This is a genomic window from Streptomyces griseomycini (assembly GCF_014203535.1).
GTDB lineage: Bacteria > Actinomycetota > Actinomycetes > Streptomycetales > Streptomycetaceae > Streptomyces > Streptomyces griseomycini.
In genome coordinates this window covers 284,058-341,728 of record NZ_JACHJI010000009.1, presented here as the reverse complement: position 1 = coordinate 341,728, position 57,671 = coordinate 284,058, and the positions used below count along the sequence as shown (strand labels likewise).

General features: G+C 73.4%; 44 protein-coding genes, 1 other RNA gene and 1 pseudogene (2 of these 46 cut by a window edge). 32 read left to right on the top strand and 14 right to left on the bottom strand.

Annotated features, from left to right (window positions below):
• The 5 genes from FHS37_RS26010 to FHS37_RS25990 all read right to left on the bottom strand — a co-directional run.
• On the bottom strand, positions 1–969 hold the beginning of the coding sequence (locus tag FHS37_RS26010; RefSeq protein ID WP_184825441.1) for a bifunctional glycosyltransferase/CDP-glycerol:glycerophosphate glycerophosphotransferase. 1,242 nt of this gene lie to the left of the window's left edge; the window shows 969 of its 2,211 coding nt (coding positions 1–969); its start codon is at positions 967–969; the stop codon falls past the left edge of the window.
• 160 nt (positions 970–1,129) lie between these two features.
• Positions 1,130–3,400, bottom strand: a complete 2,271-nt coding sequence (locus tag FHS37_RS26005; RefSeq protein WP_184825439.1) for a bifunctional glycosyltransferase/CDP-glycerol:glycerophosphate glycerophosphotransferase — start codon at positions 3,398–3,400, stop codon at positions 1,130–1,132.
• A gap of 152 nt (positions 3,401–3,552) precedes the next feature.
• Positions 3,553–4,467 carry a carbohydrate ABC transporter permease gene (locus FHS37_RS26000; RefSeq protein WP_184825437.1) on the bottom strand — a complete coding sequence of 305 codons (915 nt, stop codon included), beginning with the start codon at positions 4,465–4,467 and terminating at the stop codon, positions 3,553–3,555.
• Positions 4,464–5,813 carry a carbohydrate ABC transporter permease gene (locus FHS37_RS25995; protein WP_184825435.1) on the bottom strand — a complete coding sequence of 450 codons (1,350 nt, stop codon included), beginning with the start codon at positions 5,811–5,813 and terminating at the stop codon, positions 4,464–4,466. The genes FHS37_RS26000 and FHS37_RS25995 overlap by 4 nt, the downstream gene beginning before the upstream one ends.
• A 7-nt stretch (positions 5,814–5,820) precedes the next feature.
• The gene (locus tag FHS37_RS25990; protein ID WP_184825433.1) at positions 5,821–7,233 is read right to left on the bottom strand and encodes an ABC transporter substrate-binding protein; all 1,413 of its coding nucleotides are present in this window, start codon (positions 7,231–7,233) and stop codon (positions 5,821–5,823) included.
• A gap of 460 nt (positions 7,234–7,693) precedes the next feature.
• Between FHS37_RS25990 and FHS37_RS40850 the strand changes: the two genes are divergently transcribed.
• Positions 7,694–8,032, top strand: a complete 339-nt coding sequence (locus FHS37_RS40850) for a hypothetical protein (protein ID WP_308439458.1) — start codon at positions 7,694–7,696, stop codon at positions 8,030–8,032.
• A 127-nt stretch (positions 8,033–8,159) separates the two neighbouring features.
• Here FHS37_RS40850 and FHS37_RS25980 read toward each other — a convergent pair whose 3' ends face one another.
• Complete coding sequence (locus tag FHS37_RS25980) at positions 8,160–11,852, bottom strand: FHA domain-containing protein (RefSeq protein ID WP_184825492.1); 3,693 nt, start codon at positions 11,850–11,852, stop codon at positions 8,160–8,162.
• A 479-nt stretch (positions 11,853–12,331) separates the two neighbouring features.
• On the opposite strand from FHS37_RS25980, the gene FHS37_RS25975 reads away from it, so the two are divergent.
• From FHS37_RS25975 to FHS37_RS25960, 4 genes are all read left to right on the top strand, one after another.
• Entirely contained in the window at positions 12,332–14,056 is a 1,725-nt protein-coding gene (locus FHS37_RS25975; protein WP_184825431.1) for a serine/threonine-protein kinase, read from the top strand.
• Between the two features lie 122 nt (positions 14,057–14,178).
• A complete protein-coding gene (locus FHS37_RS25970) occupies positions 14,179–15,426 on the top strand; it encodes a serine/threonine-protein kinase (protein ID WP_184825429.1) in 1,248 nt (415 codons plus the stop codon).
• 68 nt (positions 15,427–15,494) lie between these two features.
• Positions 15,495–16,601, top strand: a complete 1,107-nt coding sequence (gene prfB, locus FHS37_RS25965; RefSeq protein ID WP_184825427.1) for a peptide chain release factor 2 — start codon at positions 15,495–15,497, stop codon at positions 16,599–16,601.
• Positions 16,602–16,908: 307 nt separating this feature from the next.
• Complete coding sequence (locus FHS37_RS25960) at positions 16,909–17,550, top strand: hypothetical protein (protein WP_184825425.1); 642 nt, start codon at positions 16,909–16,911, stop codon at positions 17,548–17,550.
• Positions 17,551–17,657: 107 nt separating this feature from the next.
• Here the strand turns inward: FHS37_RS25960 and FHS37_RS25955 are convergent, their stop codons facing one another.
• Entirely contained in the window at positions 17,658–17,849 is a 192-nt protein-coding gene (locus FHS37_RS25955; protein WP_029385712.1) for a hypothetical protein, read from the bottom strand.
• 271 nt (positions 17,850–18,120) lie between these two features.
• Here FHS37_RS25955 and ftsE point away from each other — a divergent pair, with 271 nt between their 5' ends.
• From ftsE to ssrA, 5 genes are all read left to right on the top strand, one after another.
• Complete coding sequence (ftsE, locus tag FHS37_RS25950; RefSeq protein ID WP_004987389.1) at positions 18,121–18,810, top strand: cell division ATP-binding protein FtsE; 690 nt, start codon at positions 18,121–18,123, stop codon at positions 18,808–18,810.
• A gap of 52 nt (positions 18,811–18,862) precedes the next feature.
• A complete protein-coding gene (gene ftsX / locus FHS37_RS25945; RefSeq protein WP_184825423.1) occupies positions 18,863–19,780 on the top strand; it encodes a permease-like cell division protein FtsX in 918 nt (305 codons plus the stop codon).
• Between the two features lie 68 nt (positions 19,781–19,848).
• Positions 19,849–21,018, top strand: a complete 1,170-nt coding sequence (locus FHS37_RS25940) for a S41 family peptidase (RefSeq protein WP_184825421.1) — start codon at positions 19,849–19,851, stop codon at positions 21,016–21,018.
• A 71-nt stretch (positions 21,019–21,089) separates the two neighbouring features.
• Positions 21,090–21,569, top strand: a complete 480-nt coding sequence (smpB, locus tag FHS37_RS25935) for an SsrA-binding protein SmpB (RefSeq protein WP_184825419.1) — start codon at positions 21,090–21,092, stop codon at positions 21,567–21,569.
• A gap of 143 nt (positions 21,570–21,712) precedes the next feature.
• Positions 21,713–22,117, top strand: a transfer-messenger RNA (tmRNA) gene (gene ssrA / locus FHS37_RS25930).
• Positions 22,118–22,164: 47 nt separating this feature from the next.
• Here the strand turns inward: ssrA and FHS37_RS25925 are convergent.
• Both FHS37_RS25925 and FHS37_RS25920 read right to left on the bottom strand, forming a co-directional pair.
• Complete coding sequence (locus FHS37_RS25925) at positions 22,165–23,175, bottom strand: LacI family DNA-binding transcriptional regulator (RefSeq protein WP_184825412.1); 1,011 nt, start codon at positions 23,173–23,175, stop codon at positions 22,165–22,167.
• 168 nt (positions 23,176–23,343) lie between these two features.
• The gene (locus FHS37_RS25920) at positions 23,344–24,669 is read right to left on the bottom strand and encodes an MFS transporter (RefSeq protein WP_184825410.1); all 1,326 of its coding nucleotides are present in this window, start codon (positions 24,667–24,669) and stop codon (positions 23,344–23,346) included.
• A gap of 84 nt (positions 24,670–24,753) precedes the next feature.
• On the opposite strand from FHS37_RS25920, the gene FHS37_RS25915 reads away from it, so the two are divergent.
• Positions 24,754–25,722, top strand: coding sequence for a LysR family transcriptional regulator (locus tag FHS37_RS25915; RefSeq protein WP_184825408.1), 969 nt, complete (start codon positions 24,754–24,756; stop codon positions 25,720–25,722).
• A 100-nt stretch (positions 25,723–25,822) separates the two neighbouring features.
• On the opposite strand, the gene FHS37_RS25910 is transcribed toward FHS37_RS25915, so the two are convergent.
• From FHS37_RS25910 to FHS37_RS25895, 4 genes and pseudogenes are all read right to left on the bottom strand, one after another.
• On the bottom strand, positions 25,823–26,359 hold the full coding sequence (locus FHS37_RS25910) for a hypothetical protein (protein WP_184825406.1): 537 nt from the start codon (positions 26,357–26,359) through the stop codon (positions 25,823–25,825).
• A 28-nt stretch (positions 26,360–26,387) separates the two neighbouring features.
• Complete coding sequence (locus FHS37_RS25905) at positions 26,388–29,255, bottom strand: DNRLRE domain-containing protein (protein ID WP_184825404.1); 2,868 nt, start codon at positions 29,253–29,255, stop codon at positions 26,388–26,390.
• A 734-nt stretch (positions 29,256–29,989) separates the two neighbouring features.
• Complete coding sequence (locus tag FHS37_RS25900; protein ID WP_184825402.1) at positions 29,990–30,187, bottom strand: DUF397 domain-containing protein; 198 nt, start codon at positions 30,185–30,187, stop codon at positions 29,990–29,992.
• An 11-nt stretch (positions 30,188–30,198) separates the two neighbouring features.
• Positions 30,199–30,922 (bottom strand): annotated as a pseudogene (locus FHS37_RS25895) (DUF5753 domain-containing protein).
• A gap of 12 nt (positions 30,923–30,934) precedes the next feature.
• Here FHS37_RS25895 and FHS37_RS25890 point away from each other — a divergent pair.
• From FHS37_RS25890 to FHS37_RS25845, 10 genes are all read left to right on the top strand, one after another.
• Positions 30,935–31,492, top strand: a complete 558-nt coding sequence (locus FHS37_RS25890; RefSeq protein WP_184825400.1) for a hypothetical protein — start codon at positions 30,935–30,937, stop codon at positions 31,490–31,492.
• A gap of 37 nt (positions 31,493–31,529) precedes the next feature.
• Positions 31,530–31,946 (top strand): hypothetical protein, encoded by a 417-nt coding sequence (locus tag FHS37_RS25885; protein WP_229889826.1) that lies wholly within the window; start codon positions 31,530–31,532, stop codon positions 31,944–31,946.
• A 217-nt stretch (positions 31,947–32,163) separates the two neighbouring features.
• Positions 32,164–33,522 (top strand): nitrate/nitrite transporter, encoded by a 1,359-nt coding sequence (locus tag FHS37_RS25880; RefSeq protein WP_184825398.1) that lies wholly within the window; start codon positions 32,164–32,166, stop codon positions 33,520–33,522.
• Positions 33,523–33,639: 117 nt separating this feature from the next.
• Positions 33,640–34,803: a uroporphyrinogen-III synthase gene (locus FHS37_RS25875; protein ID WP_184825490.1), complete on the top strand. Its 1,164-nt coding sequence runs from the start codon at positions 33,640–33,642 to the stop codon at positions 34,801–34,803.
• 152 nt (positions 34,804–34,955) lie between these two features.
• Complete coding sequence (locus FHS37_RS25870; protein WP_184825396.1) at positions 34,956–35,549, top strand: CGNR zinc finger domain-containing protein; 594 nt, start codon at positions 34,956–34,958, stop codon at positions 35,547–35,549.
• Positions 35,550–35,839: 290 nt separating this feature from the next.
• Positions 35,840–36,424: a sigma-70 family RNA polymerase sigma factor gene (locus FHS37_RS25865; protein ID WP_184825394.1), complete on the top strand. Its 585-nt coding sequence runs from the start codon at positions 35,840–35,842 to the stop codon at positions 36,422–36,424.
• A gap of 74 nt (positions 36,425–36,498) precedes the next feature.
• Entirely contained in the window at positions 36,499–37,263 is a 765-nt protein-coding gene (locus tag FHS37_RS25860) for an anti-sigma factor family protein (RefSeq protein ID WP_308436689.1), read from the top strand.
• A gap of 60 nt (positions 37,264–37,323) precedes the next feature.
• Positions 37,324–39,621: a HelD family protein gene (locus FHS37_RS25855; protein ID WP_184825390.1), complete on the top strand. Its 2,298-nt coding sequence runs from the start codon at positions 37,324–37,326 to the stop codon at positions 39,619–39,621.
• A 407-nt stretch (positions 39,622–40,028) separates the two neighbouring features.
• Positions 40,029–41,438, top strand: coding sequence for an NAD-dependent malic enzyme (locus tag FHS37_RS25850; RefSeq protein WP_184825388.1), 1,410 nt, complete (start codon positions 40,029–40,031; stop codon positions 41,436–41,438).
• A gap of 434 nt (positions 41,439–41,872) precedes the next feature.
• Entirely contained in the window at positions 41,873–42,154 is a 282-nt protein-coding gene (locus tag FHS37_RS25845) for an HU family DNA-binding protein (RefSeq protein ID WP_003990598.1), read from the top strand.
• Positions 42,155–42,392: 238 nt separating this feature from the next.
• Here FHS37_RS25845 and murA read toward each other — a convergent pair whose 3' ends face one another.
• On the bottom strand, positions 42,393–43,733 hold the full coding sequence (gene murA, locus FHS37_RS25840) for a UDP-N-acetylglucosamine 1-carboxyvinyltransferase (protein ID WP_184825386.1): 1,341 nt from the start codon (positions 43,731–43,733) through the stop codon (positions 42,393–42,395).
• Positions 43,734–44,044: 311 nt separating this feature from the next.
• Between murA and FHS37_RS25835 the strand changes: the two genes are divergently transcribed.
• The 11 genes from FHS37_RS25835 to FHS37_RS25785 form a co-directional block, all read left to right on the top strand.
• Entirely contained in the window at positions 44,045–44,617 is a 573-nt protein-coding gene (locus FHS37_RS25835) for a YqgE/AlgH family protein (RefSeq protein WP_184825384.1), read from the top strand.
• A 30-nt stretch (positions 44,618–44,647) separates the two neighbouring features.
• Entirely contained in the window at positions 44,648–44,929 is a 282-nt protein-coding gene (locus FHS37_RS25830) for a DUF3039 domain-containing protein (protein WP_184825382.1), read from the top strand.
• Between the two features lie 240 nt (positions 44,930–45,169).
• The gene (locus FHS37_RS25825; RefSeq protein WP_184825380.1) at positions 45,170–46,462 is read left to right on the top strand and encodes an extracellular solute-binding protein; all 1,293 of its coding nucleotides are present in this window, start codon (positions 45,170–45,172) and stop codon (positions 46,460–46,462) included.
• Positions 46,463–46,466: 4 nt separating this feature from the next.
• Positions 46,467–47,423: a carbohydrate ABC transporter permease gene (locus tag FHS37_RS25820; protein ID WP_184825378.1), complete on the top strand. Its 957-nt coding sequence runs from the start codon at positions 46,467–46,469 to the stop codon at positions 47,421–47,423.
• Between the two features lie 29 nt (positions 47,424–47,452).
• Positions 47,453–48,298, top strand: a complete 846-nt coding sequence (locus FHS37_RS25815) for a carbohydrate ABC transporter permease (protein WP_184825376.1) — start codon at positions 47,453–47,455, stop codon at positions 48,296–48,298.
• Between the two features lies 1 nt (position 48,299).
• Complete coding sequence (locus FHS37_RS25810; protein WP_184825374.1) at positions 48,300–49,943, top strand: beta-N-acetylhexosaminidase; 1,644 nt, start codon at positions 48,300–48,302, stop codon at positions 49,941–49,943.
• Between the two features lie 289 nt (positions 49,944–50,232).
• Positions 50,233–51,126 (top strand): FAD binding domain-containing protein, encoded by an 894-nt coding sequence (locus FHS37_RS25805; RefSeq protein ID WP_184825372.1) that lies wholly within the window; start codon positions 50,233–50,235, stop codon positions 51,124–51,126.
• On the top strand, positions 51,123–53,339 hold the full coding sequence (locus FHS37_RS25800; protein ID WP_184825370.1) for a 2Fe-2S iron-sulfur cluster-binding protein: 2,217 nt from the start codon (positions 51,123–51,125) through the stop codon (positions 53,337–53,339). The genes FHS37_RS25805 and FHS37_RS25800 overlap by 4 nt, the downstream gene beginning before the upstream one ends.
• Positions 53,336–55,651 (top strand): xanthine dehydrogenase family protein molybdopterin-binding subunit, encoded by a 2,316-nt coding sequence (locus FHS37_RS25795; RefSeq protein WP_184825368.1) that lies wholly within the window; start codon positions 53,336–53,338, stop codon positions 55,649–55,651. Before FHS37_RS25800 ends, FHS37_RS25795 begins: the two co-directional genes overlap by 4 nt.
• A gap of 227 nt (positions 55,652–55,878) precedes the next feature.
• The gene (locus FHS37_RS25790; protein WP_184825366.1) at positions 55,879–56,949 is read left to right on the top strand and encodes an SUKH-4 family immunity protein; all 1,071 of its coding nucleotides are present in this window, start codon (positions 55,879–55,881) and stop codon (positions 56,947–56,949) included.
• A gap of 359 nt (positions 56,950–57,308) precedes the next feature.
• Positions 57,309–57,671, top strand: partial view of an MFS transporter gene (locus FHS37_RS25785; protein ID WP_184825364.1) — the 5' end (the start) only. Its footprint extends 1,110 nt past the window's final position; 363 of the gene's 1,473 nt are visible here — the first part of the coding sequence; its start codon is at positions 57,309–57,311; the stop codon falls past the right edge of the window.

The following is a 57,671-nucleotide window of genomic DNA, read 5'->3' as shown; positions in this document are numbered from 1 at the left end:
GCGACGGGCGCCGCGCAGGGCGGTGAACGCCGCGTAGGAGCCGGCCGCCAGCAGCCGGTGCTGCACGCCGAGGCTGCCGCCCGGGAACCGGTGCCCGGCGGGACGGTGACGGCGGTACAGCAGGCTCGCCCGGCGGAAGAACGCGCGGCGCCCCTCCGGGAGCCGCCGGGGACGGGCCGCCGTCCTCAGCACGGCGGCGAAGAGCTGCTCGAAGAGCGGCCCCGTCCGCTCGGCGGGCAGCCGGAGTTCGGCGGCGCGGGCGAGCACCAGCTCGGTCTGGTCCAGCAGTTCGGCGTGGTGCGCGCCGGGCAGGTGCAGCCGGCTGCCCTGCCGGCGCAGCAGGTGCCGCACGACGACCGCGCGCAGCACCGCCACCCGCTCGGCGCTCAGCATCGCCAGGCCGCCCCAGCCGACGTCCGTGAAGTGGCCGTCGGGGAAGGCCAGCCGGTGCTCGGTGACGAAGGCGCGGCGCCAGGCCGCGCTCCACGCCGGGAACTGCACGCCGGTGAGGTGCGGGGCGCGGCCGGGGGCGAACGCGCCGTCCGGCGTCTTCGCCAGCAGGGGGGCGGCCGGGTTGCCCGGCTCGCCCTCCCACCAGGGCGTGCGCTCGTGCTCGAAGTGCAGCACGTCCACCGGGCCGGTCTGCGCCAGGCGCGCGTCCAGGGCCGCCAGCGCGCCCGGTACGAGGGTGTCGTCGCCGTCGAGGAACAGCAGGTACGCCCCGGTCGCCCTGCGCATCCCGGCGTTGCGCGCCCCGGCCAGCCCGGCCGCCGGGGGCGCGTGCACCGGGGCCACCCGGGAGTCCCGCTCGGCGTACCGGGCGGCGACGTCGGACGCGGGGCACCCGGGGGCGTCGCAGACGGGGACCAGTTCGAAGTCCCCGAAGGACTGGGCGAGCACCGAGTCCAGCGCCTGGGCCAGCCGGCCTGCGACCCCGTGGGACGGGACGATGATGCTGAAGCGGGGCATGCTGCTCTTTCCGTGTCTTGGACGTGGGTTCTCGTGGCGCCCGCCGCCTCAGCGGGCGGGGCGCCGTCCGGGCCGCCCCGTCGGCCGCCGGGCGGGCGGTCGGGTCGGAGTGGGCCGCGACGAGCCGGGGGACATGGGCACTCCCGAGGGGGAACGGCGGTCAGACGCGGTCGGTGACGGCCGACGGGCCGCCGGACTGCTGCGGCACGGTCGCGAGCGGCGGCGGTCCCTCGAACGCGGCGGCGGCCGACGGCGCCGGACGGCGCTCGTGCAGGGGCACGACCGGGGGGAGGCAGGTCTCCCCGAACACGACCCGGCGGACGACCCGCTCGGCGACGCGGCCGTCGTCGTACGGGCAGAAACGGGCGCGGAACGCCGCGCGCCGCCGGGCGGAGTGGGCGCCGCGCCAGTGGCCGGTGGCGAAGACGTCGATCAGCTCGTCCTCGCCGTCCACCACCGCGCCCGGCGGGAACGCCCGCAGGTCGACGTAGGCGCCGCGCGCCGCCTCGTACGCCTCCCGGGCGTCGGCGCACAGGACGATCGGCCGGTCCAGGCCCGCGTAGTCGAACACCAGCGGGGAGCAGTCGGTGACCAGGACGTCCGAGGCCAGGCACAGGGACGCCACGCTCGGGTGCCCGGTGACGTCCACGACCCGGCCCGAGGCGTTCGCGAGCGGTGCGCCGAGCGGGTGCCGGGTGCGGGCCAGGACGACGAACCGCGGGCCCAGGCGGCGCACGACGCGCTCCAGGTCGAGCAGGGGGCGCCGGGTGCGCTGGGCGCGGTGGTGGTCGCGGTGGACCGGCGCGTACAGGATCGCCACCGCGCCCTCGGGGATGCCGAGCGCCTCCCGCGCGCCGGCCACGTCGGCCGCGGTCGCCGTGTGGAGCGGGTCGGTGCGCGGCTGGCCGTACTCCAGGGTGGTGTAGCGGCCGGGGTACGCCCGCTCCCAGGTCAGGGTGGAGTGGAGGTTGGCGGAGACCACGTAGTCCCACCGGTCGACGTCCTCCAGGAGCCGTGCGAAGTCGGTGTCCCGGGCCGCCGCGGGACGCCCCAGGAGGTCCAGGCCCGTGTGCCCGAGAGGGGTGCCGGGCTGCGTCCGGACGAGGACCTGGCCCTTGCGCTTGACCAGGCGGGGGTCGAAGCCGGTGTCGCTCACCAGGTACGTCGAGCGGGCGAGCGCGGTCCAGTAGGCGGCCGTGCGGGGGCCCGGCGGGACGGCGTGGGGGTGCCCGGGGTGCTCGGGACGCGTCACCCAGGCGGTGCGGATGTGCGGGGCCACGGCGCGGAACGCGGCCTCCAGGGCGCCCGGGCCGCCGCCGTGGCCGCCGTCCGCGCGGGCGGTGAAGACGGCGCGGTCGGCGCGCAGCGGGAGCAGCCGCTGGACGCGGTAGTGCAGGAGCAGGGCGGCGGAGCGCAGGGCGCGCAGGAGCCCCCCGGCCGCCCCGGCCGCCCGGCGGTGCAGGGCCGACGCCAGCCGGAGGACCCGGTAGGTGCGGTGCAGGCCGAACCGGACCAGCGTGTGGTGGACCCGGGCGCGCGCGGGGACGGACGCGCCGGGAGCACGGTGGCGCCGGTAGTGGGCACGGGCCCGGCGCAGGAAGGCGGCGCGCGTCCCGCGCGGCAGCCGGTCCCGCCGCGCGTACACCGTCACGAGGTGGTCGACCATGCGGCGGAACAGCACCGGCCGCCAGTGCGCCAGCCCGGGGTGCTCGTCGAGGTACGCGAACACCCGGTCGTACTGGTCGAAGACGTCGAAGTGCCGCTCGCTGGTGGTGCGCAGGATGCCGCCGTCCCGCCGCTGCCGGTAGTGCACGCACACCCGGTCCAGGGTCGCGACCGACTCCGCCGCCATCAGGACCGGGTACGTCCACGGGGTGTCCTCGTAGTAGCCGGGCGGGAAGGAGAAGCCCGCGTGCTCCACGAACTCCCGCCGGTACGCCTTGTTCCAGGCCACCATCAGCAGGTTCAGCAGCCCCGGCCGGTCCGCCAGCCGGAACGGCGCCGGGCCCCGCTCGGTGAGCTCGGCGGCGGCACGGTTGCGCACGGCCTCGCCCGACCAGTACGTGCGCGCGTAGTCGTAGACCAGGACGTCCGGGTCGCCGGTCTCCTTCAGCCGGTCGGCGATCGCGAGCAGCGCGTCGGGGGTGAGGGTGTCGTCGCCGTCCAGGAACACCAGGTAGTCGCCCGTCGCCCGCTCCATCCCGGTGTTGCGGGCCCGGCCGAGGCCCGTGTTCTCCGGCAGGTGCACGGCCCGCACGCGCGGGTCGCGGGCGGCGAACTCGTCGATCACCGCGCCGCACGCGTCCGGCGAGCCGTCGTCGACGGCGATCAGCTCGAGATCGTCGTACGACTGGGACAGCACCGATTCCAGGCACTCGTGCAGGTACGCCTGAACCTGGTACGCGGGGACAATGACACTGAACCTGGGCAAGGGGGCATCCATCGGTCGGTGCGGGCGCATCGGCCCGGCAACGTCCGCTGGGCCGACTTGGTTACGCCGCCTGCGGCATCCGGGGGAACCCGGTCACACGAAGGGGCGGACCCGTGCCGGTCCGCCCCTTCCCGGCGCCTCGCCGGTGCGGGCTACTTCACCGCGCCCGCCATCACGCCGGAGACGAACTGCCGCTGGAACGCGAAGAAGACGACCAGCGGGATCACCATCGAGATGAACGCGCCCGGCGCCAGCACGTCGATGTTGTTGCCGAACTGCCGTACCTGCGTCTGCAGGGCGACCGTGATCGGCTGGCTCTCGGCGTCCGAGAAGATCAGCGCGACCAGCAGGTCGTTCCACACCCACAGGAACTGGAAGATGCCGAGCGCGGCGATCGCCGGCCCGGCGAGCGGCATCACGACCCGCACGAAGAGCCGCAGTTCACCGGCGCCGTCCAGCCGGGCCGCCTCCAGCAGTTCCCTGGGGATCTCCGCGAAGAAGTTCCGCAGCAGGAACACCGCGAACGGCAGGCCGAAGCCGACGTGGAAGAGGACCACACCGGTCAGGGAGCCGAAGATGCCGATGCCGCCGAAGAGTTCGGCGATCGGGATCAGCGCCACCTGCACCGGCACCACCAGCAGCCCCACCACGGCGAGGAACCACCAGTCCCGGCCGGGGAACTCCATCCAGGCGAAGGCGTAACCGGCCAGCGAGCCGATCACCACCACCAGGACGGTCGACGGGACGGTGATGTACGCCGTGTTCAGCAGGGAGCCCGTGATGTCGTCGTTCTCCAGGAGCGTCTCGTAGGCGCCGAAGGTGAGCTGCGAGGGCTCGGTGAACACCTTCCACCAGCCGTCGGCGGCCATGTCCTGAGGAGCGCGCAGACTGGCCAGGAACAGGCCGATCGTCGGCACCAGCCAGAACAGGCCCACGACGACCAGGAACACGCGCACCAGGCCGCCGTTGACCCACTCGACGATCCTGGAGCCCAGCGACCGCCCGTCCTCGGCGGCGGGGGCGGGCGGCGGGGCCGCCCCGGTGACGCTGCCGGCGTCCGTGCTCATCGCCTGACCTCCCGCCTCAGCCGACGGACGTTGAACCACATCACCGGGATGACCAGGAGCAGCAGGAACACCGCGATGGCGCTGGCGATGCCCGGCTGGTCGGCCGCGAAGCCCTTGCGGTACAGCTCCAGCGCGAGGACGTTCGCGTCGTCCTGGGAGGAGCCCGGGGCGATGATGAAGACCAGGTCGAACACCTTCAGCACGTTGATCATCAGGGTGACCGTGACGACCGCGAGGACCGGTGCCAGCAGGGGCACCGTGATCCGCCGGAACACCTGCCACTCGTTCGCGCCGTCCACCCGGGCGGCCTCCAGCAGTTCCCGGGGCATGCCCGCGAGCCCGGCCGCGATCAGCACCATCGCGAAGCCCGCCCACATCCAGACGTACGAGCCGATGACGGCGGGCGTGACCAGCGACGGGCCCAGCCAGTCCAGGCCGTTGTACGGCTCCTTGAAGTTGCTCCCGGGCAGCCGCAGTTGGGCGCCGTCGGCCTTCGCCGAGAAGGAGAACGTGCCGTCGGCTCCCGCCGTGGCCGTCTCCACCACCTCGCCGTCCTTGACGGCCTCGATCCTCATCCCGGCGTAGCCCAGCTCGGACGCGTCGACGCCGTTCAGCGTGCCGACGCCCTTGCCGCGGGTGAAGTCCTGCCAGGTGGTGCCGGTGATGCGGTCCGCCTCCGGCTCGGGCGGCGCCGCCGGCTTCGCGTCGTCCGGCATCACGTCCGGGGCGACACCGACCAGCGGCAGCGTGACCGTGTCACCGGCGCTCACCGTCCCCTTGGTGACGAAGGCGCCCCCGCCGGCCGGCTCCAGCGGCGACTCGCGGCCCGGGTGCGCCTTCGGGAACGCCGAGGACTGGGCGAAGGTGTCGTGCACCCCCACCCACACCGCGTTCGCCACGCCCTTGTCCGGGTCCTGGTCGTACACCAGCCGGAAGATGATGCCCGCCGCCAGCATCGAGATCGCCATCGGCATGAAGACGACCAGCTTGAACGCCGTGCCCCAGCGCACCCGTTCGGTGAGCACCGCGAAGACCAGACCGAGCGCGGTCGCGACCGTCGGCGCGAACACCACCCAGACGACGTTGTTCTTCAGCGCGGTGCGGATGCCGTCGTCGGTGAACAGGGCGCGGTAGTTGTCGAGTCCGGCGAAGCCGTCGCCGGACTGGTCGTAGAAACTGCGGATGACGGAGTACCCGATCGGGTAGACCACGAGCGCACCGAGCAGGACGAGCGCGGGCAGCAGGAACAGCGCCGCCACGGTGGTGCGGGTGCCGGTGACGCTCTTGCGCGACCTGGGAGCGGCAGGGGCCGTCTTCGACGCCCCCGCCGCCGTGTCCGACGCCATGGCCGGATCAGTTCCCGTACGCCGCGGCCGCGTCGGCCTCCAGCCGCTCCTGGGTCCCCGCGACGTCCCGCGGGTTCTTCAGGAAGTCCTGCAGCGCCTTCCACTCGCCCTTGCCGGGCGTGCCGCCGAAGGCCTGCGGGGCCTGGTCGGACATGTCGAAGCGGAAGTCGTCGCCGGCGTCGACGAGCGCCTTGGCCATCTTCTGCTGCACCGCGTTCGGGTACGCCGAGTCCGGCACGTTCTTGTTCGGCGACAGGTAACCGCCCAGCTTCGCGTGGACGATCGCCGCGTCCGGGGAGGCGAGGAAGGTCACCAGCGCCTGCGCCGCCTCGGAGTCCTTCAGGATCACGGCCGCGTCACCGCCGGACACCACGGGCGCCGTGTCGCCGACCGCCGGGAACGGGAACACCTTCGCGTCCGTGCCGACCTCCGCCTCGGTCTCGCCGATGTTGACCTGCACGAAGTCGCCCTCGTAGACCATGGCCGCCTTGGGCTGGTCACCGCCGGTGAAGGTCTGCGTCACGGACTCCGGGAATCCCGTCTGCAGTGCGCCGTTCGCGCCGCCCGCGACGTAGTCCTTCTTGCCCCAGATCTCCGCCAGCGTGGTCAGCGCCTCCTTGACCGAGGGGTCGGTCCACTTGATCTCGTGTCCGGCCAGCTGGTCGTACTTCTCCGGACCGGCCTGGGAGAGGTAGACGTTCTCGAACCAGTCGGTCAGCGTCCAGCCCTCGGCGCCGCCGACCGAGAACGGGGTGACGCCCGAGTCGTACACCGTCTGCGCGGTGGTGAGCAGCTCGTCCCAGGTCTTCGGCTCGCTCGCGCCGGCGTTCTCGAAGACCTGGGTGTTGTACCAGATCAGCGACTTGTTGGCGGCCTTGTAGTAGACGCCGTACTGCTCGCCGTCGACCTTGCCGATGTCCTGCCAGCCCTGCGAGTAGTTCTCGGCGAGCTCCGCCCGGGCCTCGGCGCCCAGCGGCTTGGCCCACTTCTTGTCCACGGCCTGCTTGATGGCGCCGGGCTGCGGCAGCAGCGCCACGTCCGGCGGGGCACCGCCCGCGATCTTCGAGCCGAGGAAGTTGATGATGGGGTCCTGGGCGGGGACGAAGGTGACCTTGGCGCCGGTGCGCTTCTCGAACTCCGCGAGGACCTTCTTGAAGTTGGCCTGCTCGGCGCCGGTCCACACGGCGGCCACCTGGAGGCGCGCGCCGTCCAGCTTGGGGAGGGTGACGGTGGTGCGGGTCTCCTCGGTGCCACCGCCCTTGTCGTCGTCGCCGCTGTCGTCGTCGCCACCCCCGCAGGCGGTGAGCGAGACCGCGAGGACACCCGCGGCGAGCACCGCGGCGGTCCTGCGGGTGAGGGGAGTCGTCACGTGGTCGTCGGGCGACCTGCGTATCCGGATGATCCTGCTCGTCCTGCGCATCACTGCCCCGTTCTTCGTACCTCGTCGAACGTCGAGCGCTGTCCCGTGCGCTCTGGTCTACGCCCGGAGGGCGAGGGCGGCAAGAGCGCGTCCCGTGTCAAGTAGGGGATTGTGATCACTTCGTGACGACGCGTCACATTGCGGGTGCGGGTGTCGCCGGGACTCCCGCGGAGGGCCCGGCGTGCGTCCGGCACACCGGCCGCAGACCTCGATCCTGCGGTTCTTCCGGTCGCACGGGGCGGCTGCGAGCCGGCCCGCCGCCATGGACCGTGCGGAGGCACTGTTCGTCGGGGGCGCGCCGGCGTCGGAAAGCCGACGCCGGCCTGGGAGGTTTCGGCGCGGTCGCGTGCCGCTGCGGTTCCCCGCGCGGTCATCGAGGGCGACGTCCCGGGACAGGCGCATCCGGCGCCGGAGGGGGCCCCGGCCGCTCGGCGATCACCGGGCGCAACCTCACGACGGTGTGGGCGAACTGCGCCGGCTCGGCCGCCGGCGCCCCGTCCGCACGCACACCGTGAGTGCGCTGCCCGAGGAGACGGCCGTGCTCGAGCGCGCCATGGGGGCGGATCCGCGGACCGTCCGGGTCCTGCTCACCGCCGCCGACGTCACCGTCGCCGAGCGACCGGCGGGCCGTGGGCGCGGGTCGGAGCTGGAGCGGGAGGTGCGGAAGGGCCTCCGCACGGCCCGGCTCCCGGAGGAGCGGACGCCGGCTGACGCCGTGCGCGTGGCCGCCGACGGCGGAACGGTCGTGGACATCGCCCGGGAGGTGGTCGCCGCCACCGGCCGGGCCGCCGGCGGGTGACCCCCGCCCCGGACGGAGGCCGGGGGACGCCTCCGGGGAACCGGCCACCCCGCCCCGCCAGGAGGTGGCGGCCCTTGGCGGGCCGCCACCGCCGGGTGGTCGAGCGCACCCCGGACCGGGGAGCAGGTCACAGGAGCGACGGCACCTCGGCCGCCGAGACCTGGCGGGCGGCCCGCTCCAGCGCGCTGGCGAGGAGGGCGAGGTCGGTCGGGCCGTTGCCCAGCTCCCGCACCTGGCGGCGGGCCGGGGGGTCGCCCATGCGGTGCCACTCCAGCGGCACGACCGTGGGGCGCAGGGTCGCCGTCCGCGGGATGCGGCCGGTCACCCGCCCGCCCTGGAGCGCGGTCGTCCGGCCGTCCGGACGGGTCAGCCGGCCGCGCCCCGGTGCCGGTGCGTCCGGGCCGGGGGGCGCGGGCGCGTCGAGCGCGACCCGCACCGTCGCCCGCCGCACCGGCTCGGTCTGCTCCGTACGGGCGCACGGGCCGGTGGCCGCGACCAGGTGCACGCCCAGCCGCTCCCCGTCCCGCGCCACGGCCTCCAGCGCCCGCATCACCGATCCGGCGGCGGGCCGCCCCGGCGCACCGAGCGCGGGGGAGACCAGCGCGTCCAGGTCGTCCACGACGACCACCAGCCGGGGCAGCGGCGGCGCGGCCTCCGCCTGGCGGCGGGCCGCTCCCGGCCGCAGCCGCAGCGTCGAACTGGGCGGGGGCTCCAGGTCCCCGTCGTGCTCGTCGCCGGTGCCGGTGCCGGTGCCGGTGCCCGCCGCGCCGCGCCGTGCGGCCGTGCGCTGGGCGACCATCCGGTCCGACAGCTCGCGCCCGGTGTGCCACTCCGCGAAGTCGGACCGGCCGAGCAGCTCGGCGCGCCGCTTCAGCTCGGCGCTCAGCGACTGGGCGAACTCCCGCATGCGCACCGGGTCGTTGGCGGTGAGGTGGGTGGTGACGTGCGGGACGTCCGTGCACACGCGCAGGCCCTCGCCGGGCCCGTCGTCCGTCGCGGGGCCGCCCCGGCCGTCGACCAGCACGACGCCCAGCCGGTCGGGCCGCTCGGCGGCGGCCAGCGAGGCGACGACCGCGCGCAGCAGTTCGGTACGGCCGCTGCCGGGCGGCCCCTCGACCAGCAGATGCGGCCCGTCGGCGACGAGATCGGCGGTGACCGGGCCGCGCGGTCCGGCGCCCAGGACGGCGGTGACGCGTCCGCCGAGCGCCTGGGTGTCGTCGGCCGCGTCCGCCCAGCGGGCCATCAGCGAGGCCGGGGTGGCCCGGGCCAGGCCCAGTTCGTCCAGCAGCCGCGCCGACGGGGGCAGCGGCGCCGACACGCGCGCGTGCCGCCGCCCGGCGGTGCCGTCCGTGCGCAGCGGAGCCAGCGCCCGCGCGAACCGCTCGGCCCAGGCGGGGGAGACCGCGTCGACCGTGGCGACGGTGCCGTGGCCGACGGGACCGGAGGGCGCCCCGGAGCCGGTCCGGGCCACCCGCACCAGCCGCAGGGCGGTCGCCACGTCGCCGCTGAGCAGGGCGACGGCACCGCACTCCCGGAAACCCGGTGCCACCGCGCAGGCCGCCTCGTACGTCTCCGTCACCGGGGACGCCGGGGAGGCGGCGGCCGTCTCGGCGAGGCACACCAGGTGGATCCCGGCCCGCGGCCCCTCCACGGCCAGCCGTGCCACCGCCGCGCGCAGCTCGGCGCCCCCGGGGTCGCCGTCCACGACGACCACGGTGTACGGCCCCGCGAAGCCGTCCGTCCCGTCGGTGCCGCCGTCGCCGCCCCGGGCCCAGGAGGGACGCCGGGCGGCCGCGGCGGCCCGCCCCGCCGGGGGGAGGGCCGGGGCCGCCCCGGTCGCGTGGTCGTGGTCCTCCAGCCGGCGCAGCAGTTCCTCGGCGCGGGCGGTGGCCTGTTCGTGGTCGTGCGCGAGGAGCAGGCGGCAGTCCTGGCCGTGCCCCGGGCGTACGTGCGGCAGCCAGCCCAGCCACGACCACTCGGCGGTGCGTTCCTCGAGGGGGCGGGAGCGGTCCGCGGCGATCAGGACGATCTCCAGGAGATCGGGGGAGTGCAGCGCGGCGAGCTGGGCCAGCACCGCGCGGGCCAGCCCGGCCAGCCGCTCCCGCGGACCGGCCAGTCCCAGCGCGCCGACCTCGCGCAGTCCCGACGTCACCGGTACGGCGGGCAGCAGGCCGGAGCCGTCCGGCGCCGCCCGGTCGGCCGTGCCGAGCCGCACCGCGAGGACCTCGGGGTGGTCCGGTCCGCGCTCCCACAACCGGGGGCCGGGGCCCAGCGCGGTCAGCAGCAGCGTGGCGGGGTCCGGCCAGGTCTCGGGGAGGGCGGGGGCGGCCGCGCCGGGCCCGGGTGCGGCGCCGGCCGCCCCCTCGCCGTACGCGTCCCGCGCGTCCGCCGCCTGCTCCTGCCGCCCGCCGGCCAGCCGCCGCGCCCAGGCGGTGAGCCCGCCCCGCCTGCGTCCCCCCGGGGCCGGGGGGAGGTCGGTGCCGCGCACGGGGGTGCCCTTGCGGGTGGCGGGGCGCGCAGCGGTGACGGGGACGGCGCCGGACATGCGGCCGGTGGCGGGTCCGGTGGTCGGGCCGCCGGCGACCTGACCGGGTGTGGCGCCGGGTGCCTCGTCCCGGGGGTCGACGTGCGCGCCGCCGGGCATGCGGCCGGTGGCGGGTCCGGTGGTCGGGCCGGTGAGGAGGCCGGACGCGCCGTCGGGCGTCCCGCCCCGGACGGCGGCGGGGGCGTCACCGGTCAGGTGGCCGGACGTCGGACCGGTCGCCCCGCCGGGCCGTCGGCCGGGAGCGCCGCCGCCGGGCGTTCCGCCCCCGGTCGCGCCGGGTTCCGTCACGGAAGGGCGCTCACCGGCGGCGCCGGGCTCCCCCGGGCGCGGGTTCGGGACGGAGCGGCCCGGGTGCGCGCGCCCGTCCGGGGACGGCGGCTGCGACACGCGGCGCCCCTTGGGCAGGCGCGGCGCGTCCCCGCGAACGGCCGTGTGCACCGCGTGCCCTCCGGGGTCCGGGTCCGCCCCACGGCCCTCGATCCCCGGCGCCCCGCCCTGTCCCGGCACCTGCGGGGCTCCGCCCGCGCCGTGGGCGTGGTGGGTGGGCGCCGACGGCGCCGCCCCGCGCACGGGGGCGTCCGCGCCGTCGGCCCGCCCGTGCCGGGGCGCCGGCACGCGCACGTGCCCCTCGCCGTCCGGCGTCGTCTCCGCCCGCGCCGCCGGTCCCGCGGACGGGGTGAGCCGCAGGGCGGACTCCCCGATCCGCAGCAGCGCGCCCGGTGCGAAACGGACCGGGCGGGAGCCCACCCGCCTGCCGTCCAGCGTCGTGCCGTTGGTGGAGCCGAGGTCGGCCACCGAGACCCGGCCGTCCGGGCCGACCGTCACCGCGCAGTGCAGCCGGGAGACGTCCGGGTCGTCGAGCGGCACGTCGGCGTCGGCGGAGCGGCCTATGCGGATCTCGCCGCCGTGCAGCAGGTGCACCCCGCCCGCGTCGGGACCGGCGACGACGTGGAGGCGGGTCGGGGCGTCGTCCAGCTCGGGGTGCGGCTCCGGCTCGCCCGGGGCGCCCACGGCCAGCACCGCGCCGTCGATCAGCGGCGGCTCGCCGAGCGTGCAGCGCTGGGCGTCCAGCCGCCGGTCACCGGCGTACAGCACCGGGGCGCCCGAGGAGCCGGACGCGCCGTCACCGCCGGAGGCCGCCGAGGCCAGCGCGGAGGCGACCGCGGCCAGGGCCGTGCCGGCGGGCGCCGTGACCAGTACGTCGCGGCTCGCGGCCCGGTCCCGCGCGGGGGAGGACGGGCCCAGCGGGTCAACGACGGTCAGCCGGATCTGCATCGCCGTCAGCGGTCCCTTCTGCGCGGGCGCCCGCGACACGGGGGGACGAAGCCGCCCCGCGGTCCCCCTCCGCGGACTTCCCCCACCGCCACACGCGCACGTACGGCCAGTACTGGGAGGCATCCTCGCACCTGCCACCGACAACGCGCCCGCCGCCCGGCATCAAATGATCTTGATTGGTCGGCTCTGCCCGCAAAAATGCCTGACCGGTGCGGAGCCGGTGATCGTTCCGGGATCACTTGAGATCGGTCACGTCCGGCATCCGGCAACCAACGGACCGGGTCGAGCGTCTTTCCTTCGGACACGGACGGGTACCGGTACCCAGGACCCACGGAAGGACGACGCCGGGGCGGCGGACCGATCGGCCCCGTCTCGGCAAGCCGGTATCCCGCGAGGCGGCACTAGAGTGGGTCGGAACATTCCGCAGCACGGCGAACCACGGTGTACGCCGGCCAAGCAAGCAGCAGGGAGCGCATGACGTGCGGCCGGTAGGCAGCAAGTACCTGCTCGAGGAGCCGCTCGGGCGCGGCGCCACGGGCACCGTCTGGCGAGCCCGCCAGCGGGAGACGGCGGGCGCCGAGGCGGCCGTGCCCGGACAGCCCGGCGAGACCGTCGCGATCAAGGTCCTCAAGGAGGAGCTCGCGAACGACGCCGACGTCGTGATGCGGTTCCTGCGCGAGCGCTCCGTCCTGCTGCGGCTGACCCATCCCAACATCGTCCGGGTCCGCGACCTGGTGGTCGAGGGCGATCTGCTGGCCCTGGTCATGGACCTCATCGACGGTCCCGACCTGCACCGCCACCTCCGCGAGAACGGTCCCTTCACCCCGGTGGCCGCCGCGCTGCTGACCGCCCAGATCTCCGACGCGCTCGCCGCCAGCCACGCCGACGGCGTGGTGCACCGCGACCTGAAGCCGGCCAACGTCCTGCTCAAGCAGGAGCACGGCGAGATGCACCCGATGCTGACCGACTTCGGCATCGCCCGCCTCGCCGACTCCCCGGGCCTGACCCGCACCCACGAGTTCGTCGGCACGCCCGCGTACGTGGCGCCGGAGTCCGCCGAGGGCCGCCCGCAGACCTCCGCCGTCGACATCTACGGCGCCGGCATCCTGCTCTACGAACTGGTCACCGGCCGCCCGCCGTTCTCCGGGAGCTCCGCCCTGGAGGTGCTGCACCAGCACCTGAGCGCCGAACCGCGCCGCCCCTCCACCGTCCCCGACCCGCTGTGGACGGTCATCGAGCGCTGCCTGCGCAAGAACCCCGACGAACGGCCCAGCGCCGAGAACCTCGCGCGCGGCCTGCGCGTCGTCGCCGAGGGCATCGGCGTGCACGCGAACTCCGCGCAGATCGCCGCGGCCGAGAACGTCGGCGCGCTCCTCGCGCCCGACCCGGCGCCCGCGCCGGTGCCCGGCGCGCCCGGCGCGCCCGGCGCCGCCGACCCGACCCAGGTGCTGCCGCAGAACCCGAACGGCGCCCCCGACCCCAATGCCGCGACCAGCGTCCTGCCGCACACCGGCGGTCCGGCCGGCGCCGCCGACCCGACGGCCGTGCTCCCCCAGAGCGGTGCGGCCGACCCGACCGCCGTCATGCCGCCGGTGCCGCCCGGGCAGGGCGGTCAGGGAGGCCCGGGGCAGCCCGGACAGCCCGGTCCGGAGGACCCGCACCCCTGGCAGAACCAGATGCGCGCGGCCCGGGACCGCAACGAGCAGACCCAGGTCCAGTACCTCGACCCCGGTCAGGACCCGCTGCGCCGCCGCCCCCAGCGGCAGGTCGCCCGGCCGCAGCAGCCGCCCCAGCGGAGCCGGCAGCCCCAGCCGGGGCCCCAGCAGCCCGGCCCCGGGTACGGCTACCCGCAGCAGCCCCAGCCCCAGCGGTACGCCCCGCCCCCGCCCCCGCCGCAGCACCAGCGGCCTCAGCAGCCCCAGCCGCAGCGGTACGCCCCGGCGCCGGAGCCGCAGCGCCCCGCGCGGGAACCCCGGCAGCGGCAGCGCAGCGCCAACCCGATGCGGATCCCCGGGCTGGGCTGTCTGAAGGGGTGCCTGTTCACCCTCGTCATCCTGTTCGTCGCCGGATGGCTGGTCTGGGAGCTGAGCCCGCTGCAGGAGTGGATCGGCACCGGCAAGGGCTACTGGGAACAGCTGACCGACTGGTTCGGCACGGTGACGGGCTGGATCGAGGACCTGGGCGGCTCCTCGGGGTCCGGCTGAGCCGACCGGTCCGGCGTGTTTGCTGATTTGTCGACATCTGAGGGCTGATTTCGGGATCCGTTGTGAAGGCCGGCTCCCCGGACGCGTAGTTTTAGCGGCAACACGCGTCGGTAGGAGCAGTCTTGGCACGGAAGATCGGCAGCCGGTACACCGCCCACCAGATCCTCGGGCGGGGCAGCGCCGGCACGGTGTGGCTGGGCGAGGGCCCCGAGGGGCCCGTCGCCATCAAGCTGCTGCGTGAGGACCTCGCCTCGGACCAGGAGCTGGTCGGCCGCTTCGTACAGGAACGGACGGCGCTGCTCGGCCTGGAGCACCCGCACGTCGTCTCCGTGCGCGACCTGGTGGTCGACGGCAACGACCTCGCCCTGGTCATGGACCTGGTCCGCGGTACGGACCTGCGCACCCGCCTCGACCGCGAGCGCAGGCTCGCGCCCGAGGCGGCGGTGGCGATCGCCGCCGACGTCGCGGACGGGCTGGCGGCGGCGCACGCGGCGGGGGTCGTGCACCGGGACGTCAAGCCGGAGAACGTGCTGCTGGACATGCAGGGCCCGCTGGGCCCGGGCGGCTCGCACCGCGCGCTGCTGACGGACTTCGGTGTGGCCAAGCTCATCGACACCCCGCGCCGGACCCGTGCCACGAAGATCATCGGGACGCCGGACTACCTGGCCCCGGAGATCGTGGAGGGCCTGCCGCCGCGCGCGTCGGTCGACATCTACGCGCTGGCCACGGTCCTGTACGAGCTGCTCGCGGGCTTCACGCCGTTCGGCGGCGGGCACCCCGGCGCCGTGCTGCGCCGCCACGTCACCGAGACCGTCGTCCCCCTCCCCGGCATCCCCGACGAGCTGTGGCAGCTGCTGGTGCAGTGCCTGGCGAAGGCCCCGGCGTCGCGGCTGCGCGCCTCCGAGCTGGCCGCGCGGCTGCGGGAGCTGCTGCCGATGCTGGCGGGGATGCCGCCGCTGGACGTGGACGAGCCGGACACCGGGCTGACGGAGGAGGCGGCGGAGGACGACCGGGCGTCCGGCCCGGTCCCGGCCGCCGGGGCGCCGGTGCGGCGGCGCGGCGCGGTCCCGCTGGTGCCGGGCGCGCGGCCGACCGACTCCAACCGCGACACCCACACGTCGATGCGGGTGCCGGCCCCCGACGAGCTCGCCGGCGGCGCCCGCGGCACGGCCCGGGCCCCCCGCGCGGCCGGCGCCCCCCGCCCCGGCTCGGCCCGCAACCGCGCGATCACCCGCCGGCGCCGCCTGACCCTGGCCGTGGCGGCGGTGGTCCTGGCGACGGCGGCGGGCGTCGGCGCCTGGCTGGCCGGCTCGGACGACGGCACGGACCCTTCCCAGGACACGGAGAAATCCGCCCCGGCGACGCCCTGACCTGGTACGCCCTCTTCGCGGCCCGCGCCCGGCGTGGGTCGCCCGGCGGAGCCGTTACGCTGGAGGGCGTGGCAGTCGTCGATGTATCCGAAGAGCTCAAGTCCCTCTCCTCGACCATGGAGTCGATCGAGGCCGTCCTGGACCTCGACAAGATGAGGGCAGACATCGCCGTGCTCGAGGAGCAGGCGGCCGCGCCGTCCCTGTGGGACAACCCGGACGAGGCGCAGAAGATCACCAGCAAGCTCTCCCACCTCCAGGCCGAGGTCAGGAAGGCGGAGACGCTGCGCGGCCGGATCGACGATCTCGCCGTGCTCTTCGAGATGGCCGAGGAGGAGGACGACCCGGACACCCGTGCCGAGGCCGAGTCCGAGCTCGCCGCGGTCAGGAAGGCGCTGGACGAGATGGAGGTGCGCACCCTCCTCTCCGGCGAGTACGACGCCCGTGAGGCGCTCGTCAACATCCGCGCCGAGGCCGGCGGCGTCGACGCCGCCGACTTCGCCGAGAAGCTGCAGCGCATGTACCTGCGCTGGGCCGAGCAGCGCGGCTACAAGACCGAGCTGATCGAGACGTCGTACGCGGAGGAGGCCGGCATCAAGTCGACCACCTTCTCCGTCCAGGCGCCCTACGCCTACGGCACGCTCTCGGTCGAGCAGGGCACCCACCGCCTCGTGCGCATCTCGCCCTTCGACAACCAGGGCCGGCGGCAGACCTCCTTCGCCGGCGTCGAGGTGCTCCCCGTCGTCGAGCAGTCCGACCACGTCGACATCGACGAGTCCGACCTGCGCATCGACGTCTACCGCTCCTCCGGCCCCGGCGGCCAGGGCGTGAACACCACCGACTCCGCGGTGCGCATCACGCACCTCCCCACCGGCATCGTCGTCTCCTGCCAGAACGAGCGGTCGCAGATCCAGAACAAGGCCACCGCGATGAACGTCCTCCAGGCCAAGCTGCTGGAGCGGCGCCGCCAGGAGGAACAGGCCAAGATGGACGCCCTCAAGGGCGACGGCGGCAACTCCTGGGGCAACCAGATGCGTTCGTACGTGCTGCACCCGTACCAGATGGTCAAGGACCTGCGCACGGAGCACGAGGTCGGCAACCCCGAGGCCGTGTTCAACGGTGAGATCGACGGCTTCCTGGAGGCCGGAATTCGCTGGCGCAAGCAGCAGGAGAAGTAACCCTCCGCGCGAGCAGCGCTTTGTCGACAAGGCAACTGCCGCCTTCCTGGCGGCGGTTGCCTTTCCCGTGTCGGGATGTCTGGGTTTTACATCACACTCACGGCCGCGATATTCGGCAAAGCGTGCGTAGGCGGACATCGCGTACGCAACGGCCTTGACGTTCTTTTGAAAAATCGGAAGGGTGAAGCGCGGCATGCGTATCTCTGGGGCGCATGTGAACCGGGGGGCGTTTCACCGCAGTTACCCCCGTTGATCACGGCTCCGAGCGCGGCCTCATTGACGATGAGCTACTGGGGGTAGCAACCACATGACCAAGAAGACGCGGATCCGTGTCGCTCGGATCGCGGCCGGCGCCGTGATCGCGGCCGGTGCCTCGCTGACCGCGGCCGGCGCGGCCTCCGCCCTCGAGATCGGCGTGAGCGCCCAGGCGGGCGAAGAGGGCGTCGGCCTCGGTGTCACCGCGGACCTCGACGACGAGGACTCGACCGGCGGGCCGACCCCGCCGGAGACCCCGCCGACCACGATCCCGGAGGAGCCGCCGACCACGATCCCCGAGGAGCCGCCGACCACGACCCCCGAGGAGCCCACCGGGAAGCCGACCGCGCCGGAGGAGCCCACCGAGCCGGAGCCCACCGAGCCGAACGAGCCCACCGAGCCGGAGGAGCCCATCGAGGACCCGACCACCCCGGGCAACGGCGGCGGTAACGGTGGCGGCAACGCCGCCGACCCCGACGGTGGCGCCTCCCCCCAGGAGCAGGGCTCCTCGGCGCTGACCGACACCGGTGACGAGGCCCCCGCGCCCTCCACCCAGGGTGACGGCAAGGAGCTCGCCGAGACCGGTGCCATGGAGACCACCTTCCTGGTGATCGGTGCCGCCACGATGATCGCCGGCGGCATCGGCTTCCGGGTGCTGCCGCGCCTCATGGCCGGCCGCGGCGCCGCCGCCTGACGGTGGCCGCGCGCGTACGCGGCGTACGCATGACGTAGGCCGAGGGGCCCGGAGCGCCACCGCGCTCCGGGCCCCTCGTACGTCTCGTCCCCGGCGTCAGGCCGACGTCAGGCGGTCTGGTGGGCGAGCAGCGCCACCGCCGCGACCAGCACCGCCAGCAGCGCGACCAGCGCCATGGGGTTCAGCCCCGCGAAGAAGTTCTCCTGCTGCAGCCGCTCGCGGTTCGCACGGCACACCGGGCACCGGCCCTCGCTCACGGGCGCGGCGCAGTTCGCGCACACCAGCCGGTCGTACGTCATGCGCTCGCCCTCCTCACACCGGTTCCATCGACACAACGCCCACGACCACGCGAACGTTCCCCTCCACTGTGCCAGGTTCCGCGGTAAACGGCGCGGTCCCCCGTATCCTGCCCCCGGCAGCGGGGCCGTACGAGGTCGCGAGGGCCCTTCGGGTGCCGCACATCCGTCACAAAAGGCGCAAGTGTCGCGCAACCCCGGACGGTGACTGCGGTCGTCCTTCCGCTTCGCGTATGGTCACGCTCATCTACCCCCGGCTACCCGTGGTGCATCCGTGATCCGATTCGACAACGTGTCCAAGGTCTACCCCAAGCAGAACCGCCCTGCCCTCAGGGACGTCTCCCTGGAGGTCGAGAAGGGCGAGTTCGTGTTCCTCGTGGGGTCCTCCGGCTCCGGAAAGTCCACCTTCCTGCGGCTGATCCTCCGCGAGGAGCGGGCCAGCCACGGGCAGGTGCACGTCCTGGGCAAGGACCTCGCCCGCGTCTCCAACTGGAAGGTGCCGCAGATCCGGCGCCAGCTGGGGACGGTGTTCCAGGACTTCCGCCTGCTGCCGAACAAGACGGTCGCCGAGAACGTCGCCTTCGCGCAGGAGGTCATCGGCAAGTCGCGCGGCGAGATCCGCAAGTCCGTGCCCCAGGTGCTCGACCTCGTCGGGCTCGGCGGCAAGGAGGACCGGATGCCCGGTGAGCTCTCCGGCGGTGAGCAGCAGCGCGTCGCCATCGCGCGGGCCTTCGTCAACCGGCCCAAGCTGCTGATCTGCGACGAGCCCACCGGCAACCTCGACCCGCAGACCTCCGTCGGCATCATGAAGCTGCTCGACCGCATCAACCGGACGGGCACCACCGTGGTGATGGCGACGCACGACCAGAACATCGTGGACCAGATGCGCAAGCGCGTCATCGAGCTGGAGAAGGGCCGCCTCGTCCGCGACCAGGCGCGCGGCGTCTACGGCTACCAGCACTGATCACCCTTGATCGCGCCCTATCGCGTCCACGGAAAGGCCTGAAGGACCCGCCATGCGCGCCCAGTTCGTCCTGTCGGAGATCGGCGTCGGTCTCCGCCGCAACCTGACGATGACCTTCGCGGTCGTCGTCTCCGTCGCCCTGTCGCTCGCCCTGTTCGGCGGGTCGCTCCTGATGAGCGACCAGGTCAGCACCATGAAGGGCTACTGGTACGACAAGGTCAACGTCTCCATCTTCCTGTGCAACAAGAGCGACGCCGAGTCCGATCCCAACTGCGCCAAGGGCGCGGTGACCGAGGACCAGAAGAGCCAGATCAAGACCGACCTGGAGAAGATGTCGGTCGTCGACACGGTCACCTACGAGTCGCAGGACGAGGCGTACAAGCACTACAAGGAGCAGTTCGGCGACTCGCCGCTGGCCAGCTCCCTCACGCCGGACCAGATGCAGGAGTCGTACCGCATCAAGCTGGAGGACCCGGAGAAGTACCAGGTCATCGCGACCGCCTTCGACGGGCGTGACGGCGTGCAGTCGGTGCAGGACCAGAAGGGCATCCTGGACAACCTCTTCGAGCTGCTGAACGGCATGAACTGGGCCGCCCGCGCGCTGATGGCGCTCATGCTGGCCGTCGCCCTGATGCTGATCGTGAACACGGTGCGCGTCTCGGCGTTCAGCCGTCGCCGCGAGACCGGGATCATGCGTCTGGTCGGCGCCTCCGGCTTCTACATCCAGGCACCGTTCATCATGGAGGCCGCGGTCGCCGGACTCATCGGCGGCACGCTCGCGTGCGGGTTCCTGGTGATCGGGCGGTACTTCATCATCGATCACGGGCTGGCCCTGTCGGAGAAGCTGACCCTGATCAACTTCATCGGCTGGGACGCGGTGCTGAAGTACCTGCCGCTCATCCTCGTGACGAGTTTCCTGATGCCCGCGTTGGCCGCTTTCTTCGCGTTGCGCAAGTATCTGAAGGTGTGACTCTTGCCCCGTGGGGGCGTACGGCCAACCGGCCGTACGCCCCTTCGTGTTGTCCTAGACTCACCGGCATGTCAGGTCGTGACCTGTTCTGTCAGCCCCGCCGCATCCGTCGCGGCGCCGCCCTGACCTTGGTGTTCGCGAGCGTGCTCGTCGCCGGTGCCGCCACCGGCAACCTGCCCGTGTCCGACCGGGAGACCGCGGCCGACGACGCCCGTCCGGCCGCACCCGTGGGGCGCCGCGCGGACGTCGCCCGGGCGGCCCAGGAGGCCATGACCGTCGGCACCTCCCCCCTGGAGGCCGCCGAGCGCGCCGTCAGCCGCAGCGGGGACCGCTGGGCCGCCGTCTACTCCCCGGACGAGTACGAGGAGTTCGAGGACGCCCTGGACGGCCGGTACACCGGCGTCGGCCTGTGGGCCCGCGAGCGGGACGGCCGGATCGAGGTGACGAAGGTCGGCAGCGGCACCCCCGCCGCCGAAGCCGGGATCCGCGCGGGCGACCGGCTGCGCAGCGTCGACGGCGAGGAGGTCGACGGGCGCCCCGTCACCGAGGTCGTCTCCTTACTGCGCGGGGACGGCACCGGCGAGTCCGCCGGCACCACCGTCCGCCTCGGTCTGGAGCGCGGCACGCGCACGTGGAACGAGACCCTGCGCCGGGCCCGGCTGTCCCGCGACACGGTCACCGTCCGGGAGACCGCCGACCGGATCACCGTCATCGAGGTCGCCGCCTTCACCAAGGGCTCCGGCGACGAGGTCCGCACCGCCGTGCGGCGGGCCCCGGCCGACGCCGGGATCGTCCTCGACCTGCGCGGCAACCCCGGCGGCCTGGTCACCGAGGCGGTCACCGCGGCCTCCGCCTTCCTCGACGGCGGCCTGGTCGCCACCTACGACGTCGAGGGCGAGCAGCGCGCCCTGCACGCCGAGCCCGGCGGCGACACCTCCAGGCCCCTGGTCGCGCTCGTCGACGGCGGGACGATGAGCGCGGCCGAGCTCCTCACCGGTGCCCTGAAGGACCGCGGACGGGCGGTCGTGGTGGGCTCCCGCACCTTCGGCAAGGGATCGGTCCAGATGCCGACCGAGCTGCCCGACGGCTCCGTCGCCGAGCTGACCGTCGGCCACTACCGCACCCCCTCCGGCCGGAGCGTCGACGGACGCGGCCTCACCCCCGACCTGGAGGCCGACGACGAGGCGCTCGAGCGGGCCGGGACGGTCCTGGACGGACTGGGCGGACCGAGCAGGTAGCGCCGGCGCCGCGCCGGGTCGGTAATCGGCTTCCCGCGGACCCCCTCCGTAGTGCGAAAATGGGCCGCACTATGGCTAAGGAAAAAGGGCGCAAGCTGATCGCGCAGAACAAGAAGGCGCGGCACGACTACCTCATCATCGACACCTACGAGGCCGGTCTGGTCCTCACCGGGACCGAGGTGAAGTCGCTGCGTCAGGGCAGGGCGTCGCTGGTCGACGGCTTCGTCCAGCTGACCGACCACGAGGCGTGGCTGCACAACGTGCACGTCCCGGAGTACAGCCAGGGCACCTGGACCAACCACAGCGCCCGGCGCAAGCGCAAGCTGCTGCTGCACCGCGAGGAGATCGACAAGCTGGAGTCCAAGTCCCAGGAGACGGGCCACACCATCGTGCCGCTCGCCCTGTACTTCAAGGACGGCCGCGCGAAGATCGAGATCGCGCTGGCCAAGGGCAAGAAGGAGTACGACAAGCGCCAGACGCTGCGCGAGAAGCAGGACCGGCGCGAGGCCGAGCGGGCGATGTCGGCGGTCCGCCGGAAGCAGCGCGCCTGAGCGGGAACACACCGGCACCGGGTACCGTTGAACCCGGTACCACGGTGGGATGACCGCCGGGAATACGGTGGCATCGTCGGGCGTTGGTCACGTACGATGGCGCCAGCACCCCACAGCGGGTGCGCACCTTGAGAAATCAACATGGGGATGATCGGTTTCGACAGCGGCTGTCGAAGCAGGGGAAGCGTGTCGAGGAAGCGGCCATGATCTCGTAAACCACAGGCCGAAAAAAATAATCGCCAATTCCAAGCGATCCATCTCCCAGGGCGAGCTCGCCCTCGCTGCCTGATCTTCAGGTAGCGAGCAGCGGCTCCCCTACTTAAAGGGAGTGTCAGCCCGGGGGTGTTCCCGACCCGGATCCTGGCATCAGCTAGGGAACTAAACCTCGATCCCGGTCACGGGGTGAAGAGGGAAACCACACAGTGACTGGGCCCGTCGGAGACTTGTCGGCGTGATCTCCGGGGCCGAGAAAAGCACAGCCGACTGCACACGGAGAAGCCCTGGTTCCGCACCGTTGGACGCGGGTTCGATTCCCGCCATCTCCACTCCACCCCATGTGGGCAAAGGCCCCGTCGCGAGAGCGGCGGGGCCTTTGTCATGCGAGCACCCGCGCCGCCGTGCTCGCCCGTTCCGTCAGGCGGGGCGGCAGCAGGGTGGTCTGCGGCACGGGGGCGCCGGACAGCTTCCGCACCAGCAGGTGCACCGCGCGGGTGCCCAGCTCCGCGGACGGCACGGTGACCGAGGTGACCGGGACGCGGGCCGAGCCCGCGACGGGGGCGGGGCAGACGGCGGTGAGGGACAGATCGCCGGGGACCCGCAGGCCGAGCCGCTCGAAGGCGTCGATCAGCGGGTCGAGGAGCGGTTCGTTGTGCACGACCACCCCGGTCAGCGCCGGCTGCTCGCGCAGCAGCCGCTCGGCGATCGCGCGGGCGGCGTCCCGGCCGGATCCGCACGGGTGCACCGTGGAGACGAGCCGGTGCCGGTCGGCGGCGGACGTGAAGCCCTCCACGAGCCGCCGCGCGAACGCGGTCCGCCGCACGTACACCTCCGGCGGCGAGCCGACCAGCGCCACCACCCGGTGGCCGAGCCGTGCCAGATGGTCCACGCACAGCTCACCGGCCGCCCGGAAGTCCAGGTCCACGCAGGTCAGCCCGTCCGGTTCGGCGGGAACGCCGATCAGCACGGACGGCAGGGGCAGCGAGCGCAGCAGCGGCAGCCGGGGGTCCTGGAGCTGGACGTCCATCACCACCGCCGCGTCCGCCAGCCCCGCGTCCGCGACGTGCCGGAGCCCCTCCTCGCCCTCCCCCCGGGTGAGCAGCAGCACGTCGTGGTCGTGGGCGCGGGCGGCGGTGACCACCGACACCGCGAACTCCGTCACCACCGGAACGTGGACGCCGGGGCGCAGCGGGACCGCGAGGGCCAGCACCTTCGACCGGCGGCCGGCCGGGGGACGGCCACCGGCGTGCGGACGGTAGCCCAGCTCGCGGGCGGCGGCCTGTACGCGCCGCCGGGTGGCGTCGGAGATCGGACGCTTGCCGCTGAGCGCGTACGAGACCGTGCTCGGGGAGACCCCGGCGCGCCGGGCCACATCCGTGATCTTCACCATCGGGGTCCTCACCCGGCACTGTCCGTGGGGATGCCGCAAGGATGTCGAAGCGCTTCGACGGGTGAAGGTATGAGGGGGACGCGGGGGCGTCAATGGGGTGTGCGGGAATTCGCGGGCGGTTCGACGACTCGAACGGGAAGCGGCTCCACCGCCGGGCGGGAGACGGTTCTACCGTCCGGACGGGGAGCGGTTCGACCGCCCGGACCCCGGCCGTCCGAACAGGGCGACGGAGACGGTCAGGGCGGTCGCGGAAGCCACCACCGGGACGCCGTACCCGGCCGTCGCCGAGGCGTGCTCCACCGCCCAGCCGCCGACCGCGCTGCCGCAGGCGATCCCGCCGAGCAGACCGGTCACCGCGAGCGTCATGCCCTCGTTCAGCCGGCCCTCGGGGGTGCAGCGCTGGACCAGGGTCATGGTGGTCACCATCGTCGGGGCCGTGGCCATGCCGGCCAGCAGGAGCGCCCCCGCCAGCACCAGGAGCGAGCCGGTGAGGCCGGCCGCGAGCAGCGGCAGGACCATCAGCGCGGTCATCGCGACCAGGCACCACGACAGCCGGGACCGCGCGGACCCGGCGGGGCGTACCGCGCCGTACAGCAGGCCCGCCGCGCAGGAACCTGCCGCCTGGAGGCCGAGCACCACGCCGGCCGCCGAGCCGTGCCCCCGGGCGTCCGCGAAGGCGAGGGTGACGACCTCCATCGCGCCGAACACCGCACCCGTCGCCAGGCACACGGCCAGCAGCGGCCGCATGCCGGGGGCCCGGAAGGGGGCGCGGGCGGGCGCGCGCCGCAGGACCGGCGGCTCGGTGGACCGCTGGGCGGTGAACAGCACCACGCCCGCCAGCAGCAGCACGGCCCCCACCAGGGTGCCCGCCTCCGGGAAGAGCGCCCCGCACAGGAAGGCCGCGAGCACCGGGCCGAGCATGAAGCACAGCTCGTCCGCGGCCTGTTCGAAGGAGTTCGCGGTGTGCAGGGCCTCGGCGTCCCCCTTCAGCAGGTGGGTCCAGCGGGCCCGGGACATCCCGCCGGTGTTGGGGGTCGTGGCGGTGGCGGCGTAGGAGGCGAACAGGGTCCAGGCCGGGGCGTCGTGGCGCACGCAGAGCAGCAGGGCGAGCGAACCCAGCACGGCGAACACCGTGGCGGGCAGGGCGACCCGTGCCTGCCCGTACCGGTCGACCAGGCGCGCGATCCACGGGGCGACCACCGCGGTCGCCGCCAGGCCGGTCGCGGTGACGGCGCCGGCGAGGGCGTACGAGCCGCGCGTCCCGGCGATCATCACGACCGCGCTCACGCTGAGCATGCCCATCGGCAGCCGGGCGACGAGGTTGCCGGCCGTGAACGCGCGGGCGCCGGGCACCGCGAAGAGGCGTCGGTACGGGCCCTTCTCCCGGTCGCCCGCCCGGTCGTCGGCCCTGGTGCGCGGGCCGAGGTCGGCGGCGACGAGGGTGTCGGAGGTGACGGTGAGCAGGACGGTGTCCCGGCGGTTCGGCTGAGGCATGCCACCCACCGTCGCCCGCGACCGTGCGGACGGTCCAACACCTTCCCGGTGCCGATTCACGCACCTGTGTTGTAAGTTCGCGGGATGCCCGCCCCCGCCTCCGTCGACCCCCGCCTCCTGCGCGCCTTCGTCACCGTCGCCGAGGAGTTGCACTTCACCCGCGCCGCCGTGCGCCTCTACGTCGCCCAGCAGGCGCTCAGCCGGGACGTGCGGCGACTGGAACGGGAGCTGGGCAGCGAGCTGTTCGTCCGGACCACCCGCCAGGTGACGCTCACCGCCGACGGCGAGCGGCTGCTGCCGTACGCACGCCGGGTGCTCCAGGCGCAGGACGACCTGCTCGCCGCCGCCGGGCAGGCCCGCCCCCTGCTCGTGGACCTCAACTCCCCGGGCCTCGAGACCCCGCGCCGGGTGCTGCACCGGGCCCGCGAACTCGCCCCCGGCCACGAGCTGATGGCCCGCTACGAGAGCGGGCTGACCTGGGCGGCGGGGGAGCTGCTCGCCGGGCGGCTCGACGCGTCGTTCGGACGGTTCGCGGGGCTCGCCCCGGCCCTGCGGTCCGGGCTCGTCCAACAGCCCGTCCGCTACGAGCCGATGGCGGTCGTGCTGCCCGAGGACCACCGGCTCGCCTCCCTGCCCGAGGTGCCGCTCGCCGCGCTGGCCGGCGAGACGGTGTACGCCGGGGCCGGCAACCCGCGCACGACGGAGTGGACGGATCTCGCCCGGCTGCTGTTCGAGGGGCGGGACATCGCGCTCGCGCCGCCCGCCCCGCTGGCCGTCGGGGACGAGGAGTTCCAGCGGATCATGGCCAGGACCCGTCACCCGATCCTCACCGTGGTGGACTTCCCGGCACTGCCCTCGACCGTGCTGCGCCCCCTCGTCGACCCGGTCCCGCTGTCGCCCGTGTCACTGGTGTGGCGAAAGGGCCTGGTGCACCCCGCATGTGACGCGCTCCGCCGAGCCGCTGCCCGGCTCGCGGCCGAGGAAGGGTGGCTGGTGAGACCTGCCGAAGGATGGATTCCGGCCAGTGACGCCGCTGTGATGTCGGTGCGTTGACCGGTACCCGGGGACCACGCGTTCTCCGCGTGCCTCCCCACGCAGGAGCCTCCCCGCCCGCCTTGTCCGGCGGGCGGGGAGGCTCCTGCAATGTGCCTGGTCAGCCCGTCTGCACGGTGAAGGAGCACCAGGCCGTCCACGGGGTCTTCGTGCCGGCCTCCTTCACCTGGACGCGCCAGCGGTAGGCGCCGTCGTCGAGGACGCCGGAGCGCGGCTGGTAGAGCACGTCATGGCTGGACTGGCTGAGCATCTCCTTGCGGATCACCTGCTGCCCGTCGGCCGTTTCGACCTCGAGGGAGACCTTCCGGCGCGGTCCGGGACCGGCCTCCGGAGCACCGGGCGGGGCGACCGAATCGAGGGTGGCCGCGAAGGTAGGGGTGTCGGTGCCGGCGACCGGGTCGCCAGCGGGGTCCCCGCAGAACTGGAACCCCGCGTAGGGCCCGCTGGAGATGCGGAGCACCTCGGGCACCGGCAGGAGGCGGTCGCCCTGCTTGCCCGCCGCCGTGGCCGTCGGCGCGTCCTCGGCCTGGGCGGCGAGGGCCAGCGGGGTCGCCAGCGCACCGGCCGCGCACGCGGCGATCAGCGCGGTGGTCAGGCGGCCGAGGCCCTTCCGGGAGGTGGTTCTGCGTACACGCATGGTGGTGTCCTCTCTCATCGTCCGCCCGTCACTTGACGTAGAGGATGTGTTCGGGGTCGGTTGTCAGCCGGCACTCGTACGCGGTCCAGCGGTGCTCGGCGACCAGGCGCTTGCCGAGCTCCTCGCAGCCGTTGAGGTTGTACATGGTGTCGTAGGCGACCCAGCTGCTGGAGGTGTTCGGCTTCAGCTCGTTGGCGGCGAGGTAGGCCGCCGCCTTGCCGCCGCTGGACACGCCCTCGGTGCCGTCCCAGCGGTAGTGCACGCCGAGCCACACCCGGGCGATCGCGTTCTCCTCGGCGGCCTGGGAGAAGCTGGAGTAGTTCCGCGTCACGCCGACCGAGTTCGGGTCGTCGGTGGTGGCGGTCCAGCTGATGGCGTCCGTGCCGAACCAGTCCCGCATGGCCTGGGCCCAGGCACCCGCGAAGGTGGCGTGACCGGAGACGTAGGCCGGGAAGTCCGGGCTGAAGGGCTCGCCGTTGACGTCCGGGGACAGCGGCCTCCAGCCGGTGTTCCCCAGGCCGACGTTGATGGCGCTCTCGGGTCGCCACAGGTCGATGTCGGTCAGGTACTTGGTGTCCCAGGCGACGATGGCGGCATCCGCCATGGCGAAGGCGGTGTGCGCCAGCAGCTTCGCCTTGCCGGAGGCCGAGACCCCCATGTTGCGGGCGACGGTCTGGGTCTGCTCGAGGAGCTGCCCCGGCGGCTTGTAGGTGCCGTCGAGGTCATTGGCCCAGAACTTCGCCGCCTCCGTCTGGTCCGGTGTCCGCGTGGTGGAATCGGTACTGCCGACCTCCTTCACCTCGTTGACCTGGTCGGCGTACTCCTGGCTGGCCAGCAGGGTGCTCATCTGGGTGTGCCCGCCCGGGCCCGAGGGCCGGAACTGGCTGCCCGACTGGAGGGCGAACGGCTTGACCTTGCCCCACTCCGGGGTGGAGCCGGTGACAGGGTTGCCCTGGTCGTCGTTGTTGGTCGGACGCCAGAACCCTGGCTCCTGCGAGCCGGTGTACACCGCGGTGGACCCCGAACCGTCGTTCTGCCGGGCGTTGATCATCGCGGTGGCGGCCTTCTGACCGACGTCGGTGCCGGCCGTGCGCTGGGCGCTGGTGACCGCGGCGGGAATGGTGGACCTGGCCGTGGCCAGTTCGTCGGAGAAGTCCAGGGCGGGGTAGACCGAGCTCAGCACGGCGTACGCGGCCTGGTCGATCGCGCTGTTCACGTCCGGCACGGCGCCGTTGGAGGCGGTCGCCTTCACCAGGTAGGCCTCACCGAGACACAGCTTGCTGCTCTCGGCACAACGAGCGGAGTTGACGGCGTCGTAGATCGCCCCGTGCACCATGGCGCCCGCGCGGGACAGAGGTCCTGGAGCCCCGCCGACCTGGCGGAAGGTCTGAAGGAGGACGTCGTTCCAGTAGTCGATGTGGTCCCGGGAGGGGTCGGTGACCGGTTCGTAGGTCACCAGGATGTCGGGGGTGTACTCGCTGTCCGAGGAAGCGAAGATCTTGAACTGGTCCGTGTTGTTCTCGTCCTGGGCCCGCAGACCGATCGTGTCGACCGACTTGCTGGTCTTGGACCACTGCTTGACCAGCCCGGTGATGTCCTCGTTGATCCACTGGGCGTCGCAGCCGGGGCCGCCGAAGGTCTGGAGGGACGTCTTCACCTTGGTGCGCCAGGCGGTCTGGGTGCTGTCCCAGGTGGCGGAGGCGGTGACCGAGTCGGTGTCCCAGATCTCCCACGGCTGCTGGGTGCAGACGTCCGACCAGAGGGTGTAGAGGTCCAGCTCGGCGTTGATGATGTCCTGCCCGGTCATGTCATAGCTGTACGACCGGGGGAAGTTGATGAACGCGCGAGCCGGTGTCTTCCCGTACTCCCGGCCCACGTTCAGGCCGTAGTCGGCGGAGTGGTCGCTGTTGTCGCCCTGGACGACCTCGGTGTCCAGGTTGCTGGTGAGGTACACGGCGGGGTCGATGGTGACCGGGTACCGCGTGTCCTTGTCGGCCAGGAAGTCCTGGTCCGCCTTGACGACCAGGTCGAAGCCGTCCTCGTGGCCGGTCACGTCCAGGTCGACCCGGGCGGTACGGCTGTCCGGCGCGTCGGGGTGGGAGGCGGAGGAGTCCCACATGAACGGCGTCGGGGTCCGGCCGACCTCCTCGCCGGTGAGGCTGTCGTTCAGGACCAGGCCCCCGCCTGTTGCCTCCTTCGCCTTCAGGCCCTTCGTGCGCACCGGGAGGGTCAGGGTCGCGGCGCGCTCGGCGGCCTCCCGGTCGGCGACCACCAGGAACTCCTCGAAGCCGGTCCGGGTCGCCCGGACCACCAGGTCGGCTCCCGGCAGCACGTTCTCGTACGTCGCTTCGTTGCCGTCCAGGCGAGGCTCGGGCAGGGCACCCTTCCAGCCCAGGGACACCTCCTTCTCGCCCCGGCCCAGGGTGACCAGGTCGCCCCCGGCCTTACCGGTTCGGCCGGCCATCCGAAGGCCGCCCGGGTGCCCCTTCGGGGAGACGGAGCCGTCCGGGTTCCTCACCAGGGTGAGGTCGACGTCGACCCAGTGCCCCTTCTCCCGGTAACGCACCGGGCCTGCCGAGGTCTTGACGGACATGGTGCCGTCGGGGTTGGCCCACAGGGTGGAGTACTCGGTCCGGGCGCCGGTGACCTCGATCCGCCGGCCTTGGGCCTGGGCGGCGACACGTGCGTTCGCCTCCTCGCGCTGGGCGGCGGGAGCCACCGGAGCGTCCGCGGTGGCGGACGGATCGGAGCCGGCGGCAGAGGAGGCCGGGGCCACCCCCAGGGCGAGGGCGGTCTGGGTCAGGAGGGCCAGGGCCAACGGGACGGCGACGGACCGCACCCTCCTGCGCCGGCCCGGGCGCTCGGTTCTCGGGTCGAGGGATCTAAGACGATCCACGTCAACTCCTTTTTCGAATCTGACGGAAAATGCCCACAACTTTTACATGGATAGGTCAACTACATCGAAGGCTTGATCGAATAATGGCTTGAATTGGATTGCTGCAAAGATTGCGCAAATGTGTTGCTGACCTGTGGATGGAGCCTCGGCTTCCCGGCGGACGTCTCGGCGGCTACGAGGCGGACGTGGCGGAATTCTGCGTACCGCTTTTCGCGGGGAACCGGAGTGCCCCTCGAGGGGGTGGCGTGATCCTTGCGGTGGCTGTGGAGGTCTGCCGGTGCCCGGTGCTGCTGTTCAGCGGCTTGAAGGGGGCTGCAGGCGCCACCGGGGCGGCCGTGTCGATCAGGACGCGGTGTAACGCGGCATCGGGGCGAGACGGTCGTCTGGACCGCACCCGAGGGCGGCGAGGGCGTCATCGTCCTCGTGCACGACTCCGGCGGCGACCGCCACCAGACCGTGCGGGCGCTGGGCCGGTTCCAGCCTGGCCCGAAGGGGAAGGGCTGCGAGTTCGAAAACCTCACTGAGGCCCATCTGTCCGTGGCGCAACGTCTGCATCCTCATCATGACCACGATGTGGGGCCGGCTGTGGCCGGACAGCGGGAAGCGGCGGCCCGGGGTCAGGGCGCACCGAGGCTGACGTCACGTCTGTTCGCGCAGCCCCGGCTTTCCGGTGGCCGTGGGGCCGCCTGCTTCTTTGCGAGTGGCCCTACGGCCACCGGAAAAGTGCCGGGAGCTCAAGAGCCGAGCTCCGAGTCCCCGAGCTTGTCGGCGTACGCGATGAAGGCGACCCACGTGGCATGGGAGAGGGCAAGCCGGGGCCCGGACACGTCCTTCGAGTCGCGGACGTGGACGGTGGCCGGGGTGGTGGCTGTCTCGACGCAGTTCGAGCTGTCCCCTCTGCAAGTGGACTTCTGCCGACGGAGGGTCTGCACGGTGTTCCTTCTCAGGCTTCCTGGATGAGGTTGTGGATGAAGTCGCGTGACTCGGCAGGGCCCAGGGCGCAGGACGCCATGTGGTCCAGCACGGCGCGGTACTTGGTCAACTGTGCCTCCGCGTCGAGGAATCCGCAGCCTCCGTGGTGGGTGTCCAGTTGGACGGTGTCGAGCTGTGGTACGGCGCCCGGGACATAGTTCGAAGGACTGGCCGGTGCTCGGGAAGTAGTCCGTGCCGAACGGGATCACACGGACGGTGACGTGGGGCATCTCGCCCATGTCGAGCAGGTGGGTGAGCTGGCCGCGGGCCACGGCGGGGCCGCCGGAGCCCATGCGCAGGGCCGACTCGTGGATGATCGCCGAGTAGGGAGGCGGGTTCTCCCGGTGCAGGACGCCCTGTCGCTTGATGCGATGGGTGAGGCGGTGCTCGATCCCGTACGGCCGCACGGGCGGTACGACGGCCCGGAAGAGGGCGCGGGCGTGATCGGTGGTCTGCAGCACTGCCGGGATGTGGATCACCGGGGCGACGCGCAGCGCGGTGGCGTGGTGCTCCGGCTCGGCCGGATCGGCCAACGCGGCGGGCAGGTGTTCGCGGTACTCCTCCCACCAGCCACGGGACCGACGTCCGGTCATCGCGGCCAGTGCGTCGATCAGGGCTTCGTCGGAACGGTCGTACGCAGATGCCATCCCGCGTACGAGGTCGGCGCTCACAGAGCTGCGACCAGTTTCGATCATACTCACGCGCCCTTGGTTGACGCCCAGGTGCGCAGCGGCGGTCCCTGGAACCTGGCCTTCCGCTGGCTGTGGGGCAGCCCGGACCTCAAGAACCGCTCGTCCGACGTCGTCCACGACGGCGACGACGAGCTGACGCAGCCCCTGATCAAGAGCACCAGCATGGCGGACGCCCGCTCGACCATCGCCGCCGAGTGCGCCTGGAGCGGCAAGAAGAAGGGCCGGGCCGACTGCAGCACGACGAAGAACCGGCACGGGGACGACCTCAACTACCTCCAGATGGCCGGTGTGTACGCCTCCGACCTGGGCGGACTGGTCATCGGCAAGGAGGACCGCAAGGTCCAGGGCGTCCTCGGATCCTACGTCCTCGATGACGAGATCGTCAAGACCAAGGGAGACACTCTGACCGTCGAGTACAAGGCGTGGACCGACATCAACAACGAGTCCTTCGTCCCGGGACACCAGGGCCGGCAGGAGGGGTTCAATGAGGCACCGCGTACATGGGCGGTTACTTCGCCGGGTTCCGCGTCGACGTCAAGTGGCAGGAAACGATCTACAAGTAGGCCGGCGTGAAGGTACTTCGTGGTGCGCGACCGTCGCAGCCGTTCTCGTGCTCTCCCTGATCGGTCTGTTCGCTCTGGTGCGTTGCGGAGCGAACGAGGGAGGCGAGCTCAGCCCTGCGCAGGTCACCGGTGTCTGGACGGGCGCCGATGGCGGCAGGGTGGAGTTCGGGGCCGACGGGCGGTTCGAGATGTCGGGCATCCCCCGCAGTGCCGTCGTCTTCGCCTTCACCGACCCCCCGCCGGGTGAGGGGAAGCTCTCCGGCGGGGGCGAGTGGGAACTCGCCGACGGCGACAGGAGCGGCACCGTCGAGCTCGGTTTCGACGCCGGAGGGTCCTTCTCGGACGACAGCCAGTCCGCGCTGCTCGAGGTCAAGGAGACGGGCGACCGGCCGGTGCTGTACTTCGCCGTCGACCCCGACAAGGAGTACGGCTACGAGGTGCGGCGCGTCAGGTCGGACGAGTAGGACGCCGTCCGCCGTCCGGACGGCGGACAGCCGGAGCACCGCCGCGGCCCGGCCCCCTCACCACGGGGCCGGGCCGCGGCCGTGACGGCGGCCTCTCACCCCGGCGCCCCGCGAGGTGAGGGCAACGTTCCCGCACGGTCATCCACAGCCCCACCGGCCCGAAACGACTCCTCCCTACGTTCGGCACGACCGAGCTGTGGAACACCGTGGAGGCGTCATGACAGTCCCTGGCGGCCGTTGGATCCAGGAGTGGGACCCGGAGGACGAGACCTTCTGGAACCGCACCGGGGAGAGGATCGCCCGGCGCAACCTGCTCTTCTCCGTGCTGTCCGAGCACATCGGGTTCTCCGTCTGGACGATGTGGTCCGTGCTGGTGCTCTTCATGGGCCCGGAGTACGGGCTCACCCCGGCCGACAAGTTCCTGCTGACGTCCGTGGTCACCCTGGTCGGCGCCGTGGTCCGCGTCCCGTACACCTTCGCCGTCGCGGTCTTCGGCGGACGGAACTGGACGATCGTCTCCGCCGGGATGCTGCTGGTCCCCACGGTGGCCGCGTTCACCGTGATGGAACCGGGCACCTCCTTCTCCACCTTCCTGCTGGTCGGCCTGCTGGCCGGCATCGGCGGCGGCAACTTCGCCTCCTCCATGACCAACATCAACGCCTTCTTCCCGCTCCGGAAGAAGGGCTGGGCGCTCGGCCTGAACGCCGGCGGCGGCAACATCGGCGTCCCGGTGATCCAGCTCACCGCCCTCGCGATCATCGGGGCGGGCGGCGGGCCGCGGGTGCTGCTCGGCATCTACATCCCGCTGATCGTCGTCGCCGCCGTGCTCGCCGCGCTGTACATGGACAACCTGGCCTCGGTGAGGAACGACACCGGCGCCGCCAAGGACGCCGCGCGGGACCCGCACACCTGGATCATGTCCTTCCTCTACATCGGCACCTTCGGCTCGTTCATCGGCTACAGCTTCGCCTTCGGGCAGGTGCTCCAGAGCCAGTTCGGCCGCACCCCGCTGCAGGCCGCGTACGTCACCTTCCTCGGCCCGCTGCTCGGCTCCCTGATCCGCCCGGTGGGCGGCAGGCTCGCCGACCGCTACGGCGGCTCGCGGATCACGCTGTGGAACTTCGTCGCGATGGGCGCGGCCACCGCCGTACTGGTCGTCGCCTCCATGCAGAAGTCGCTGGTGCTGTTCACCGTCGCGTTCGTGGTGCTGTTCGTGCTGTCCGGCCTCGGCAACGGATCGACGTTCAAGATGATCCCCGGCATCTTCCAGGCCAAGGCGCTGGCCCGGGGACTGCGCGGGGAGGAGGCCGCCGCGTACGGGCGGCGGCTGTCCGGCGCCTCCATGGGACTGATCGGCGCGGTGGGCGCGCTCGGCGGGGTCGGCATCAACCTGGCCTTCCGCCAGTCCTTCCTCTCCCACGGCTCCGGCACCGGCGCGTTCGTCGCCTTCCTCGCCTGTTACGCGGTCTGCTTCGCGGTCACCTGGGCCGTATACCTGCGCCGCCCGACGGACCGGCCGACCGGCCGGAACACCACTTCGGAGGAGAAGCCGCAGCCCAGTTACGCCCGGGTGTGACGTAACACTGGTGACACGAAGCCGAACCGAGCCCGTCACGGATCGTTGACAGGCTCGACCGGCACGGAGGCGGAGCCGCACTCCCCGCAGGACGCCGACTCGACCGGGACGAGAGCCATGTACGACGAACGACAGGGTCCGCAGCAACGACCGGAGCACGGCCCCCTCGCGGGCTTCACCGTGGGGGTGACCGCGGCGCGCCGGGCCGACGAACTGGGCGCGCTGCTCGAGCGGCGCGGAGCCGTCGTGCTGCACGCCCCCGCCCTGCGGATCGTGCCGCTGGCCGACGACAGCGAGCTGCTGGCCGCCACCAAGGAGATCATCGGGCAGGCCCCGGACGTCGCGGTCGCCACCACCGCCATCGGCTTCCGGGGCTGGGTGGAGGCCGCCGACGGCTGGGGCCTGGGCGAGGACCTGCTGGCGAGGCTGCGCGGGGTGCGGATCCTGGCGCGCGGCCCCAAGGTGAAGGGCGCGATCCGGGCCGCCGGACTGACCGAGGAGTGGTCGCCGGCGTCGGAGTCCCTGGCGGAGGTGCTCGACCGGCTGCTCGCGGAGGGCGTCGACGGACTGCGCATCGCCGTGCAGCTGCACGGCGAGCCGCTGCCCGGGTTCGTGGAGTCGCTGCGGGCCGGGGGAGCGGAGGTGGTGGGGGTGCCGGTCTACCGGTGGCTGCCGCCGGAGGACCTCGGCCCCGTCGACCGGCTGCTGGACGCCGCCGTCTCCCGGACCCTGGACGCGGTCACCTTCACCAGCGCGCCCGCCGCGGCCTCGCTCCTGTCCCGGGCCGAGGAGCGCGGCCTGCTCGACGGCCTGCTCGCCGCCCTCGGCCACGACGTCCTGCCCGCCTGCGTCGGCCCGGTCACCGCGCTGCCGCTGCAGGCCCGCGGCGTCGACACCGTCCAGCCCGAGCGCTTCCGGCTGGGCCCCCTCGTCCAGCTGCTCTGCCGGGAACTGCCCGCCCGCGCCCGCGCGTTGCCCGTCGCCGGGCACCGGGTGGAGATCCGCGGCCACGCGGTCCTGGTGGACGGCGCGCTCAGGCCCGTGCCGCCGGCCGGGATGTCCCTGCTGCGGGCGCTGTCCCGGCGGCCCGGCTGGGTCGTGTCCCGCGCGGACCTGCTGCGCGCGCTGCCGGGAGCGGGCCGCGACGAGCACGCGGTGGAGACCGCCATGGCCCGCCTGCGCAGCGCCCTCGGCACCCCCAAGCTGATCCAGACGGTCGTCAAGCGCGGCTACCGGCTCGCCCTGGACCCGCAGGCGGAGCCGAAGTACGCGGACGAATGAGAACCGGGTCGGCCCCGGGCCACCGGGGGCCGTGCGGGGGGTTCCGGGCGCGGGAACGGGCAGGCACTGTAGGGAGAGGACCTCCCGGCCCCTCACTCGCATCGCACCGGCCCCCGCACGCCGGGGGTGAACCCCTAGGCGGTGACAGGCACATGGCACTGGGTACGGCCACGGCGCCCCACGAGCTGCGGTTCGACACCGGACGGGTCTGCCTGGACCTCCTCGCGACCACGCATCCCGCGGAACGGCTCGACTCCGTCGAGGTGCTGCGCGCCTGGATCACCGGATCGGGACTCGTCCCGCCGGGCACCCCGCTGGCCCACGCCGACCCCTCGTGGCTGCCGGCCTTCCGCGAACTGCGCGGCAGGCTCGGCCCGTTGCTGCGCGGCCGGGCGGCGCCCGGCGTCCCCTCGTACGACCTCGCGCTCGCGCGGGTCAACGACCTCGCCCGCGCGGCGCCCCCGGCCCTGTGCGCGGTCCCCGGTGACGACGGGGTGCTGACGCGCCGCGTCGACGGCCCGCCCGGCCGCGCCGCGTTGCTCGCGGCGGTCGCGCGGGACGCCGTGGACCTGCTCACCGACCCCGTCGCGCGCGCCGGGCTGCGGCAGTGCGAGGGCGACAACTGCCCGATCGTGTACCTCGACACCTCCCGGGGCCGCAGGAGGCGCTGGTGCTCCAGCGAGATCTGCGGCAACCGCGAACGCGTGGCCCGCCACCGCCGCCGCGCCGCCCTCGCCCGGGCCTGAGACGGCCGGGTCCCCGGCCCGGCCGTCCCGCGGGCGGCCTCCGCACCGCGCCCGCCACGAGACGCCCGAGTGACGTCACTCACACCGCGTCCGCCGTCCGCGCTCCACGGGCGGCGCGCCCGCCCTTGTCGTCGTGGCGGAAACGTAAAGGGGGAGCGGGGGGAATGTGACGTCGTGTCCCGGTCGTCACGCCGTCCCGAAGAAAACCGCCGCCTCCCTTTGAACACCCAACGCCCCGTGTCCGTACCGGTTGTCGAGCGACCGGCTGGGGATCCCCCCGGACATCGGAGGTGGGCGTGCGCAAGGATTCCGTCGTGGCCAATGACCGTGCATCGAGGGCCCGACATCGCATGCCCTCACAGCCCTCGGAACCCGACGAGGAGCTGATGCGCGCGCTGTACCGCGAGCACGCCGGACCCTTGCTGGCCTACGTCCTGCGGCTGGTCGCCGGAGACCGGCAGCGCGCCGAGGACGTGGTGCAGGAGACGCTCATCCGTGCCTGGAAGAACGCCGGTCAGCTCAATCGGGCGACCGGTTCGGTACGCCCCTGGCTGGTGACGGTCGCCCGGCGCATCGTCATCGACGGCCACCGCAGCCGGCAGGCCCGGCCGCAGGAGGTCGATCCGTCGCCGCTGGAGGTCATCCCCGCGGAGGACGAGATCGACAAGGCGCTGTGGTTGATGACGCTGTCGGACGCGCTCGACGACCTGACCCCTGCCCACCGGGAGGTGCTCGTCGAGACGTACTTCAAAGGGCGTACCGTCAATGAGGCGGCCGAGACGCTCGGTATCCCCAGCGGCACGGTTCGCTCCAGGGTGTTCTACGCCCTGCGTTCGATGAAGCTGGCACTGGAGGAGCGGGGGGTGACGGCGTGATGAATGTGTACGGGGGAAATCAGGGATTCGGTACGGGCGGTACGGGTATGTCTGGAGCCATGCAGGGATCACCGGTGCCGAACGAACACGAGACCGTCGGCGCCTACGCCCTCGGCATCCTCGACGACGCCGAAGCAACCGCTTTCGAGGCGCACCTGGCGACCTGTGAGTGGTGCGCCCAGCAGCTCGACGAGCTCGCGGGCATGGAACCGATGCTGGCCGCGCTCGCGGACCTGCCCGGCGCCGGGACGCCCGCCGTCGGCGAGTCGCTGTCCGCCAAGCCCTCTCCGCGCGTGGTGGAGAAGCTGATCGACGAGGTCGCCGAGCGCCGCGCGCGCAAGCGCCGCCGCAACTTCTACATGGTGGCCGCGGCGGGCGCGCTGATCGTCAGCGGGCCGTTCGTGGCCGTGGCGACCACCGGCGGGGACGGCGGCGGCGGTGGCGGAGGCGGCGGCGCCAACCAGACCCTCGCGGCGAACCCGGCCAAGGAGGCCTTCGACCGCACCTCCGACAAGATCTCGGCCACCGACCCCGGCACCAGGGTCTCCGCGACCGTGGCGATGGAGGAGAAGGCCTGGGGCACCGGGACGGTCCTGGAGCTGAAGAACGTCACGGGCCCGCAGAAGTGCTCGCTGATCGCCGTCGGCAAGAACGGCGAGCGGGAGACCGTCACGTCCTGGTCCGTCCCGGACTGGGGCTACGGCCTGCCGGACGCCAAGACGGACAAGGCCAAGCAGCCGCTGTACGTCCAGGGCGGCGCCGCGTTCGAGCCGAACGAGATCGACCACTTCCAGGTCATGACCTTCGACGGCAAGCTGCTGGTGGAAGTGGACGCGTAGCCTCCCGGGGCCCCCTTCGCGTACGGTTGACGGCTGCCCAGCACGTCAGAAGGGGGCCCGGTGGCCGCTCAGGCTCAACAGGAAACCGCGGTCGACCCGGTTCACGACTCCGTTCGCGACCGGGAGATCCGCGTCGAACAGGAACACCTGGACCGGGTGTACCGGCGCCTCGAGGAGAAGATCCACGAGGCCGAGTTCCTCATGCGCGACGCCGCCCGGCGCGGCCAGGTCGGCACGCCCGGCGCCCTCGCCGAGCGGGACGCCCAGGTCTTCCGGGCCGGCGTCCACCTCAACCGGCTGAACAACGAGTTCGAGGACTTCCTCTTCGGCCGGATCGACCTGCTGCTCGGCAAGGACGGCAAGAAGGGCCCCGACGGCGCCTACACCGCCGTCGAGCCCGCCGAGGGCGCCGTGCGCCCCGACAACACCGCCGACATCGCCGAGACCCTGCACATCGGCCGCATCGGCGTCCTCGACGAGGACTACGCCCCGCTGGTCATCGACTGGCGGGCCCCCGCCGCCGCGCCCTTCTACCGCTCCACCCCGGTCGATCCCGGCCGGGTCGTGCGCCGCCGCGTGATCCGCTCCAAGGGCCGCCGCGTCCTCGGCGTCGAGGACGACCTGATGCGCCCCGAGCTGAGGGCGTCCCTGGACGGCCACGAGCTGCCCGTGATCGGCGACGGCGCCCTGATGGCCGCGCTCGGCCGGGCCCGCACCCACACCATGCGGGACATCGTGGCCTCCATCCAGGCCGAGCAGGACCTGGTCATCCGCGCCCCCGCCGCCTCCGTGACCTACGTGGAGGGCGGTCCCGGCACCGGCAAGACCGCCGTCGCCCTGCACCGGGCGGCCTACCTGCTCTACCAGGACCGGCGCCGGTACGCGGGCGGCATCCTGATCGTCTCGCCCACGCCCCTGCTCGTCGCCTACACCGAGGGCGTGCTGCCCTCCCTCGGCGAGGAGGGCCAGGTCGCCATCCGCGCCATCGGCTCGCTCGTCGAGGGCGCCGAGGCCACGCTGTACGACTCCCCGTCGGTGGCCCGCGCCAAGGGCTCGTCCCGCATGCTCAAGGTGCTGCGGAAGGCCGCGCGCGGAGCGCTGGAGCTGAACGATTCTCCGGAGCGGCTGCGGGTCGTCGCCTTCGGCCGCCGCCTGGAGCTCGAGGCCGGGGAGCTGGCGGACGTCCGCCGCGCCGCCCTCGGCGGCACCGCCCCGGTCAACCTGCTGCGCCCCCGCGCCCGCAAGCTGCTGCTGGACGCCCTGTGGGAACGCTCCGGCGCCGCGAACCGGCACACCGACCCGGAGCTCGCCGCCGAGCTGCGTTCCTCCTTCGACGAGGACATCACCTCCGAGGACGCCTTCCTCGCCTTCCTCGACGCCTGGTGGCCCGAGCTGACCCCGGCCGCCGTCCTCGGCGCCATGGCGGACGAGAAGCGCCTGGGCCGCTGGTCCCGCCGCGTGCTCAACCCCGGCGAGGTCCGCAGGGTCGCCCGCTCGCTGCAGCGGGACGGCCACTCGGTGCACGACATCGCGCTCCTCGACGAGCTCCAGGCGATCCTCGGCACCCCGGCCCGGCCCCGGAAGAAGCGCGAGATCGATCCGCTGGACCAGCTCACCGGCCTGGAGGAGCTGATGCCGGTGCGCGAGGAGTCGCAGCGCGAGCGGGCCGAGCGGCTCGCCCAGGAACGCGTCGAGTACGCCCACGTGATCGTCGACGAGGCCCAGGACCTGACCCCGATGCAGTGGCGCATGGTCGGCCGGCGCGGACGGCACGCGACCTGGACGGTCGTCGGCGACCCGGCCCAGTCCTCCTGGTCCGACCCCGACGAGGCGGCCCAGGCCCGCGACGAGGCGCTCGGCACCCGTCCGCGCCGCCGCTTCGAGCTCACGGTGAACTACCGCAACCCGGCGGAGATCGCCGAGCTGGCGTCGAAGGTGCTCGCCCTCGCCATGCCCGGCTCCCGGTCGCCGAGGGCGGTGCGCTCCACCGGCGTCGAGCCGCGCTTCGAGGTCGCGCAGGGACCGCTGGGCGAGACGGTGCGCGCGGAGGCGGCGCGGCTGCTGGAGCGGGTGGACGGCACGGTCGGCGTGGTCGTCGCCATGCAGCGCCGCGAGGAGGCCCGGCGCTGGCTCGACGGGCTGGGCGACCGCGTCGTGGCGCTCGGCAGCCTGGAGGCCAAGGGCCTGGAGTACGACGCCACGGTCGTCGTCTCCCCGGCCGAGATCGCCGACGAGTCGCCGGCCGGGCTGCGCGTCCTGTACGTCGCCCTGACCCGGGCCACCCGGCGGCTGACGGTGGTCTCGCAGGAGCGCGACGAGCCGGACGCGGCCGGGGTGCCGGACCTGCTGAGGGACTGACCCCGGTGCGCGGGGGAGCGGAGGAACCGCTCGCGGGACGGGAATGGCCGGCCGGGATCCTTTGTTAACCTTGACGTGACACCGGCCCGATCCAAGCCCCCGGGCCCAACCTTCGTCGCTACGAGCGACCACTTGCCGCGAGGCGAGCATGGCGGGTCGGTGTCACCCAGCGTGTGAGAGGCCCACGTCACCTGATGTGACGTGGGCCTCTTTCGTCGTCCGGACCTCTTCACCGGGGCGCACCTCCTCTCGTATGGTGGAATAAGTTTTCCGAAAGGTGCCGGAGATGCCCGCTCCGGACGCGAACAAAACGTTCGCAATCCGAAGCGGCTACCGCGTACTCGGCGGTAGGTGCGACGATCGGACGGCACAACGCAGCGACACGGTGAAAGCAGAGGAAGTCGGCCATGGCAACGGCGCCCAGCGTCTCCTACTCGATGACCATCCGGCTGGAGGTGCCCGCCGGCGGAACCGCGGTCTCCCAGCTCACCACGGCCGTCGAGTCCCACGGAGGCTCGGTGACCGGCCTCGACGTCACGGCGTCCGGCCACGAGAGGCTCCGCATCGACGTCACCATCGCGGCCACCTCCACCGCCCACGCCGACGAGATCGTGGAGCAGCTGCGCGGCATCGAGGGCGTCACGCTGGGCAAGGTCTCGGACCGTACGTTCCTGATGCACCTCGGCGGCAAGATCGAGATGGCGTCGAAGCACCCCATCCGCAACCGTGACGACCTGTCCATGGTCTACACGCCGGGCGTGGCCCGCGTCTGCATGGCGATCGCGGAGAACCCCGAGGACGCCCGCCGCCTGACCATCAAGCGCAACTCCGTCGCGGTCGTGACGGACGGCTCGGCCGTCCTCGGCCTGGGCAACATCGGCCCGAAGGCCGCGCTGCCGGTGATGGAGGGCAAGGCGGCCCTGTTCAAGCGGTTCGCCGGCATCGACGCCTGGCCGATCTGCCTGGACACCCAGGACACCGACGCGATCGTCGAGATCGTCAAGGCCATCGCCCCGGGCTTCGCCGGCATCAACCTGGAGGACATCTCCGCCCCCCGCTGCTTCGAGATCGAGGCCCGGCTGCGCGAGGCCCTCGACATCCCCGTCTTCCACGACGACCAGCACGGCACGGCGATCGTCGTGCTGGCGGCCCTGACCAACGCCCTGCGGGTCGTCGGCAAGGGGATCGAGAACGTCCGCGTCGTCATGTCCGGTGCCGGCGCGGCCGGCACGGCCATCCTCAAGCTGCTGCTCGCCGCGGGCGTGAAGAACGCCGTCGTGGCAGACATCCACGGCGTGGTGCACGCCGGCCGCGCCGACCTGGTCGACGCCGCCCCCGGTTCGGCCCTGCGCTGGATCGCCGACAACACCAACCCCGAGGGCCTGACCGGCACGCTGAAGGAGGCGGTGCACGGCGCGGACGTCTTCATCGGCGTCTCCGCCCCGAACGTCCTGGACGGCGAGGACGTGGCCGCGATGGCCGAGGGCGCGATCGTGTTCGCGCTCGCGAACCCCGATCCCGAGGTGGACCCGGCGGTCGCCCGCCGGACGGCGGCCGTCGTGGCCACCGGGCGCTCCGACTTCCCCAACCAGATCAACAACGTGCTGGTGTTCCCCGGCGTCTTCCGCGGCCTGCTGGACGCCCAGTCCCGCACCGTCAACACCGAGATGATGCTCGCCGCCGCGCAGGCGCTGGCCGACGTGGTGACCGAGGACGAGCTGAACCCGAACTACATCATCCCCAGCGTCTTCAACGACAAGGTCGCGGGCGCGGTGGCCGGCGCGGTGCGGGACGCCGCCAAGGCGGCCGGGGCGTAAGCCCTCCGGAGTCCTCCGGAACCTCCCGGACACCGGGGACGGCGGGCCGTCCCCGGTGCTGTGAGGATCGCCACGACCGGGGTTCGCACCGGCGCGTCGTGGAACCCGTGGGTCCTGGCGTCCCTCTAGGGTGGCGGCCAGGCCCGGGCGCGGGCCCCTGCGGTCCGTCGCCGGAAGCGGACTGAGCGTCACCGTATCGGGGCCGTGGCGTTCTCCGGGTGACTCCCTCGGGTGTTCTCACGACTCCTGCGGGTGCCGGATTGGCTTTACCGCCGCAGGTGGAGGCAGGATGCGTCTCTGGGCGCGAGGGTCCGACGACGGACCCGGGTCCGGGGACTCACCGAGGAACCTGGCAGCATCGGCTTCGCCGTGCCCGACATGCGGCTCCGCCGCGTGGCACGCCTCAACGGCAAGAAGAACACGGGAGTAACAACATGAACCGCAGTGAGCTGGTGGCCGCGCTGGCCGACCGCGCCGAGGTGACCCGCAAGGACGCCGACGCCGTGCTGGCCGCGTTCGCCGACGTCGTCGGCGACATCGTCTCCAAGGGCGACGAGAAGGTCACCATCCCCGGCTTCCTGACCTTCGAGCGCACCCACCGTGCCGCTCGCACCGCGCGCAACCCGCAGACCGGTGAGCCGATCCAGATCCCGGCCGGCTACAGCGTGAAGGTCTCCGCGGGCTCCAAGCTGAAGGAAGCCGCCAAGGGCAAGTGACCCTGCCCGTCGTACGCCCCGGGACGGCGTACGAGGCACGGTGACACCGAAAGGGGCGGCCACCCGATGAGGGTGGCCGCCCCTTTCGACGTGCGCGGCCGTGCTCGCCCGAGGGCCTTGCCGGGGGGTCGGCCTTCGCGCCGGGCTCCGCCGGCTTCTCCGTGCTGTGCTCGCCCGGGGTGACCCCCGGACCCCCGGCCGGGGGCGGTGCTGCCCGGCCGGGGTGGTGGGGGCCGGGTCAGGCGAGGGCCTTGCCGGGGAGTTCGGCCTTCGCGCCGAGCTCCGCCAGCTTCTCCATGAAGTTCTCGTAGCCGCGGTTGATCAGGCCGATGCCGTGGACGCGGGACGTGCCCTGGGCGGCGAGGGCGGCGATGAGGTAGGAGAAGCCGCCGCGCAGGTCGGGGATGACGAGATCCGCGCCCTGGAGCTTCGTCGGGCCCGAGACGACCGCCGAGTGCAGGAAGTTGCGCTGGCCGAAGCGGCAGTCGGAGCCGCCCAGGCACTCGCGGTAGAGCTGGATGTGGGCGCCCATCTGGTTGAGCGCGGAGGTGAAGCCGAGGCGGGACTCGTAGACCGTCTCGTGGATGATCGACAGGCCCGTCGCCTGGGTCAGGGCGACCACCAGCGGCTGCTGCCAGTCGGTCTGGAAGCCCGGGTGGACGTCCGTCTCCAGCGCGATGGACTTCAGCTGGCCGCCGGGGTGCCAGAAGCGGATGCCCTCGTCGTCGATCTCGAAGGCGCCGCCCACCTTCCGGAAGGTGTTCAGGAACGTCATCATCGACCGCTGCTGGGCGCCGTGGACGTAGATGTTGCCCTCGGTGGCCAGCGCCGCGGACGCCCAGGAGGCGGCCTCCAGGCGGTCCGGGAGGGCGCGGTGGGTGTAGCCGCCGAGCTTGTCCACACCGGTGATGCGGATGGTCCGGTCGGTGTCCATCGCGATGATCGCGCCCATCTTCTGCAGGACGCAGATCAGGTCCTCGATCTCCGGCTCCACCGCCGCGTTGGACAGCTCGGTGACGCCCTCGGCGAGCACCGCCGTCAGCAGCACCTGCTCGGTCGCGCCGACGGACGGGTACGGCAGCCGGATCTTCGTGCCGCGCAGCCGCTGCGGGGCCTCCAGGTACTGGCCGTCCGCCCGCTTCTCGATCGTCGCGCCGAACTGCCGCAGCACGTCGAAGTGGAAGTCGATGGGCCGGCCGCCGATGTCGCAGCCGCCCAGACCGGGGATGAACGCGTGCCCGAGCCGGTGCAGCAGCGGGCCGCAGAACAGGATCGGGATCCGCGAGGAACCCGCGTGGGCATCGATGTCGGCGACGTTGGCGCTCTCCACGTGCGTGGGGTCGAGCACCAGCTCGCCGGGCTCGTCGCCCGGGCGGACCGTCACGCCGTGCAGTTGCAGCAGACCCCGTACGACGCGGACGTCGCGAATGTCCGGAACGTTGCGCAGGCGGCTCGGAGCGCTGCCCAGCAGCGCGGCGACCATGGCCTTCGGTACGAGGTTCTTCGCACCGCGGACACGGATCTCGCCCTCCAGCGGGGTTCCGCCGTGGACAAGCAGGACATCGTCGTTGACGGTCATGAATCTCGCGTTCCGTGGGGAGTGGGGCAGGGGCCAGGAGGCAAAGCGTAATCGTCCCGCACCCCCCTTCCGTAAGCCCGCGGGGGACCCGACGACGTCATGGGTCCGTCACAACACGAAACGTTCCAGAGCGGGCACAAGGGGTCACCGGACACCGGCGTGCGCCGGGGACGCCCCCGTCCGCCCTCCCGTCTCCCGCCACCGCCCTCGACCGAGGCCTTACCAGGCCACTCCTCTCGATCATGGCTGCGTTCACTCCCGTACCCCCGTTGCCTCCCCACGCGGAGGGAAGATGCGGGATCATGTCTGGCATGACCGAGGTGTCCTCGCTCACAGGGCGGCTGCTCGTGGCCACGCCCGCCCTGGCGGACCCGAACTTCGACCGCGCGGTGGTGCTCCTCCTCGACCACGACGAGGAGGGTTCGCTCGGTGTCGTCCTCAACCGTCCGACCCCGGTGGACGTGGGCGACATCCTGGAGGGCTGGGCGGACCTCGCCGGCGAACCCGGCGTCGTCTTCCAGGGCGGCCCGGTGTCGCTGGACTCGGCCCTCGGCGTCGCCGTCGTCCCCGGCGGAGCGGCCGGCCAGGCGGCCCCGCTGGGCTGGCGCCAGGTGCACGGCGCGATCGGGCTGGTCGACCTGGAGGCCCCGCCGGAGCTGCTCGCCTCCGCCCTCGGCTCCCTGCGCATCTTCGCCGGATACGCCGGCTGGGGCCCCGGCCAGCTGGAGGACGAGCTGGTGGACGGCGCCTGGTACGTCGTGGAGTCGGAGCCCGGCGACGTCTCCTCCCCGGCCCCGGAGCGGCTCTGGCGCGAGGTGCTGCGCCGCCAGCGCAACGAGCTGGCGATGGTGGCCACGTACCCGGACGACCCTTCGCTCAACTGATGCGTGTGACCTTCAGTACCCTTGGCTGTTATGAGCACTCTTGAGCCCGAGCGCGGGACTGGTACGGGGACCCTCGTCGAGCCGACGCCGCAGACCTCCCACGGCGACGGTGACCACGAGCGCTTCGCCCACTACGTCCAGAAGGACAAGATCATGGCGAGCGCGCTCGACGGTACCCCCGTCGTGGCGCTGTGCGGCAAGGTCTGGGTGCCCGGCCGCGACCCGAAGAAGTACCCGGTGTGCCCCATGTGCAAGGAGATCTACGACTCCATGGGCGCCGGCGGCGACGACAAGGGCAAGGGCGACAAGTAGTCCCGCAGCCCCCTTTCCCCGCCGGTCCCGCCCGAAGGCCCCCAGGACGCGTTCCACGCGTCCTGGGGGCCTTCGGGCTGCTTTGCGCCGTCCGTGCGTTGCACAGGGTGCGTCGGCCGGTCACAGAGTGGTTGAGACCTCTTGTGGCGCGGTTCACCCAGTCCCTAGCCTCCGGGGTGTTGTTGTGCACAGCGAAACCATCATTGCGCATGTTGCAACGCACCACCGGAGGAGCACTCCATGAAGCTGTCCGTCCGCATGGTCGCCCTCGCGGCCGTCCTCGCCACCGCCGCCTGCGCGCCCCAGACCTCCGGCACCTCCTCCTCCGACAAGGACGAGAAGACCGGCACCCTGCGCGTCTGGCTCTTCCAGGAGGTCAACAACGAGCCCAAGGAACAGGTCGTCGACTCCGTCCTCGCCGCGTTCGAGAAGGCCCACGAGGGCGCCGAGGTCACCGTCGAGTACATCCCCGTCGAGACCCGCGCCCAGCGCATCAAGGCCGCCTTCAACGACCCGAAGTCCGCGCCCGACCTCATCGAGTACGGCAACACCGACACCGCGGGCTACGTGCAGGACGGCGGACTCGCCGACGTCACGGAGGAGTTCGAGGCCTGGGACGAGGCCGCGGACACCGACCCGACCGCCCGGCAGTCGGTCACCGTCGACGGCAAGGTCTACGGGGTCCCGTACTTCGTCGGCGTCCGCGCGCTGTACTACCGCACGGACGTCTTCGAGGAGCTCGGCCTCGACGTCCCGAAGACCCAGGCGGAGCTGATCTCCACCGCCCGGCAGATCCGCGCCGCGAAGCCGGAGATGTACGGCATCGCCGTGGGCGGCGCCTACACCTACGGCGCGATGCCCTTCGTCTGGGCCCACGGCGGGGAACTCGCCACCGGCAAGGGCGGCTCGTACGCCTCCGCCATCGACAGCGCCGACGCCCGCGAGGGCATCGAGGCCTACACCTCCCTCTTCGGCGACGACAACTGCCCGGCCGCCAAGTGCGCCGGGATGGGCGGCAACGACACGGTGACCGCCTTCGCCTCGGGCAAGGCCGCGATGGCGATCGGCGGCGACTTCAGCCACGCGGCCGTCGAGGCCGGGAAGGTCAAGGGCAAGTACGCCGTCGTGCCGCTGCCGGGCGTCGAGCCCGGGTCCATCGCCCCCGCGTTCGCGGGCGGGAACAACCTCGGCGTGCTGAAGTCCACCTCGCACCGCACCCTCGCCGTCGACCTGATGAAGCGGCTCGCCTCCAAGGAGGCCCAGGGCGAGCTGTTCGAGGGCATGGGCTTCCTGCCGACCTTCTCGGACGTACGGCAGCGGGTGGCCGCCGAGGAGCCCTTCGTGAAGCCGTTCGTCGAGACGCTCGCCGCCGGCACCAAGTTCGTGCCGGCCTCGCCCGCCTGGGCGCAGATCGACGCCTCGCTGGTGCTGCCGACCATGTTCCAGGAGGTCGTCAGCGGCAAGAAGGACGTGGCGACCGCCTCGGCGGACGCCGCGAAGAAGATGAACGAGGCGTTCGGCTCGGTGGGTTGATCCCGTGGTCGCACAGGACACGGTGGTCGTGGAGCGCGAGCGCCCGGCGCGCGCCACGGCCCCCGCACCCCGCACCCCGCGAGGCCGCCGGCCGGGACTCACCCCCTGGCTCTACCTCGCCCCCGCGCTCGTCGTCCTCGGCGGACTGCTCGCCTACCCCATCTACCAGCTCGGCCTGATCTCGCTCTTCCACTACACCCAGGCCCAGGTCAGCGGCGGCGAACCGACCTCCTTCGAGGGCCTCGGCAACTACCGCGAACTCCTCGCCGACGAGCAGTTCTGGCAGGTGCTGCTGGCCACCGTGCTGTTCGCCGCGGCCTGTGTGGTCTGCACCCTGGCCGTGGGCTGCGCGCTCGCCGTGCTCCTCACGCGGGTGCGGGCCGTGCCCCGGCTCGCGCTGATGCTGGCCGCGCTGGGCGCCTGGGCGACCCCGGCCGTCACCGGCTCCACGGTCTGGCTGTTCCTCTTCGACGCCGACTTCGGCCCGGTCAACCGGGTGCTCGGCCTCGGCGACCACGCGTGGACGTACGGGCGGTTCAGCGCGTTCTTCCTCGTCCTGCTCGAAGTGGTGTGGTGCTCCTTCCCGTTCGTGATGGTGACGGTCTACGCCGGCATCCGCGCCGTACCGTCCGAGGTGCTGGAGGCCGCCGCCCTGGACGGCGCCTCGCAGTGGCGGATCTGGCGCTCGGTGCTCGCGCCGATGCTCCGGCCGATCCTGGTCGTCGTCACCATCCAGTCCGTCATCTGGGACTTCAAGGTCTTCACCCAGATCTACGTCATGACGAACGGCGGCGGCATCGCCGGCCAGAACCTGGTCCTGAACGTCTACGCCTACCAGCAGGCGTTCGCGTCCTCGCAGTACAGCCTCGGCGCGGCGATCGGCGTGGTGATGCTGCTGATCCTGCTCGCCGTCACGCTGGTGTACCTGCGGCTGCTGCGCCGACAGGGGGAGGAACTGTGAGACTTGTGCGCCGGGGCGGGGAACCCCGGGTGAATCTTGTGCGCCGGTTCGTGCGGCGGCCGGGGCGGACGGCGGCCGAGGCGGCGGCGCTGCTGGTGGCCGCCGTGGTGGCCTTCCCGCTGTACTGGATGGTGCTGAGCGCCTTCAGGCCGGCCGGGGAGATCGAGTCGACCGAGCCGCGCCCCTGGACGCTCGCGCCCACGCTGGACTCCTTCCGGCGGGTGTTCGGACAGCAGGAATTCGGCCGGTACTTCCTCAACAGCGTCGTCGTCGCGGTCGCCGTGGTGATCGCCTCGGCGCTGATCGCCTTTCTCGCCGCGACCGCCGTGACGCGCTTCCGGTTCCGGATGCGGACCACCCTGCTGATCATGTTTCTGGTGGCCCAGATGGTGCCCGTGGAGGCGCTGACCATTCCGCTGTTCTTCCTCATGCGGGACTTCGGCCAGTTGAACACGCTGTGGTCGCTGATCCTGCCGCACATCGCGTTCTCGCTGCCGTTCGCGATCTGGATGCTGCGGGGGTTCGTGAAAGCCGTTCCTGAGGCGCTGGAGGAGGCCGCGTACATCGACGGAGCGAGCCGCACGCGCTTTCTGTGGCAGATCCTTTTCCCGCTCGTCCTGCCGGGCCTGGTGGCCACGAGCGTGTTCTCCTTCATCTCCACCTGGAACGACTTCCTGTTCGCCAAGTCCTTCATCATCAGCGACATCTCGCAGTCGACCCTGTCGATGGCGCTGCTCGTCTTCTACAAACCCGACGAGCCGGACTGGGGCGGGGTCATGGCGGCCTCCACGGTGATGACGATTCCGGTACTGGTCTTCTTCGTACTCGTACAGCGGCGCCTGGTCTCCGGACTGGGCGGTGCGGTGAAGGACTGACGTGACCGAACTGATTCCAGCGCCCCGCAGCGTCGTCGCCGGTTCCGGCGAGGTGCGTCTGACGGCGCACTCCCGGCTGTACGCCGGTGACGGGACGGAGGGCGTCGGCCACTGGCTGCGCACCGTCCTCCGGCAGGCGACCGGTCTGCCGCTGTGCGAGGGGCGCGAGCCCGACGACACGGACGGCGACGGCATCGGGCTCCGGCTCGACCCCGCGCTGGGGCCCGAGGAGTACCGCCTCGTCAGCGACCGGAGGGGCGTCCTCGTCGAGGGCGGCGGCGCGGCCGGGGTCCTCTGGGGCGCCCAGACGCTGCGGCAGCTCCTCGGCCCCGACGCGTACCGCAGGGCCCCGGTCGACCGCGACCGGGTCTGGACCGTGCCGCACGTCGCGATCGAGGACGCGCCCCGCTTCCGCTGGCGCGGGCTCATGCTGGACGTCGCCCGGCACTTCATGCCCAAGGAGGGCGTGCTGCGCTATCTCGACCTGATGGCCGCGCACAAACTCAACGTGCTGCACTTCCACCTCACGGACGACCAGGGCTGGCGCATAGAGATCGAGCGGTACCCGCGGCTGACCGAGGTCGGCGCCTGGCGCGCCCGGACGAAAAAGGGCCACCGCGCCTCACCCCTGTGGGACGACAGGCCGCACGGCGGCTACTACACCCGGGACGACATCCGCGAGATCGTCGCCTACGCCGCCGAGCGGCATATCGACGTCGTCCCGGAAATCGACGTGCCCGGCCACTCGCAGGCCGCCATCGCCGCGTATCCGGAACTCGGCAACACCGATGTCGTCGACACCTCCTCCCTGGCCGTCTGGGACACCTGGGGGATCAGTCCGAACGTGCTCGCCCCCACGGACGGGACCCTGCGCTTCTACGAAGGGGTGCTCGAGGAAGTCCTGGAACTGTTCCCCGCGGACACCGGCCCGTTCTCCTCGTACGTCCACCTCGGCGGCGACGAATGCCCCAGGGACCAGTGGCGCGCGTCGGCCACCGCGCGGCAGCGGGTCGCCGACCTCGGGCTGAAGGACGAGGACGCGCTCCAGTCCTGGTTCATCGGCCACTTCGCCGACTGGCTCGCCGCGCGGGGACGGCGGCCGATCGGCTGGGACGAGATACTCGAGGGCGGCCTCGCCCCGGGCGCCGCGGTGTCCTCCTGGCGCGGGTACGCGGGCGGGATCGCCGCCGCCCGCGCGGGACACGACGTGGTCATGTGCCCCGAGCAGCAGGTGTACCTGGACCACCGGCAGGACGGGGGTCCCGACGAGCCGGTGCCGATCGGGTACGTGCGCACCCTGGGGGACGTCTACCGGTTCGAGCCCGTCCCCCCGGAGCTGACGCCCGAGGAGGCCGGCCGGGTGCTGGGCACCCAGGCCAACGTGTGGACCGAGGTGATGGAGGACCAGGGGCGCGTGGACTACCAGGTCTTCCCCCGGCTCGCCGCCTTCTCCGAGGTCGCCTGGAGCTCCCTGCCCGCCCCCGCCGAACGCGACGTCACCGGCTTCGAGCGGCGGATGACCGCCCACTACCGGCGCCTCGACGCCCTGGGCGTCGCCTACCGGCCGCCCACCGGCCCCCTGCCCTGGCAGAAGCGTCCGGGCGTGCTGGGGCGCCCGATCGACGGCGCGCCCCCGAACCGGTAGCCCGTACGCCCGCCTCGCCCCGGTCCCGTCACGCGCATCCCTCCGCCCCACCTCGAACAGGTAACAGAAAACAGGGGCAGGGGTCACCGAAGAGTGTCAATCCGAGTGCACCGGTGATGTCGTGCGAAAACGGACCATGTCCGGGGTGAGGTGGGCGAATGCCTCCTAGCGGACCCCCGTCTTCGGCGCTCGCCGAGATGTGCCAGAGTTGCCACGTCCGCCCCGTGAGCACGTACCGTACGGCAACACAGGTCGGACCAGGTGGGGCAGCGGGAAGGGGCAGCCGGTTTTGAGCACGCACGCACCGCAGGCGGCGCAGGCCGTCACGCTGCCCGCGACCCTGGACGAGGCCGTGGCGGCGCTCGCGGCCACGCCCGCCGCCGTGCCCGTCGCGGGTGGCACCGACCTGATGGCCGCCGTCAACGCCGGGCAGCTCAGGCCCGCCGCGCTGGTCGGCCTCGGCCGGATCAGCGAGATCCGCGGCTGGCAGTACCTGGACGGCCACGCGCTGCTCGGCGCCGGCCTCACCCACGCCCGGATGGGCCGCCCCGACTTCGCCGCGCTCATCCCGGCGCTCGCCGCCTCCGCGCGGGCCGCCGGGCCGCCGCACATCCGCAACGCCGGCACCCTGGGCGGCAACATCGCCTCCGCCGCCCACACCGGGGACGCGCTGCCCGTGCTGGCCGCGCTGGAGGCGACGCTGATCATCGCGGGCCCGGGCGGCGCCCGCCGCGAGATCCCGGTGTCGCACCTGCTGGCCGGGGTGGACATGCTGCGCGCCGGCGAGCTCATCGGCTACGTGCGCGTGCCGCTGCTGCACGCCCCCCAGGTCTTCCTGAAGGCGACCGGCCGCACCGGTCCCGGCCGCGCGGTCGCCTCCGTCGCCCTCGTGCTCGACCCCGCCCGCCGCGGGGTGCGCTGCGCGGTGGGCGCCATCGCGCCGATGCCGCTGAGGCCCCTGGAGGCCGAGCAGTGGGTCGCGCAGCTCATCGACTGGGACAACAACCGCGCGATCGTGCCGGAGGCGCTGCACGCGTTCGGGGAGTACGTCGCCGCGGCCTGCATCCCCGACGCGGCCCCCGGCGAGGACGGCACCGTCCCACCGCTTCCGCCCGCGGTACTGCACCTGCGGCGCACCGTCGCCGCGCTGGCCCGACGAGCACTGGGGAGGGCGCTGTCGTGACCGACGACCAGCACGGAGAGGGCACGCCCCGGGGCGGCGGCCGCTGGGACCCGTTGCCCCAGGGCGACTACGACGACGGCGCCACCGCCTTCGTGAAGCTTCCCGAGGGGGGCGTCGACGCCCTGCTGGACGCCATGGAGTCCCCGCTCGCCGCGCCCGGCCACGGCTACGTGCCGCCGCAGATAACGGTCGCCCCCGCGACCACCGCGGGCACCGACCCGGCGGCCACGGGCACCTGGCAGGTGCCGGGCGCGCCCGTCGACGGCGCCCAGTGGCACGACCCGCAGGCCGCGCAGGCGCAGACCGGGCACCCGCGGCAGGAGCCCGGGGCGGACGAGGCGGCCCCGCCGTCCACCGGACAGGACCGGTTCACGTACGACCCCGGGGCCACCGGGCAGTGGGGCTACGAGGACGCGTCCGCGGCGGAGAACCCCGCGCCGGGCCACGACGTCACCGGCCAGTGGTCGATCCCCGTCGCCGGCGGCGACCTCCCGGACGAGTCGGGCGAGTTCACCACGTCCGCCCTGGCCGAGCAGTGGGGCGGCACCCCTCCGGCCACCCTCCCGGGCGGCGCCCCCGCCCCCTGGGCCACCCAGGCCATCGGGCAGCCGTGGGGACCCGGCGTACCCGGGGTCCCGCAGGAGCCGCAGGACGGTGAGCCCGGTCCGGAGCCGCGGCCGGCCGCCGCTCACCCGCACCCGGACTCCGGTCCGGGCGGGCCCGGGGCCGAGGAGCGGGGAGCCGTCCCCGCGCACCACCAGGCCGACGCGGCCGTACCGGCGCGGGAGCGGGAGGACCGGCCGCGCACCCACGGGGAGCCCGGCCGGGGCGACGACCCGGCATCCCGGCAGCCGGCCGGTCCGGACGGCTACGGCGAGCGGTCCGCCCCGGGCGCGTCCGCGTCCGAGCAGCCGGCCGGCGCGCCCGGAGCCGGGCCGTCCGACGAGGCGTACCCCGGAGCCGGTCACGCGCCGGAGCCCTCCGGCGCGTCCCGGCCGTTCGCCGCCGAGGAGTACACCGAGGGGTACGCCCAGGGCTACGAGGAGCCCGCGGCGGAGCCGCGGTGGCCGTCCGGCGCGGAGGCGTACCCCGGGGCCGGCGCGGAGGACGCCGACGGTGCCCCGGCCGGACTCCGTGAGCACCCGCACCCCGGCACCCAGGACGCCGCACGGCCCGCTTCCGGGGCCGACGGGGCCCCCGAGACCTCCCCGGCCGCGCACGGGGCTCCGGAGGGTGCGCACGGGGCCCCCGAGGCCGTCCGGGGGCAGGCGGAGCCCTCCGCCGAAGCCGCCCGTCCCGGCCCGGAGGCGGACACCGCACCGGAACCCGCCGCCGACGGCGGCGCACCGGCGGCCGACCCCGCCTCCCCGGACACCGCGACCGCGCAGGCCGCCCCGGACCCCGTGGGCGGCCCGGAGCCCTCCGGCGGCCCCGACCCCGTCGGCTCCCCGGACACCGCGGACGCCCCCGGCGACCCCTCCCCGCCGGCGGCCCCCGCGCCGGACGGCTCGGCGCCGCCGCACGACCAGCCGCCCGGCGCCCCGCACGACGACCACCCCCTGGCCTCCTACGTGCTCCGCGTCAACGGCTCCGACCGGCCGGTCACGGACGCCTGGATCGGCGAGTCGCTGCTCTACGTGCTGCGCGAGCGGCTCGGCCTCGCCGGCGCCAAGGACGGCTGCTCGCAGGGCGAGTGCGGGGCCTGCAACGTGCAGGTGGACGGGCGGCTCGTCGCCTCCTGCCTGGTCCCGGCCGTCACCGCGGCCGGCAGCGAGGTCCGCACCGTCGAGGGGCTGGCCCGGGACGGGCAGCCGTCGGACGTGCAGCGGGCGCTCGCGCGGTGCGGCGCGGTGCAGTGCGGCTTCTGCGTACCGGGCATGGCGATGACCGTGCACGACCTGCTGGAGGGCAACCCGGCGCCCACCGAGCTGGAGACCCGCCAGGCCCTGTGCGGCAACCTGTGCCGGTGCTCCGGCTACCGGGGCGTCGTGGAGGCCGTCAAGGAGGTCGTCGCCGAACGCGAGGCGCACGCCGCGGCCCCCGAGCCCGGCCCGGACGCGGACGCCGACGCCGACGCGGACGCGCCCCGCATCCCGCACCAGGCGGGCCCCGGCGCCGGCGGCGTCGACCCCTCGGCGTTCGGGCCCACCGGACCGAACGACCGGCACGACCAGCACGACCAGCCCTACGGTCAGGACGGAGGCCAGGCGTGAGCAACGAAGCAGCCACCGCGCAGGCCGTGCAGGCCGCGGAGGCCGTCCCCGAGCCGGAACCGATCCCGCACGGACTCGGCGCCTCCCTGCCGGCCGCCGACGCCCGCGCCAAGACCGAGGGCACCTTCCCGTACGCCGCCGACCTGTGGGCCGAGGGCCTGCTGTGGGCGGCCGTGCTGCGCTCGCCCCACCCGCACGCGCGCATCGTGTCCATCGACACCTCCCACGCGCGCGAGATGCCCGGCGTCCGCGCGGTCGTCACCCACGAGGACGTCCCCGGCGCCCCGCTGCACGGCCGCGGCACGGCCGACCGGCCGGTCTTCGCCTCCGAGGTGGTGCGCCACCACGGCGAGCCCATCGCCGCCGTCGCCGCCGACCACCCGGACACCGCGCGGATGGCCGCCGCCGCCGTCATCGTCGAGTACGAGGTGCTCGACCCGGTGACCGACCCCGAGCAGGCCTTCGAGGCCGAGCCGCTGCACCCCGACGGCAACCTGATCCGGCACATCCCGCTGCGCCACGGCGACCCCGAGGCGTCCGGCGACGTCGTCGTCGAGGGCCTGTACCGCATCGGCCGCCAGGACCCCGCCCCCATCGGCGCCGAGGCCGGTCTCGCCGTGCCCCGCCCGGACGGCGGCGTCGAGCTGTACCTGGCGTCCACCGACCCGCACGCCGACCGCGACACGGCCGCCGCGGCCTTCGGCCTGGCACCCGAACGGGTGAAGGTCGTCGTCACCGGGGTGCCCGGCGCCACCGCCGACCGCGAGGACCGGAGCTTCCAGCTCCCGCTCGGCCTGCTGGCCCTGAGGACCGGCTGCCCGGTGAAACTCGCCGCCACGCGCGAGGAGTCCTTCCTGGGCCACGCCCACCGCCACCCCACCCTGCTGCGCTACCGCCACCACGCCGACGCCGAGGGCAGGCTGGTCAAGGTCGAGGCGCAGATCCTGCTCGACGCGGGCGCCTACGCCGACACCTCCTCCGACGCCCTGGCCGCCGCCGTCGCCTTCGCCTGCGGGCCGTACGTCGTCCCGAACGCCTTCATCGAGGGCTGGGCCGTGCGCACCAACAACCCGCCCTCCGGCCACGTGCGCGGCGAGGGCGCGATGCAGGTGTGCGCCGCCTACGAGGCGCAGATGGACAAGCTGGCCAAGAAGCTCGGCGTCGACCCGGCGGACCTGCGGATGCGCAACGTCATGGCCACCGGCGACGTCCTGCCCACCGGTCAGACCGTGACCTGCCCGGCCCCGGTCGCCGAACTCCTCCAGGCGGTGCGGGACTTCCCGCTGCCGCCGCTGCCCAAGGACACCCCCGAGGACGAGTGGCTGCTGCCCGGCGGCCCCGAGGGCGCGGGCGAACCGGGCGCGGTGCGCCGGGGCGTGGGCTACGGCATCGGCATGGTGCACATGCTCGGCGCGGAGGGCGCCGACGAGGTGTCCACGGCCACCGTGAAGGTCCAGGACGGCGTGGCCACGGTGCTGTGCGCGGCCGTGGAGACCGGCCAGGGCTTCGCCACGCTGGCCCGGCAGATCGTCCAGGAGACCCTCGGCGTCGACGAGGTGCACGTGGCGCCCGTGGACACCGACCAGCCGCCGGCCGGCGCGGGCTGCCGGGGCCGGCACACCTGGGTGTCGGGCGGCGCGGTGGAGCGCGCGGCGAAGATGGTCCGCACCCAGCTCCTGCAGCCGCTGGCCCACAAGTTCGGCATGTCCACCGAGCTGCTCCAGATCACCGACGGCAAGATCACCTCGTACGACGGCGTGCTGTCCACGACCGTCACCGAGGAGCTGCAGGGCAAGGAGCTGTGGGCCACGGCCCAGTGCCGCCCGCACCCGACCGAGCCGCTGGACGGGACCGGGCAGGGCGACGCCTTCGTCGGCATGTCCTTCTGCGCCGTCCGCGCGGTGGTCGACGTCGACATCGAGCTCGGCTCGGTACGGGTCGTCGAACTGGCGGTCGCCCAGGACGTGGGCCGGGTGCTGAACCCGGCCCAGCTGGCCGCCCGGATCGAGGCGGGGGTGACGCAGGGCGTGGGCATCGCGCTCACCGAGAACCTGCGCGCCCCGCGCGGCCTGGTCCGCCACCCCGACCTCACCGGATACGCTCTCCCGACCGCCCTGGACGCCCCGGACATCCGGATCGTGAAGCTCCTCGAGGAGCGGGACGTGGTGGCCCCCTTCGGCGCGAAGGCGGTCAGCGCGGTGCCGGTGGTGACCTCCCCGGCGGCCATCGCCTCCGCCGTCCGGGCCGCCACCGGCCGCCCGGTGAACCGCCTGCCGATCCGCCCGCAGGCCGCGGTGGTGACCGGCGGCTGAGACCCGTTCCGGGCGATTTCGGTGAGAAGGCAACGCACGGGGTTGTCCGAGCGTCTCATGGGGTAAGGGCGCTCGGTTCGCCGTCCTCGGCCCGGGGCGTTGTCAGTGCCGGCGCGTAGTGTGCCGAGTGGTGGGGGACGGCCGCCGGGTCCGGACGGGCGTGGTCCGTTCCGCCCGGGCGGGGCGTTCACGGGCCCGGGGCCGAGCACACGTATCGCGGGGGAATCATGAGCACGACCGACACCGTTGCCACGGCGGCGATCACACGGACCGAGGCGGGCCTCGGTCCGTACCTCGCGCACGCGCCCACGCACCGCCGGCCGGCCGGCCCCGGACTGCCCGGCGACGCCGGCCCGTTCGACTTCGCGGACCTGTGCGGCGGGGGGCCGGTCCCGGTCGGCCCGGAGGCGGATCCGGTGCTGCTCGGCGGGGCGGCCGGCGAGGTCCCGACGGCGTACTTCTTCCACGACCGTCCGGACCTGATGGACCGCCGGCCGCTCGCCCCGTCCCTGCCGACCCTGGTGCGGTTCGCCGCGGTGACGGACGAACTGGCGGGACTGCGCGGCCAGTTGGCCGCCCGTGCGGGGCGCCGCGGGACCCGGGCGGTCGCGGACGCGGCGCGGCTGCTGCTGGCGGTGCTCGAGGAGGGCGCGGACGGCGGGCCGGCGCCCCTCCGGCGGACGGCGGAGCTGGTCCGCCCCCTGGCCCTGGCGGCGGGCCCGGGCACGGTCTCGGGGCTGGCCCTCGACCTCCCGGTGCGCCTGCTGGACCGGGAGTTCGGCCGGGGCGGCGTGGTCCGCTTCGAGGAGGTCGACTTCCCCGCCACGCTCACGCACGAGCCGACCCGCCGCTTCCTGCGCGAGACGGGCCTGCCGGAGGACGGCTTCCTCTTCCGGCCGGACACCGACCTGCCGCCGCGCACCCTCACGGAGCACTGCGCCGACGGCGGGGACGGGTTCCCGCCCGGCCGTCTCCCCGCCCACGCCGACCGCCTCGTACGCCTCGGAGAACTGGTCGAGGACCACAGCCTGGTCGTCGACGGAGCCACCGGCGCGGTGCTGGGCTGGAGCGAGCCGGAACGCGTCCTCCGCCCCCTCAGCACGGACGTCTCCACCCTCGCCTCCACCCTCTGGCTGCTCCACCGGGAGCGCGCCGTCGACGAGGCGCCGGGCCACGCGCTGACCGGCGCGGCGTACGACCGGCTGGTGATGGCGATGATCCAGGCCCTGTCGTCGATCGACCCGGTGGGCCCGACGGACGACGACGAGCTGCTGGACCTGAGTGGCACCGGCGGCTGAGGGGCCCCGGGCCCCATCGGCGCAGGCGAGGTGCCGGGGCCCCGCTCAGGGTGCCTGATCGTCGCCCGACCGGGCGGCGTCCGGCACGTCGTCGTCCCGGTACGGAGGGGGCGCCGCCCCGGCTCCCGCGCAGACCCGCGGATTCCCGACCGCATGGGTCCCGACCGTTCGGCACCTGTCCGGCCCCGGGGCGCGGCGGTAGCGGGGCTCGGGGGGAGGGCGGGTGCCGCAACGGGAACCGCCGTGCCCCGTTCACGAAGGAGCGCGGGGGGAGGCGGCGGGACGTAGGTCCGAAGTACCGGTCCGGTCCCGACCCCCGACAGGGGTCAAACCTGACCGCGGACCTTACTCTGGCGGTCATGACCACCCCGAACCCGCGCGACACCGGTGTCGCCGACCCCGCCGGAGCCACCGCCCCGGTCCCCGTGCCCGCGCCCGACGCGACCGTGCTGAGCCGCCCCTACCGGGCGCTGAGCATCGGGATCGTCTCCGTGGTGCTGCTGATCGCCTTCGAGGCGACCGCGGTCGGGACGGCGATGCCGGTGGCGGCGCGGGAACTGGACGGGGTGTCCCTGTACGCGTTCGCGTTCTCGGGGTACTTCACGACGAGCCTGTTCGGGATGGTGCTCTCCGGCCAGTGGTCGGACCGGCGCGGCCCGCTCGCCCCACTGACCTGGGGCATCGTCTCCTTCGGCGCCGGGCTGCTGCTCGCCGGGACGGCG

Bases quoted from the DNA above. Each gene is read 5' to 3' on its own strand.
- FHS37_RS26000 (WP_184825437.1), bottom strand. From the start codon at position 4,467: ATGAGCACGGACGCCGGCAGCGTCACCGGGGCGGCCCCGCCGCCCGCC.
- FHS37_RS25995 (WP_184825435.1), bottom strand. From the start codon at position 5,813: ATGGCGTCGGACACGGCGGCGGGGGCGTCGAAGACGGCCCCTGCCGCT.
- FHS37_RS25990 (WP_184825433.1), bottom strand. From the start codon at position 7,233: ATGCGCAGGACGAGCAGGATCATCCGGATACGCAGGTCGCCCGACGAC.
- FHS37_RS25980 (WP_184825492.1), bottom strand. From the start codon at position 11,852: ATGCAGATCCGGCTGACCGTCGTTGACCCGCTGGGCCCGTCCTCCCCC.
- FHS37_RS25960 (WP_184825425.1), top strand. From the start codon at position 16,909: ATGACCAAGAAGACGCGGATCCGTGTCGCTCGGATCGCGGCCGGCGCC.
- FHS37_RS25955 (WP_029385712.1), bottom strand. From the start codon at position 17,849: ATGACGTACGACCGGCTGGTGTGCGCGAACTGCGCCGCGCCCGTGAGC.
- ftsX (WP_184825423.1), top strand. From the start codon at position 18,863: ATGCGCGCCCAGTTCGTCCTGTCGGAGATCGGCGTCGGTCTCCGCCGC.
- FHS37_RS25940 (WP_184825421.1), top strand. From the start codon at position 19,849: ATGTCAGGTCGTGACCTGTTCTGTCAGCCCCGCCGCATCCGTCGCGGC.
- smpB (WP_184825419.1), top strand. From the start codon at position 21,090: ATGGCTAAGGAAAAAGGGCGCAAGCTGATCGCGCAGAACAAGAAGGCG.
- FHS37_RS25925 (WP_184825412.1), bottom strand. From the start codon at position 23,175: ATGGTGAAGATCACGGATGTGGCCCGGCGCGCCGGGGTCTCCCCGAGC.
- FHS37_RS25920 (WP_184825410.1), bottom strand. From the start codon at position 24,669: ATGCCTCAGCCGAACCGCCGGGACACCGTCCTGCTCACCGTCACCTCC.
- FHS37_RS25915 (WP_184825408.1), top strand. From the start codon at position 24,754: ATGCCCGCCCCCGCCTCCGTCGACCCCCGCCTCCTGCGCGCCTTCGTC.
- FHS37_RS25910 (WP_184825406.1), bottom strand. From the start codon at position 26,359: ATGCGTGTACGCAGAACCACCTCCCGGAAGGGCCTCGGCCGCCTGACC.
- FHS37_RS25880 (WP_184825398.1), top strand. From the start codon at position 32,164: ATGACAGTCCCTGGCGGCCGTTGGATCCAGGAGTGGGACCCGGAGGAC.
- FHS37_RS25875 (WP_184825490.1), top strand. From the start codon at position 33,640: ATGTACGACGAACGACAGGGTCCGCAGCAACGACCGGAGCACGGCCCC.
- FHS37_RS25870 (WP_184825396.1), top strand. From the start codon at position 34,956: ATGGCACTGGGTACGGCCACGGCGCCCCACGAGCTGCGGTTCGACACC.
- FHS37_RS25850 (WP_184825388.1), top strand. From the start codon at position 40,029: ATGGCAACGGCGCCCAGCGTCTCCTACTCGATGACCATCCGGCTGGAG.
- FHS37_RS25845 (WP_003990598.1), top strand. From the start codon at position 41,873: ATGAACCGCAGTGAGCTGGTGGCCGCGCTGGCCGACCGCGCCGAGGTG.
- murA (WP_184825386.1), bottom strand. From the start codon at position 43,733: ATGACCGTCAACGACGATGTCCTGCTTGTCCACGGCGGAACCCCGCTG.
- FHS37_RS25835 (WP_184825384.1), top strand. From the start codon at position 44,045: ATGACCGAGGTGTCCTCGCTCACAGGGCGGCTGCTCGTGGCCACGCCC.
- FHS37_RS25830 (WP_184825382.1), top strand. From the start codon at position 44,648: ATGAGCACTCTTGAGCCCGAGCGCGGGACTGGTACGGGGACCCTCGTC.
- FHS37_RS25825 (WP_184825380.1), top strand. From the start codon at position 45,170: ATGAAGCTGTCCGTCCGCATGGTCGCCCTCGCGGCCGTCCTCGCCACC.
- FHS37_RS25790 (WP_184825366.1), top strand. From the start codon at position 55,879: ATGAGCACGACCGACACCGTTGCCACGGCGGCGATCACACGGACCGAG.